The organism is Haloarchaeobius marinus (assembly GCF_051207415.1).
Lineage (GTDB): Archaea > Halobacteriota > Halobacteria > Halobacteriales > Natrialbaceae > Haloarchaeobius.
Map to the genome: position 1 here is coordinate 327,921 of NZ_JBPKGD010000003.1, position 54,660 is coordinate 382,580.

General features: G+C 68.6%; 60 protein-coding genes and 1 pseudogene (2 of these 61 running past the window's edge). 34 read left to right on the forward strand and 27 right to left on the reverse strand.

Annotated elements, in window-relative coordinates:
• The 3 genes from ACSC1W_RS13615 to hemB all read right to left on the reverse strand — a co-directional run.
• On the reverse strand, positions 1–333 hold the 5' portion of the coding sequence (locus ACSC1W_RS13615) for a plastocyanin/azurin family copper-binding protein (protein WP_435348076.1). It extends 318 nt beyond the left edge of the window; the window shows 333 of its 651 coding nt (coding positions 1–333); it begins with the start codon at positions 331–333; its stop codon lies off the left edge, out of view.
• 2 nt (positions 334–335) lie between these two features.
• Positions 336–2,114, reverse strand: coding sequence for a hypothetical protein (locus ACSC1W_RS13620; RefSeq protein ID WP_435348077.1), 1,779 nt, complete (start codon positions 2,112–2,114; stop codon positions 336–338).
• 140 nt (positions 2,115–2,254) lie between these two features.
• Complete coding sequence (hemB, locus tag ACSC1W_RS13625; RefSeq protein ID WP_435348078.1) at positions 2,255–3,235, reverse strand: porphobilinogen synthase; 981 nt, start codon at positions 3,233–3,235, stop codon at positions 2,255–2,257.
• Between the two features lie 107 nt (positions 3,236–3,342).
• On the opposite strand from hemB, the gene ACSC1W_RS13630 reads away from it, so the two are divergent.
• The 4 genes from ACSC1W_RS13630 to ACSC1W_RS13645 all read left to right on the forward strand — a co-directional run bounded on the left by ACSC1W_RS13630 (position 3,343) and on the right by ACSC1W_RS13645 (position 5,643).
• A complete protein-coding gene (locus ACSC1W_RS13630) occupies positions 3,343–4,023 on the forward strand; it encodes a DedA family protein (protein WP_435348079.1) in 681 nt (226 codons plus the stop codon).
• An 89-nt stretch (positions 4,024–4,112) separates the two neighbouring features.
• On the forward strand, positions 4,113–4,688 hold the full coding sequence (locus ACSC1W_RS13635) for a GNAT family N-acetyltransferase (RefSeq protein WP_435348081.1): 576 nt from the start codon (positions 4,113–4,115) through the stop codon (positions 4,686–4,688).
• Positions 4,689–4,749: 61 nt separating this feature from the next.
• Positions 4,750–5,289: a GNAT family N-acetyltransferase gene (locus tag ACSC1W_RS13640; RefSeq protein ID WP_435348082.1), complete on the forward strand. Its 540-nt coding sequence runs from the start codon at positions 4,750–4,752 to the stop codon at positions 5,287–5,289.
• A gap of 66 nt (positions 5,290–5,355) precedes the next feature.
• Positions 5,356–5,643, forward strand: a complete 288-nt coding sequence (locus ACSC1W_RS13645) for a hypothetical protein (RefSeq protein WP_435348083.1) — start codon at positions 5,356–5,358, stop codon at positions 5,641–5,643.
• Between the two features lie 7 nt (positions 5,644–5,650).
• Here ACSC1W_RS13645 and dhaM read toward each other — a convergent pair whose 3' ends face one another.
• From dhaM to ACSC1W_RS13665, 4 genes are all read right to left on the reverse strand, one after another.
• Positions 5,651–6,037: a dihydroxyacetone kinase phosphoryl donor subunit DhaM gene (gene dhaM / locus ACSC1W_RS13650; RefSeq protein ID WP_435348084.1), complete on the reverse strand. Its 387-nt coding sequence runs from the start codon at positions 6,035–6,037 to the stop codon at positions 5,651–5,653.
• A gap of 1 nt (position 6,038) precedes the next feature.
• Positions 6,039–6,743 (reverse strand): dihydroxyacetone kinase subunit DhaL, encoded by a 705-nt coding sequence (gene dhaL / locus ACSC1W_RS13655; protein WP_435348085.1) that lies wholly within the window; start codon positions 6,741–6,743, stop codon positions 6,039–6,041.
• A 127-nt stretch (positions 6,744–6,870) separates the two neighbouring features.
• Positions 6,871–7,872, reverse strand: coding sequence for a dihydroxyacetone kinase subunit DhaK (dhaK, locus tag ACSC1W_RS13660; protein ID WP_435348086.1), 1,002 nt, complete (start codon positions 7,870–7,872; stop codon positions 6,871–6,873).
• A 128-nt stretch (positions 7,873–8,000) separates the two neighbouring features.
• The gene (locus ACSC1W_RS13665; protein ID WP_435348087.1) at positions 8,001–10,151 is read right to left on the reverse strand and encodes a (Fe-S)-binding protein; all 2,151 of its coding nucleotides are present in this window, start codon (positions 10,149–10,151) and stop codon (positions 8,001–8,003) included.
• 246 nt (positions 10,152–10,397) lie between these two features.
• On the opposite strand from ACSC1W_RS13665, the gene ACSC1W_RS13670 reads away from it, so the two are divergent.
• On the forward strand, positions 10,398–10,994 hold the full coding sequence (locus ACSC1W_RS13670) for a conditioned medium-induced protein 4 (protein WP_435348088.1): 597 nt from the start codon (positions 10,398–10,400) through the stop codon (positions 10,992–10,994).
• 25 nt (positions 10,995–11,019) lie between these two features.
• The gene (locus ACSC1W_RS13675; RefSeq protein ID WP_435348089.1) at positions 11,020–11,682 is read left to right on the forward strand and encodes a CRISPR-associated protein Cas4; all 663 of its coding nucleotides are present in this window, start codon (positions 11,020–11,022) and stop codon (positions 11,680–11,682) included.
• 12 nt (positions 11,683–11,694) lie between these two features.
• Here ACSC1W_RS13675 and ACSC1W_RS13680 read toward each other — a convergent pair whose 3' ends face one another.
• The 3 genes from ACSC1W_RS13680 to ACSC1W_RS13690 are packed head-to-tail and all read right to left on the reverse strand — an operon-like array spanning position 11,695 to position 13,114.
• Positions 11,695–12,279 (reverse strand): L-threonylcarbamoyladenylate synthase, encoded by a 585-nt coding sequence (locus ACSC1W_RS13680; RefSeq protein WP_435348090.1) that lies wholly within the window; start codon positions 12,277–12,279, stop codon positions 11,695–11,697.
• A 59-nt stretch (positions 12,280–12,338) separates the two neighbouring features.
• Positions 12,339–12,851: a redoxin domain-containing protein gene (locus ACSC1W_RS13685; protein ID WP_435348351.1), complete on the reverse strand. Its 513-nt coding sequence runs from the start codon at positions 12,849–12,851 to the stop codon at positions 12,339–12,341.
• Entirely contained in the window at positions 12,848–13,114 is a 267-nt protein-coding gene (locus tag ACSC1W_RS13690; RefSeq protein WP_435348091.1) for a glutathione S-transferase N-terminal domain-containing protein, read from the reverse strand. The genes ACSC1W_RS13685 and ACSC1W_RS13690 overlap by 4 nt, the downstream gene beginning before the upstream one ends.
• Positions 13,115–13,241: 127 nt before the next feature.
• Here ACSC1W_RS13690 and ACSC1W_RS13695 point away from each other — a divergent pair, with 127 nt between their 5' ends.
• Positions 13,242–14,648, forward strand: a complete 1,407-nt coding sequence (locus tag ACSC1W_RS13695; RefSeq protein WP_435348092.1) for a hemolysin family protein — start codon at positions 13,242–13,244, stop codon at positions 14,646–14,648.
• A 21-nt stretch (positions 14,649–14,669) separates the two neighbouring features.
• Here the strand turns inward: ACSC1W_RS13695 and ACSC1W_RS13700 are convergent, their stop codons facing one another.
• From ACSC1W_RS13700 to ACSC1W_RS13710, 3 genes and pseudogenes are all read right to left on the reverse strand, one after another.
• Positions 14,670–15,857 (reverse strand): inorganic phosphate transporter, encoded by a 1,188-nt coding sequence (locus ACSC1W_RS13700; RefSeq protein ID WP_435348093.1) that lies wholly within the window; start codon positions 15,855–15,857, stop codon positions 14,670–14,672.
• A 164-nt stretch (positions 15,858–16,021) separates the two neighbouring features.
• Positions 16,022–16,315, reverse strand: a complete 294-nt coding sequence (locus ACSC1W_RS13705) for a DUF424 domain-containing protein (protein ID WP_435348094.1) — start codon at positions 16,313–16,315, stop codon at positions 16,022–16,024.
• A pseudogene (locus ACSC1W_RS13710) lies at positions 16,315–17,040 on the reverse strand (tetratricopeptide repeat protein); the annotation flags it as partial. The gene ACSC1W_RS13705 and the pseudogene ACSC1W_RS13710, both read right to left, overlap by 1 nt.
• Before the next feature lie 130 nt (positions 17,041–17,170).
• Here ACSC1W_RS13710 and thpR point away from each other — a divergent pair.
• Positions 17,171–17,725, forward strand: a complete 555-nt coding sequence (gene thpR / locus ACSC1W_RS13715; protein WP_435348095.1) for an RNA 2',3'-cyclic phosphodiesterase — start codon at positions 17,171–17,173, stop codon at positions 17,723–17,725.
• Here thpR and ACSC1W_RS13720 read toward each other — a convergent pair.
• Positions 17,722–18,333, reverse strand: coding sequence for a hypothetical protein (locus ACSC1W_RS13720; protein ID WP_435348096.1), 612 nt, complete (start codon positions 18,331–18,333; stop codon positions 17,722–17,724). The genes thpR and ACSC1W_RS13720 overlap by 4 nt on opposite strands.
• Before the next feature lie 121 nt (positions 18,334–18,454).
• On the opposite strand from ACSC1W_RS13720, the gene ACSC1W_RS13725 reads away from it, so the two are divergent.
• The 3 genes from ACSC1W_RS13725 to ACSC1W_RS13735 are packed head-to-tail and all read left to right on the forward strand — an operon-like array spanning position 18,455 to position 19,557.
• On the forward strand, positions 18,455–18,607 hold the full coding sequence (locus tag ACSC1W_RS13725; protein WP_261649254.1) for a 50S ribosomal protein L39e: 153 nt from the start codon (positions 18,455–18,457) through the stop codon (positions 18,605–18,607).
• Positions 18,607–18,885: a 50S ribosomal protein L31e gene (locus ACSC1W_RS13730; protein WP_435348097.1), complete on the forward strand. Its 279-nt coding sequence runs from the start codon at positions 18,607–18,609 to the stop codon at positions 18,883–18,885. The genes ACSC1W_RS13725 and ACSC1W_RS13730 overlap by 1 nt, the downstream gene beginning before the upstream one ends.
• A 6-nt stretch (positions 18,886–18,891) precedes the next feature.
• Positions 18,892–19,557: a translation initiation factor IF-6 gene (locus tag ACSC1W_RS13735; RefSeq protein WP_435348098.1), complete on the forward strand. Its 666-nt coding sequence runs from the start codon at positions 18,892–18,894 to the stop codon at positions 19,555–19,557.
• Between the two features lie 64 nt (positions 19,558–19,621).
• Here the strand turns inward: ACSC1W_RS13735 and ACSC1W_RS13740 are convergent, their stop codons facing one another.
• Positions 19,622–20,269, reverse strand: coding sequence for a cupredoxin domain-containing protein (locus ACSC1W_RS13740; protein WP_435348099.1), 648 nt, complete (start codon positions 20,267–20,269; stop codon positions 19,622–19,624).
• Between the two features lie 369 nt (positions 20,270–20,638).
• Here ACSC1W_RS13740 and rpl18a point away from each other — a divergent pair, with 369 nt between their 5' ends.
• From rpl18a to ACSC1W_RS13760, 4 genes are all read left to right on the forward strand, one after another.
• Complete coding sequence (rpl18a, locus tag ACSC1W_RS13745) at positions 20,639–20,815, forward strand: 50S ribosomal protein L18Ae (RefSeq protein ID WP_435348100.1); 177 nt, start codon at positions 20,639–20,641, stop codon at positions 20,813–20,815.
• A complete protein-coding gene (gene pfdA, locus ACSC1W_RS13750) occupies positions 20,815–21,273 on the forward strand; it encodes a prefoldin subunit alpha (protein WP_435348352.1) in 459 nt (152 codons plus the stop codon). The genes rpl18a and pfdA overlap by 1 nt, the downstream gene beginning before the upstream one ends.
• A gap of 4 nt (positions 21,274–21,277) precedes the next feature.
• Positions 21,278–22,447 (forward strand): signal recognition particle-docking protein FtsY, encoded by a 1,170-nt coding sequence (gene ftsY / locus ACSC1W_RS13755; protein WP_435348101.1) that lies wholly within the window; start codon positions 21,278–21,280, stop codon positions 22,445–22,447.
• A 316-nt stretch (positions 22,448–22,763) separates the two neighbouring features.
• Positions 22,764–24,161: a signal recognition particle protein Srp54 gene (locus ACSC1W_RS13760; RefSeq protein ID WP_435348102.1), complete on the forward strand. Its 1,398-nt coding sequence runs from the start codon at positions 22,764–22,766 to the stop codon at positions 24,159–24,161.
• 16 nt (positions 24,162–24,177) lie between these two features.
• Here the strand turns inward: ACSC1W_RS13760 and ACSC1W_RS13765 are convergent, their stop codons facing one another.
• On the reverse strand, positions 24,178–24,519 hold the full coding sequence (locus tag ACSC1W_RS13765) for a hypothetical protein (RefSeq protein ID WP_435348103.1): 342 nt from the start codon (positions 24,517–24,519) through the stop codon (positions 24,178–24,180).
• Positions 24,520–24,876: 357 nt separating this feature from the next.
• Here ACSC1W_RS13765 and ACSC1W_RS13770 point away from each other — a divergent pair, with 357 nt between their 5' ends.
• On the forward strand, positions 24,877–25,596 hold the full coding sequence (locus ACSC1W_RS13770) for a class I SAM-dependent methyltransferase (RefSeq protein ID WP_435348104.1): 720 nt from the start codon (positions 24,877–24,879) through the stop codon (positions 25,594–25,596).
• A 6-nt stretch (positions 25,597–25,602) separates the two neighbouring features.
• Here the strand turns inward: ACSC1W_RS13770 and surE are convergent, their stop codons facing one another.
• Together surE and ACSC1W_RS13780 are read right to left on the reverse strand one after the other, a co-directional pair.
• Positions 25,603–26,457 carry a 5'/3'-nucleotidase SurE gene (gene surE / locus ACSC1W_RS13775; protein ID WP_435348354.1) on the reverse strand — a complete coding sequence of 285 codons (855 nt, stop codon included), beginning with the start codon at positions 26,455–26,457 and terminating at the stop codon, positions 25,603–25,605.
• A 124-nt stretch (positions 26,458–26,581) separates the two neighbouring features.
• Positions 26,582–27,175, reverse strand: coding sequence for an NUDIX domain-containing protein (locus ACSC1W_RS13780; RefSeq protein ID WP_435348105.1), 594 nt, complete (start codon positions 27,173–27,175; stop codon positions 26,582–26,584).
• 98 nt (positions 27,176–27,273) lie between these two features.
• Here ACSC1W_RS13780 and ACSC1W_RS13785 point away from each other — a divergent pair, with 98 nt between their 5' ends.
• The 7 genes from ACSC1W_RS13785 (at position 27,274) to ligA (ending at position 34,490) form a co-directional block, all read left to right on the forward strand.
• On the forward strand, positions 27,274–27,852 hold the full coding sequence (locus ACSC1W_RS13785; protein WP_435348106.1) for a magnesium transporter: 579 nt from the start codon (positions 27,274–27,276) through the stop codon (positions 27,850–27,852).
• The gene (locus ACSC1W_RS13790; protein WP_435348107.1) at positions 27,853–28,410 is read left to right on the forward strand and encodes a magnesium transporter; all 558 of its coding nucleotides are present in this window, start codon (positions 27,853–27,855) and stop codon (positions 28,408–28,410) included. It abuts the gene before it with no gap.
• 39 nt (positions 28,411–28,449) lie between these two features.
• Entirely contained in the window at positions 28,450–29,463 is a 1,014-nt protein-coding gene (locus ACSC1W_RS13795; protein ID WP_435348109.1) for a hypothetical protein, read from the forward strand.
• An 81-nt stretch (positions 29,464–29,544) separates the two neighbouring features.
• A complete protein-coding gene (locus ACSC1W_RS13800; RefSeq protein ID WP_435348110.1) occupies positions 29,545–30,462 on the forward strand; it encodes an extracellular solute-binding protein in 918 nt (305 codons plus the stop codon).
• On the forward strand, positions 30,437–31,246 hold the full coding sequence (locus ACSC1W_RS13805; RefSeq protein WP_435348112.1) for an ABC transporter permease: 810 nt from the start codon (positions 30,437–30,439) through the stop codon (positions 31,244–31,246). The genes ACSC1W_RS13800 and ACSC1W_RS13805 overlap by 26 nt, the downstream gene beginning before the upstream one ends.
• A gap of 2 nt (positions 31,247–31,248) precedes the next feature.
• Positions 31,249–32,298, forward strand: coding sequence for an ABC transporter ATP-binding protein (locus tag ACSC1W_RS13810; RefSeq protein WP_435348113.1), 1,050 nt, complete (start codon positions 31,249–31,251; stop codon positions 32,296–32,298).
• 101 nt (positions 32,299–32,399) lie between these two features.
• A complete protein-coding gene (gene ligA, locus ACSC1W_RS13815) occupies positions 32,400–34,490 on the forward strand; it encodes an NAD-dependent DNA ligase LigA (RefSeq protein ID WP_435348114.1) in 2,091 nt (696 codons plus the stop codon).
• A gap of 15 nt (positions 34,491–34,505) precedes the next feature.
• Here ligA and ACSC1W_RS13820 read toward each other — a convergent pair whose 3' ends face one another.
• The 6 genes from ACSC1W_RS13820 to ACSC1W_RS13845 all read right to left on the reverse strand — a co-directional run bounded on the left by ACSC1W_RS13820 (position 34,506) and on the right by ACSC1W_RS13845 (position 39,587).
• Positions 34,506–35,510, reverse strand: coding sequence for a phosphotransferase family protein (locus tag ACSC1W_RS13820; RefSeq protein WP_435348115.1), 1,005 nt, complete (start codon positions 35,508–35,510; stop codon positions 34,506–34,508).
• Between the two features lie 62 nt (positions 35,511–35,572).
• Positions 35,573–36,418: an ABC transporter permease subunit gene (locus ACSC1W_RS13825; RefSeq protein ID WP_435348116.1), complete on the reverse strand. Its 846-nt coding sequence runs from the start codon at positions 36,416–36,418 to the stop codon at positions 35,573–35,575.
• Positions 36,415–37,359, reverse strand: coding sequence for an ABC transporter ATP-binding protein (locus tag ACSC1W_RS13830; RefSeq protein WP_435348117.1), 945 nt, complete (start codon positions 37,357–37,359; stop codon positions 36,415–36,417). Before ACSC1W_RS13830 ends, ACSC1W_RS13825 begins: the two co-directional genes overlap by 4 nt.
• A gap of 41 nt (positions 37,360–37,400) precedes the next feature.
• Complete coding sequence (locus ACSC1W_RS13835) at positions 37,401–38,243, reverse strand: ABC transporter permease subunit (protein ID WP_435348118.1); 843 nt, start codon at positions 38,241–38,243, stop codon at positions 37,401–37,403.
• Entirely contained in the window at positions 38,240–39,190 is a 951-nt protein-coding gene (locus ACSC1W_RS13840; protein ID WP_435348119.1) for an ABC transporter ATP-binding protein, read from the reverse strand. The genes ACSC1W_RS13835 and ACSC1W_RS13840 overlap by 4 nt, the downstream gene beginning before the upstream one ends.
• A gap of 133 nt (positions 39,191–39,323) precedes the next feature.
• Entirely contained in the window at positions 39,324–39,587 is a 264-nt protein-coding gene (locus ACSC1W_RS13845; protein ID WP_435348120.1) for a DUF7967 family protein, read from the reverse strand.
• Positions 39,588–39,718: 131 nt separating this feature from the next.
• On the opposite strand from ACSC1W_RS13845, the gene ACSC1W_RS13850 reads away from it, so the two are divergent.
• From ACSC1W_RS13850 to ACSC1W_RS13885, 8 genes are all read left to right on the forward strand, one after another.
• Positions 39,719–40,546: a helix-turn-helix transcriptional regulator gene (locus ACSC1W_RS13850; RefSeq protein ID WP_435348121.1), complete on the forward strand. Its 828-nt coding sequence runs from the start codon at positions 39,719–39,721 to the stop codon at positions 40,544–40,546.
• Between the two features lie 303 nt (positions 40,547–40,849).
• Positions 40,850–42,202: an FAD-dependent oxidoreductase gene (locus ACSC1W_RS13855; RefSeq protein WP_435348122.1), complete on the forward strand. Its 1,353-nt coding sequence runs from the start codon at positions 40,850–40,852 to the stop codon at positions 42,200–42,202.
• 316 nt (positions 42,203–42,518) lie between these two features.
• Positions 42,519–43,889, forward strand: coding sequence for a selenium-binding protein SBP56-related protein (locus tag ACSC1W_RS13860; protein WP_435348123.1), 1,371 nt, complete (start codon positions 42,519–42,521; stop codon positions 43,887–43,889).
• Positions 43,876–44,256 (forward strand): 2Fe-2S iron-sulfur cluster-binding protein, encoded by a 381-nt coding sequence (locus ACSC1W_RS13865; protein ID WP_435348124.1) that lies wholly within the window; start codon positions 43,876–43,878, stop codon positions 44,254–44,256. The genes ACSC1W_RS13860 and ACSC1W_RS13865 overlap by 14 nt, the downstream gene beginning before the upstream one ends.
• Positions 44,253–45,065 (forward strand): hypothetical protein, encoded by an 813-nt coding sequence (locus ACSC1W_RS13870; RefSeq protein ID WP_435348125.1) that lies wholly within the window; start codon positions 44,253–44,255, stop codon positions 45,063–45,065. The genes ACSC1W_RS13865 and ACSC1W_RS13870 overlap by 4 nt, the downstream gene beginning before the upstream one ends.
• A gap of 146 nt (positions 45,066–45,211) precedes the next feature.
• Positions 45,212–45,583 carry a phosphoribosyl-AMP cyclohydrolase gene (hisI, locus tag ACSC1W_RS13875; protein WP_435348126.1) on the forward strand — a complete coding sequence of 124 codons (372 nt, stop codon included), beginning with the start codon at positions 45,212–45,214 and terminating at the stop codon, positions 45,581–45,583.
• Complete coding sequence (locus ACSC1W_RS13880) at positions 45,576–46,685, forward strand: DUF7118 family protein (protein ID WP_435348127.1); 1,110 nt, start codon at positions 45,576–45,578, stop codon at positions 46,683–46,685. Before hisI ends, ACSC1W_RS13880 begins: the two co-directional genes overlap by 8 nt.
• Positions 46,686–46,794: 109 nt before the next feature.
• Entirely contained in the window at positions 46,795–47,457 is a 663-nt protein-coding gene (locus ACSC1W_RS13885; protein WP_435348128.1) for a hypothetical protein, read from the forward strand.
• 33 nt (positions 47,458–47,490) lie between these two features.
• On the opposite strand, the gene glmM is transcribed toward ACSC1W_RS13885, so the two are convergent.
• Positions 47,491–48,855, reverse strand: a complete 1,365-nt coding sequence (gene glmM / locus ACSC1W_RS13890; RefSeq protein ID WP_435348129.1) for a phosphoglucosamine mutase — start codon at positions 48,853–48,855, stop codon at positions 47,491–47,493.
• A 94-nt stretch (positions 48,856–48,949) separates the two neighbouring features.
• Here glmM and ACSC1W_RS13895 point away from each other — a divergent pair, with 94 nt between their 5' ends.
• From ACSC1W_RS13895 to ACSC1W_RS13905, 3 genes are all read left to right on the forward strand, one after another.
• Complete coding sequence (locus ACSC1W_RS13895; protein ID WP_435348130.1) at positions 48,950–49,747, forward strand: HVO_0234 family beta-propeller protein; 798 nt, start codon at positions 48,950–48,952, stop codon at positions 49,745–49,747.
• A gap of 134 nt (positions 49,748–49,881) precedes the next feature.
• Positions 49,882–50,736 carry a ribose-phosphate diphosphokinase gene (locus ACSC1W_RS13900; RefSeq protein WP_435348131.1) on the forward strand — a complete coding sequence of 285 codons (855 nt, stop codon included), beginning with the start codon at positions 49,882–49,884 and terminating at the stop codon, positions 50,734–50,736.
• A gap of 69 nt (positions 50,737–50,805) precedes the next feature.
• Positions 50,806–51,342, forward strand: a complete 537-nt coding sequence (locus ACSC1W_RS13905; RefSeq protein WP_435348132.1) for a heme NO-binding domain-containing protein — start codon at positions 50,806–50,808, stop codon at positions 51,340–51,342.
• On the opposite strand, the gene ACSC1W_RS13910 is transcribed toward ACSC1W_RS13905, so the two are convergent.
• On the reverse strand, positions 51,339–53,531 hold the full coding sequence (locus ACSC1W_RS13910) for a CARDB domain-containing protein (RefSeq protein WP_435348133.1): 2,193 nt from the start codon (positions 53,529–53,531) through the stop codon (positions 51,339–51,341). The genes ACSC1W_RS13905 and ACSC1W_RS13910 overlap by 4 nt on opposite strands.
• A gap of 43 nt (positions 53,532–53,574) precedes the next feature.
• Positions 53,575–54,660: the end of an isoleucine--tRNA ligase gene (ileS, locus tag ACSC1W_RS13915; RefSeq protein WP_435348134.1), read on the reverse strand. Its footprint extends 2,103 nt past the window's final position; the window shows 1,086 of its 3,189 coding nt (coding positions 2,104–3,189); its start codon lies off the right edge, out of view; its stop codon occupies positions 53,575–53,577.

Consider the following 54,660-nt stretch of genomic DNA (forward strand, 5'->3'; position numbering starts at 1 on the left):
GCCACTCACCATCTCGAACGACACGGTCTCGCCCGGTTGCACGAGGAGTCCGATGGGGTCGAAGTAGAGTTCGGTGTAGCAGCCGACCGTGTGGTCGGCGGCCTGGTCGGTGTTGCTCGGCGTGCGGTACCCCCCGGTCGTCGTCCCGCCGTCGGCCGTCTCCGTCTCGACTGTCGTCGCCGCAGTCGTGACGTCCGTCTGGGTGCCGCCGGTGTCATCCGGTTCGTCGGGCGCAGTTCCGTCACCGAGACAGCCACCGACCCCGAGGGCGGCGACGGCGCCGGCGAGGCGCGCTAGCGTCGAGCGCCTCGACGGTCGGTCGCTCCCTCCCATCGTCAGTAGTTCTCCGCCCGCATCCGGAAGCGGAACGCGAAGGGGTTGGTCGTCGCGTGCTGGCCCTGCCCGGTGTCACGGGAGGAGAGCGTCCTGACGAGTACCTTCTCCCCGTCGAGGCTGGCGTCGGCCAGGTAGTTCGACGGGTCGAGGTACTCCTGGTGTTCCAGCATCTCGCGTACGACCCCCTGGAGCGTCTGCTCGTACTCCACGAAGTTCGGGTCGTACTGGAGCGCGTACGTCTCCTCGCCCGGGCGCTCGAACACCAGTCGCTCCTGCCCGTCCGCGTTCTCGACACGGAGTCGGGGCGTGGAATCCCTGGTCGTCCGGCCCTCCGTCGCCTGCTGGGACCACGAACTCCCATCGTAGGTGCTCACGGTGGCCGCGTCGAACCCCGGTTCCACGCAGAGGTGGAACGTGTACAGCGGGAACCCGTTCGTCGTCCGGAACCCGGTGGTCGGGTGACGCGAGGTCACCTCGACGACGCCGTCGTCGTGGAAGTTCCAGTCGATGATGTAGCGGTAGGGGCCCCAGTTCTGGCCGAAGCGCCACTCCCAGTGGTCGAGCGACCCGGTGTGGTAACTGCCCCGGATGCGGAAGCCGTCGCGGAGGTCGTGTTGCTCGATGACGCCGGGGCCGGTGAAGCCGAGGGTGTCCCAGAAGTGCCAGTTGGCCCGGCCCTCCGGGACGCCGGGTCCCTGCATCCCGAACGGTTCGTAGTCGCTCAGCATCCAGGGAATCTTCGTCTCGGTGCCGAACACCGGCGTCCCGTTGTACGAGGCCTCGACGCGGTAGGCGTCGTGGAGCGTGTTCGTCCACCGGACCGTCCACCCGTCCCGTTCGATGGTCTGGTCAGGCCGCCTGAGTTCCCAGTTCGTGTCGTCCATCGCACCCGGCACCTCGATGGGTCCCTCGCGGTACTCGCCGACGTCGTTCCCTCGCACCCGTTCGGCCACGTCGGTGAGGGGCGTCGTCGTCTCCCGGGTCGGTTCGAGCACGTCGAGCACCTCGTTCGTCTCGCCGGTCGTGACCGCCGCGGCGACGCCGACCAGGCCGTCGTCGTACTGCTTGTCGTTCCAGTTGAACACCACCGGCGTCACGGTGCCGAGGGGGTACTCCTCCGAGTACGCGGTGATGATGGAGTAGTCCGACGCCGCGATGAACCAGTTCTTGCCGTCGAGGGCCTGCTGGACGCGCTCGTTCGCCATGGCGGCCTCGACGGTGGCCATGTTCATCCCGTCGTAGGACTGGGTGATGGTGTGCGGTTCCCGGACCTCGCGGTGCAACTGGCGCAACTGGTCGGACTCGCGGTCGACGAGCGCCTGCACCTGCTTGACGTCGGTGTACTCGATGGTGTGCTGGCCGCTCTCGACGCTCCCGCTGACGGTCATCCCGTGCGGTGCGAGTATCTCGACGAAGTCCACGCCCTCGAAGATGCGATGGTACGCCGACGACGACACCGCGTTCGTGACCGCGTCGGCCGCCTCGGGAACCGCGAGGACCTGTTCGAGCGCCGCCAGCTTTCGCTCCTCGACGAGTGCGTCGAAGTCGTCTGTGTCGCGGGGCGAGAGGTAGCGCAACTCCCCGACCGGGTCGGTCTCCGTCCCGGTGTCGGTGGTCTCGACCGTCGACGTCGCCGTCTCCGTATCGGCCGCCGTGTCGGTCACCGTCGTCTCCGTCCCCGTTCCGTCCCCGGAGCACCCCGCCAGCGCGACGCTCGCTCCCGTACCGAGTGCGGTGAGGAACGCTCGACGATGTGGTTTGTTACCAAATGACGCCATACGACGTGTTCGTTTCCAGTCAGTATGACTGTACACCCCCACATGCGGGGAGTTTATCAGTTGTGATAATGCACTTCTGACGGACTGCACCCCGTCCTCCAGGCACGTCGGAGAAGCAGGTCGCGGCCGAGCGTCCCTCCCTAGAGCGCCCGCGCGACGTCCTCGGCGAAGTACGTGACGACGACGTCCGCCCCCGCGCGCTTGATGGAGAGCAACGACTCCCGGGCGACCGCGTCGAGGTCCAACCACCCGTTCTCGGCGGCAGCGTGCAGCATCGCGTACTCGCCGGAGACGTTGTAGGCGGCGACCGGGTGGTCGAACCTGCGGCGCACGTCGGACACGACGTCGAGGTACGGGAGCGCCGGTTTGACCATCAGCACGTCGGCCCCCTGCTCGACGTCGAGTGCCACCTCGCGCACGGCCTCGCGCCGGTTCGCCGGGTCCATCTGGTAGTGTCGCCGGTCCCCGAAGGCGGGTGCGCCGTCGGCGGCGTCCCGGAACGGGCCGTAGAACGCCGACTCGTACTTCGCGGCGTAGCTCATGATGGGGACGTTCGCGTGGCCGTCCTCGTCCAGCGCCTCGCGGATGGCCCCGACCATCCCGTCCATCATGCCGGACGGGGCGACCATGTCCGCGCCGGCGCGGGCGTGCGAGACGGCGATGCGTTCGAGCAGGGGCAGGGTCGCGTCGTTGTCGACGGTGAGGTCGGCGTCGGTCTCGGCCCCGTCCTCGACGATTCCGCAGTGGCCGTGTTCGGTGTACTCGCAGAGACAGACGTCGGTGACGACGTAGGCGTCCGTCTCGGCCGTGATTCGACGGGTCGCCTCCTGTACGACGCCGTCGTTCGCCCAGGCGCGCGACCCCTCGGCGTCCTTCCCGGCCGGGATGCCGAAGAGCATGACCGCCTCGACGCCCGTCTCGCGCACCTCCTCGACGCGGGAGACGGCCTCGTCGACCGGAACGCGCTCGTGCCCGGGCATCGACTCGATGGGGACGCGCTCGTCCGTGGTCGCGTCGACGAACACCGGCGCGACGAAGTCGCTCGGTGCGAGGCTTGTCTCGCTGACGAGGTCGCGAACGCCGTCCCGTCGAAGCCGCCGCGGTCGGTCCGTGAGGTCCATGAACGGGACTCGGGACGGCGGGGCTAAAAACTGCACCGTCCGGGGACGAGGCCGAGACCGACGCGACACATAAACGCTTTAACGGCCGACACGCCTATCCGGTACAGATGCCCGACGAGCGTGCCGACGGCGGTCACGAACGCGCGGACGGAACCGCCACGATTCACGGACGCCTGCGCGTCTTCGCCGAGGACTACGGCCTGCTGGTCGTCGCCGGGACGTTCTTCCTCGCCGGCGTCGCCGGCATCCTCCTGTACGTCTTCGGCGACACCCAGCTCGCCCGCGAACTCATCGACCGGTACGGGCTGGCGGCCCTGTTCTGCATCTTCGTCCTCGAGGGGGCGATGTTGCTCTACTTCGCCCCGAGCGAGTTACTCGTCCCTTTCGGCATCGCGGCGCTGGCGCGGACGGAGACGGGGTACGACATGGTGACCGTCGCGACGATACTCGGCATCGCCGTCGTCGGTGCGACCATCGGCCAGACGCTGCTGTTCGCACTGGCCCAGCGAGGCGGCCGGGAGTGGCTCCTCCAGAAACCGTGGTTCCGGGTCGACGAGGGGCAACTCGACCGGTTCGACGGCTGGTTCCACACGTGGGGACGTCCCGCCGTCCCGGTCAGCAACGCCCTCATGTTCACCCGGGGGATGCTGACCGTCCCCGCCGGCGTCGCCGAGATGGACGTCCGCGAGTTCGCCGCACTCTCGGCCGTGGGGACGCTCCTGTTCGAGTCCTGGCTGGCGGCCGCCGCCATCCTCGCCATCGACCTGGACCTGTTCGGGTTCCTGTAGGCCGGGGGGTCGAACGGACGCCGACGGTCCACGTCATCGGTTCACAGACCCCCGGAACGGCTTAGTGACGACCGGGTGACGTGAGCAGTATGCCAGGTCCCACGTTCGCGACCGGCGACCGGATCACCCTTCGGACCGTCGAGGAGGAGGACGCGGAGTTCCTCGCCGCCCACTCGAACGACCCGCGCATCCGCAACCCGATGACGTTCACCGGGCCGCGGAGCGTCGACGAGGTCCGAGAGCACGTCGACGACGACGGCGACGGCGCGCGGTTCCTCGCCTGCGTCGAGGGGGAGGACGCCGGCTACGACGAGCGGTTCGTCACCGGGGACGGGGTCGAACCCGTCGGGTTCGTCATGCTCTTTCACGTCGACCAGCGCGCTGGCAGCGGCGAGGTGGCCTACTGGCTCGCCCCGCCCGCCCACGGCGAGGGCTACAGCACGGAGGCGGTCTCGCTCGCGCTCGACTACGCATTCGGGACGCGCCGCCTCCACCGAATCAAGGCCCGCGCACTGGAGAGCAACGTGGCCTCGCGCGGCCTGCTCGAATCGCTCGGGTTCCGGGAGGAGGGCGTCGAACGCGACGCGAAGTTCGTCCGGGGCGAACACGTCGACGTCCACTGGTACGGCCTGCTCGACGACGAGTGGCGCGAGGGCGACGACTGACCACGAGAGAAACTCACACACCCACGAAACCACTTTACGGCCCTGAGCGAGAGGTGAAGCCATGCCAGGTGCCGCCTTCCTGTCCGGTGACCGCGTCACGCTCCGAACCATCGAAGAGGAGGACCTCGACCTGCTCAACCGGAACATCAACGACCCACGGGTCCGTCGCCCGCTGACCAGTGCGGACCCCGGGAACAGCACACAGACGCGCGAGTTCTTCGAGGAGGTCGTCTCCGACGACGACTCGGTGAACCTGCTCATCTGCGTCGACGGCGAGGACGGCCCGGACCCCGTCGGGGACGTCGCGCTGTTCAAGATTCAGAACCGTACCCGGTGGGGCGAGATCGCCATCACCGTCGCGCCCGAGCACTGGGGCAACGGCTACGCGACCGAAGCGTCCGAGTTGCTCGTCGACTACGCCTTCCGCGAGCGCAACCTCCACCGGGTGCAGGCCCGCGTCATCGAACCGAACGAGGCCTCCGCCCGCATCTGGGAGAAACTCGGCTTCACCCACGAGGGCACGGTCCGGGAGAACCAGTACTACGACGGCGAGTACGTCGGGACCCGATACTACGGCCTGCTCGAAGACGAGTGGGACTGAGGCGGCGAGAACCGGACCAGCAGGCCGCACACAACGGTTATGCCCGTTGTCGGCGTACTGAGTAGTATGGCATTCGAGAAGCTCACGCTGTTCGAGATCAGACTCGACGACGCACACTTCGGCGACTCGAACGAGTACGAGTTCGACGGTGAGGACGGAGCCGAGTCGGCCGAGATGGAGTCGGTCTCCGGTGGCTCCCGGGCCCGTCGCGTCGCGGGTCTGGTGGCCGCCAGCGTCCTGGTCTCCGTCGCTGCTGCACTTGCTGCCAGGCGGCTCCTCGGCGGCGACGAGGACGAGGAGGCCGGCGAGGCCGCAGAGATAGAACTCGAAGAGGACGTCGACACCGTCGCGTAAGTCGACACTACTGTAACTTCCTGTACTCGCGGGCCTCCTCCGCCCGCGCCCGGACCGACTCGAGCGTCGCCTTCGGACTCGACGCTTCGACGGTCGCGTTGAGACAGCCCTCGAGTATCGGGGCGTCGGCGATGACCGCCTCGACCGCCGCCGACTCGATGGCGAGTTCGGCGGCCATCACGGCGCTCCCGAGGTCGACGAGGACGACGACGCCGTCTTCGTCGGCCGCGGCCTCGATGGCCCGTTCGACGTCCGGCGCGGTCGTTCCGAGGCCGCCGTCCGGTCCACCGCCGGCGACCTCGATTCGACTGTCGTCGCTCCCCATCTCCAGGGCGACCTCGCGGATTCCTTCGGCCGCCGTCCGACTGTGCGACACGACGACGAGTCCGACCATCTCACTCACCCTCGTCGTCGTCCGGCGGTGCTGGAGCGGTCGCGTCGGCAGTCGTGTCGCCTCCGGCGTACTCCCGGGCGGTCGCTACCAGTTCCTCGACGATGAACAGCGTACTCGTCGCGCCGGGGTCCTGGTGGCCGACCGACCGCCAGCCGAGGTACGAGGCGCGCCCCTTCTGTGCCCGTATCGGCGTCGTGAACGCGACGCCCCGTTCGGCCGCGTCGAGGGCCTTCGCGAGCGCCTCGACCGGCGGCAGGTCGTCCTGCTCGATGGACTTCTTGAACGTGTGGACGGCGGGCGTCAACGCGTCGACCATGGTCTTCGCGCCGACTGACGCACCACCCCTGTCCGTCACCTTCTCCAGGTACGCCTCGGCGAACGCGACGGCCGATTCCCCGGTCAGACCGTCCGAGAGTTCCTGGCTCGCGTGGACTATCGACCCACCGTACAGGGGCCCCGCCGCGCCACCGACCTCGGAGACGAGCGCCATACCGACCGTCTTCACCACCTCGTCCAGCGGTTCGTCCTCCATCCCGTCTACCTCGTCGAGCACCGTCTGGAACCCGCGGTTCATGTTGGTCCCGTGGTCCGCGTCTCCGATGGCCGAATCCAGTTCCGTCAGGTACTCTCGTTCCGACTCCATCCGCGTCGCGATGTTCTCCAGCGCGTCGAACAGCGCCTGACGAGCCTCAGCACTCTCTACCATGCGAACAGTAACCACACCAACTCGGATAGGCGTTCCGCCGGTTCCCGGCACGGGCACGTGCTCCGACCACGACGACCAGTGCCGTGGTGGCGACGGCACCGCGCTCGACCGGCGTCCGGTTCCCGCCCTAGTCGCGGACCGTCAGCGCCGGCGTGTCGGTGGGCGCGGACAGCAGGTCCTTCAGTTCGTCGTCCACCTGTAGCACCGTTATCGAGGCACCCGCCATGTCGAGCGAGGTCATGTAGTCGCCGACCCAGGCGTCCCAGGTGTCGACGTCCCGTTCGTCGAGGAGCGACTGGAGCCGCCGGTTGACGATGTACAACTCCGAGAGCGGGGTCCCGCCCATGCCGTTGACGATGGTCACGACCTCCGCACCGTCGTCGATATCGAGGTCCTCCAGCACCGCCCCGGCCAGTTCCTCGGTGACCTCGTCGGCGGTCGTGACGTCGGTCCGCTCGACGCCCGGTTCGCCGTGGATGCCGATGCCGAGTTCCATCTCGTCCTCGCCGAGGTCGAACGTCGGTTCGCCCTTCTCCGGCGTGACGCAGGACGTGAGCGCCATGCCCATCGTGCCGACGTTGTCGACGACCTTCTGGGCGACGCGCGCCACCTCGTCGAGGTTGCCACCGGCCGCCGCCCTCGCGCCGGCCACCTTGTGGACGAGGATGGTGCCACAGACGCCCCGCCGCCCGCTCGTGTACAGCGAGTCCTCGACCGCCACGTCGTCGTCGACGACGACCGACGCCACGTCGACGTCCTCCATCTCGACCAGTTCGGCGGCCGTCTCGAAGTTCATCACGTCGCCCTCGTAGTTCTTGACGACGCAGAGGACGCCCTCCCCGGCGTCACAGGCCGTCATCATCTCGCTCAACTGGTCCGCGGTGGGCGACGTGAAGACCTCCCCTGCCGCCGCACCGTCGAGCATGCCGGGACCGAGGTACCCGGCGTGTGTCGGTTCGTGTCCGCTGCCGCCGCCACTGACGACGGCGACCTTCTCCTGGACCGGTGCGTCCGCACGGACGAGTACCTCCTGTCCCTCGAGACGACGGACCCGGTCCGGGTGCGCTGCGACCATCCCGTCGAGCATCTCGTCGACGACCGCCGACGGGTCGTTGATAAGTTTCTTCATGGTATGCGTTCACACATACCGCTTTGTGTCACATTAGTTTGGGTGGCTGACCGGCCTGGTTCGACCGCGAGTCGACCGAAACGACGCCACCCGAAGAACGAACCGCCTGCTGGACAGAACCGCCCGCGTCAGATTCCCGCCGTCTCCTGCTCGCCGATGGCCTCGACCACGAGTTCGGCGACGTCGACGACCTCGATGTCCTCCTCGAAGCCACCGGTCTTGCGGCCGTCCTCGTACATCGTCATGCACATCGGGCAGGCGACGACGAACTTCTCGACCGCCTGGCCGGCGTCGGTATCCTCGAGCGCCTCGCGCAGGCGCTCCTCGCTCGGTTTCTCCTCCTCGTCGAGTTCCATCCAGAGGCCACCGCCGCCGCCGCCACAGCAGAACGAGTCCGCACGGTTGCGGGGCATCTCGTAGAGGTCACAGCCCGTGGCCTTCACGAGTTCGCGCGGGGCCTCGTACTCGTCGTTGTACCGACCGAGGTGGCAGGGGTCGTGGTAGGTGACGGTGTAGTCGAGTTCGGTGCCCGAGAGACCGAGTCGCGGGACGAGTTCCTCGACGACCTGGGTCCAGTGGTACACCTCGACCTCGCCGTCCTCGTTCCAGTTCCCCTCGTAGTCGAACGGCATCACGGGGTCGTCGGCGAACTCGTCGAAGTCGACCTCGGGGTACTCGTTCTTGATGGTGTTGTAGGAGTGCGGGTCCGTACAGACGATCTTCTCGAAGTCGCAGTCCTCGAAGGACTCGACGTGGTGGCCCGCGAGTTCGATGTAGAGGAACTCCTCGCCGACGCGGCGGATGTCGTTCCCGTCGTACTTCTCGTCGTCGAAGAGGATGCCGAAGTCCACGTCGGCGGCCTGCAGGATGGTCGCCAGCGACCGGGCGACCTTCTTGTTGCGGTCGTCGAAGCTCGGGTAGTCTCCGACGTACCAGAGGTACTCGACCTCCTGCTCGCGGGCGTCGGGGACGTCGACGTCCACGTCGTCGGCCCAGTCGCCGCGCTTCCGGTTGGGGTCGCCGAAGGTGTTGCCCTTCTGCATCACGTTCTGGAACACCTCCTGCATGCTCGGCTGAATCTCGCCCGTGTCGGTGAGCTGGCGGTTCATCCGGGTGAACGACTTGAGGTGTTCGATCTCGACCGGACAGGCGTCCATGCAGGCCATGCAGGCCATGCAGGACTCCATCGTCTCGGCCTGGATGACCGAGGACCCGCCGTCGGTCACGATGGCCTGCTCGTCGCCACCGGCCTCGAGGTTCTCGCGGTACTGCTTCAGGTCGAGGATGACGTCGCGGGGGTCGAGCGGGCGACCGGACGCCTTCGCGGGACAGACCGAGGAACAGCGCCCGCACTTGGTACAGGCGTCCTGGTCGAGAATCTCCTTCCAGCTGAAGTGGTCGATGCTCTCGGCCCCCGTCTCGGCGTCGAGGTCCGCCGGCACGGACGGGAGGCGCGCGCCCGCCTTCTCGTCGCGGGTGACGACGTTGGCGAAGCTCGATATCATGTGGAACGGCTTCGCGAAGGGGATGAGCGCGATGAACGCGAGGGCGAGGAGCGCGTGGCTCCACCAGACAAGGGGGTAGACGTCGGCGGCGACCCCCGGCGTGACGCCGACGGTCTCGAACGACCGGGCGACGAACCAGCCGACGAAGCTCACGACCTCCCACTCGGGGAACGACTGACTACCGGCACCCTCGCCGAGGATGCGCAGTCCCTCGACGACGTAGCCGCCGGCCCCGAGCAGGAACAGCGTCCAGACGAACAGGTCGTCCTCCGGACTGGTGTGTTTCCCCCACAGGCGCTCGTTGCGAACCCAGTACCGGCGGTAGATGGCCATGCCGACGCCGACGACGAACAGCAGGCCCATCGCGTCCATCACCAGCGAGTAGGAGAGGTAGAACGGGCCGGAGAGGAACGGACCGTTGCCGAGTGCCTTCTGCCAGATGTCGATGTCGAACCCGATGATGGCGGTGCCGATGAGCAGCGTCAGGAAGCCCCACATGATGAACGTGTGCATCAGGCCGCCGTAGAGGTCCCTGTTGAACTGCTTCTCGTTCGAGGCGACTATCTTCGCCGCCTCGACGACGCGCCGCGGGAGGTCGTCCGTCCGTTCGAACCAGTCGTCGGTGCCGCGCGTGTACCGGGCGAATCGCCGGTAGACGCCCCAGAAGAAGGTGAGGATGGCGAGGGCCGCGAAGAAGTAGAACACCAGCTCCTGTACGTGCCCGATCTGCCAGAACGTCTCACGTCCTTCTGTCTGTAGCAGCGGTACTGTCATACTCTATCACCGGGGCGATTGTGGCTTAAATCTTGTCACAGACTGTGCGGTGCGCCCCTCTCCCGTCTGTCGAGAATCGCGAACGCGTTTCTAATTTATTCGACCGCTGGTACGACGGTCGAACCGGGGGGCTCCGGCCGGGTCGGCTCCCGGACGGTCCGTCGTGTCCCGGTCTCGACGGTCGTGCCCGAGCCCAACCAGTTCGCCGCAGGCTTTTATATCATAAACACGTTATAATCTGCGACCATGGACCGAAAGACAGAGGAGCTACGTGACATCTTCATGGACGTGGCCGACGGCGAGACGGTCACGGAGCACCAGGAAGCGTCACGTGGGTCCCTCGCGGACCGCGGCGACGTCTCGGGTCGGCTAGCAGACGTCGTCGAGCAACTGCGCGAGCGATACTCGTTCCGCACCGACCTCGACGACGAGACGCTGTGTTCGCTGGTCCGTGACTTCTACGCCGGTTCGACGGACGCCGAACTCGCGCGCGAACTCGACGTCACGCGACACACCGTGTACCGCGCACGGATGGACCTCCACCTGCTCCGGGAGAGCGACCTCGACGCCCCGTTCGACCTCTCGACCCTGCGGGACCGTCTCGACGGCGACGAACCGCTCACAGAGGTCGCCGACGACCTCGGCGTGAGCGCCTCGACGGTGCGACGCTACCGCGACGCGCTGGCGGCCCGCGACGAGTCGCGGGCGGCCAACGACCGGTACCGGGACGAGTTCGACGCGATACTGGCCGACGCGGACCTCACCGGCGGCCTCACCGACGACGTGAAGGACGACGGCCTCCGGGACGCGACCGAGGACGCCGAAGTCGACGTCTCATTTTAAGTAGGAAGCCGGGGCCAGACGGGGCGTGTTAAGCTTCAGCGACCTGCGTGCGGCCACCTACTGCCCGCGAAAGCTCTACTACGCCCGGCGAGCGGACGACCGGAGCGTCCCCGACGAGGTGACGGCCGTCAGGGTCGTCGGAGACCGGTACCCGGCCATCCTCGACGGGACGATGCCGGACGACGAACTCGCCGACCTGCCGGTCGAACCGCCGCCCGACGCGTACCGCGCGACGCTCCGGCGGACGAGCGAGACCTGCGACCGGTTCGACGACCTCGCCGCCCCCGCCGACCGGGACGTGCTGGTGACCGGCCGTGACTGTCGTGGCGTCGTCCACAAGGTGCTGACCGACCCGCCGGCACCCTCGCTCGTCTCGGCGGGGAAGCCGCCCGAGAACGGCGTCTGGGAACCGCAGTCGGTGTGGGCCGTCGCGGCCGCGAAGGCGCTGGCCTGGGACCGACAGGAACCCGTCGACCGTGCGTTCGTCGAGTACCCCGCCCACGGCGTCGTCCGGACGGTCGAACTCACGGGGCGACGAACGGCGGCCTACCGACGTGCCATCAGGACGGTCGAGGCCATCGACGGGCCGCCGTCGCGCCTGCGCAACCGGTCGAAGTGTCGCGCCTGCGAGTACGCCGACGCCTGTGGCGTCAGGACGCGAACCCTCCGGTCGCTGCTCGGCGTCTGACGCCTCTGCCGGTCAGTTCGCGTCGAACCAGGCCTCGATACGGTCCGCGAGCGCGCCCCGGCGGTGTATCTCGCCCGTCTCCACGTCCACGACCGTGCTCTCTGTACCCGGCGTCGGGCCGTCGTCGAGGACGTGGTCGACCCGTTCGCGGAACGCCGGGTCGAGGTCCGCTGGGTCGGTGACGCTCGGAGAGCCGCTCCGGTTCGCACTCGTCGCCGTGACGGGCGTCGCGGCGGCCCGGTAGAAGTCGAGGGCGACGGGGTGGTCCGGGACGCGAATCCCGACCTGCGCTCGACCGGCGGTCAACACGTCGGGGACGTGCGGCCGGCGGTCGCACAGCACCGTCACCGGGCCAGGGAGGAACTGCCGCATGAACCGCTCCTCGCGGTCGGTCGCCACCACGTGCTCCAGCGCCGCCTCGACGGTCGGGACGCCGAGGGAGACGGGCTTGTCTCGGCTCCGTCCCTTCGCCTCGAAGACGCGCTCGACGGCCGCCTCGTCCAGCGCGTCGGCGCCCAGTCCGTACACCGTCTCGGTGGGGTAGACGACGAGTCCGCCCTCTCGGACCACCTCGCCGGCGCGCGCTACGTCGGTCATGGTCGGCGGTAGTCGGGCCGGGAGTAAAAGCCTGTCAGAAAGCCGCCCGGACGACCCCGTCAGAGCGACGCCAGTTCGTCCTCGACCGCGTCGTAGTCCGGGAATTCGGGCCACTCCTCGGCGACCCAGGCGTACTCGACGGTCCGGTCCGGGTCGAGGAGGAACATCGCCGGTCGGAACTCGACGACGCCGGCCATCCCGTCGAGGTCGTGCTCGACGCCGTACTCCCGGGCCACGTCGGCACCGGGGTCCGAGAACAGGTCGTAGTCCATCTCGCGCTCGTGGATGAGTCGCTTGTGCGCGTAGGGGTCCGAGATAGAGAGACCGACGACCCGGACGTCGTAGCGCTCGCCCCACGCTCGGTCGCGAATCTCGTTCCAGATGTACGTCGCCGGAAACGCCCCGTCCATGGTGAAACAGACGAGCAGGACCGGACCGTCGTCGGTCAGTTCCGACAGGGAGACGTCCTCCCAGAACTCGTCGGTCACCAGCGGGCGTGTGAAGTCGGGTGCCGTCTCGCCCTCGGCGACGTGGTCCGTCTCGGGCAGGTCGACGACGTCGAAGTCCATCAGGCTACACCCCCGTCGCCGTAGGTGGCGTGAAGGTAGTCGACGATGTTCGCGCTCTCGGACATCGTCACGCCCGTGTTCTCGTCGACGATGGCGGGAACCGTCCGCTTCCCGCTGACTCGCCTGACGACGTTCCGGTCCGAGTGCATCGGTTCGACGAACCGCGACCGGTAGTCGATGTCGTACTCGTCGAGGACCCGGACGACGCGCTCGCAGAACGGACACGCCTGGAGCCTGTATAGTGTGATGTGCGGGGTGGTCGACATGGCCGCCTATAGGGACGAGGCGGCCGAAAGTCCTTCGGACGCGGCAGGGAGTGTTCGTGGAACCCGAACGACCGGTCAACAGACAAGAAAAGAGTTAATCCAAGTGACCCCCAAGGCTCACTGTCGAATGGGTTCATTGCCTAGTCTCGCGTCCGTGGAGGCCGGCGCTCTGTACACCGTCCCGGTTCTCGGTATCGAACTGTCAGAGACAGCCATCGCCATCCTCGGCGTCGCCACGATCGTCGTCCTCATCGGGCTCTCCGCGTTCTTCTCCTCGTCGGAGATAGCCATGTTCTCCCTCGCCAAGCACCGGATCGAGTCGCTTCGCGAGGAGGGTCGCCCCGGTTCGGAGACGGTCGCCGAACTGAAAGACGACCCGCACCGGTTGCTCGTGACCATCCTGGTCGGGAACAACCTCGTCAACATCGCGATGTCGTCCATCGCGACGGGACTGTTCGCCATCTACCTCGACCAGGGGATGGCCGTCGCGGTTGCGACGCTCACCATCACCGCACTCGTCCTCCTGTTCGGTGAGAGCGCGCCCAAGAGCTACGCCGTCGAGAACACCGAGTCGTGGGCGCTCCGCATCGCCAAACCGCTCAAGTGGTCGGAGTACCTGCTCCTGCCGCTCATCCTCGTCTTCGACTACCTCACCCGCGTCGTCAACAAGGTCACCGGCGGGCGCTCGGCCATCGAGACGTCCTACGTGACCCGCGACGAGATTCAGGACATGATAGAGACCGGCGAACGCGAGGGCGTCATCGAGGAGGAGGAGCGCGAGATGCTCCAGCGCATCTTCCGGTTCAACAACACCATCGCCAAGGAGGTGATGACGCCGCGACTGGACATGACCGGCGTCCCGAAGGACGCCCCCATCACCGAGGCCATCGAGACGGCCATCCAGTCGGGGCACGCCCGCATCCCCATCTACGAGGGGAGCCTCGACAACGTCATCGGCGTGGTCCACATCCGCGACCTCGTCCGCGACCTCAACTACGGCGAGACCGCCCCCGACGACATCACGCTGGAGGACCTCATCCAGCCGACGCTGCACGTCCCGGAGTCGAAGAACGTCGACGAACTGATGTCCGAGATGCGCGAGAACCGCATGCACATGGTCATCGTCATCGACGAGTTCGGGACGACCGAGGGGCTGGTGACCATGGAGGACATGATAGAGGAGATCGTCGGCGAGATACTCGAAGGCGAGGAGGAAGAGCCGATAGAGGCGCTCGACGACGACACGTTCATCGTGAAAGGCGAACTCAACATCGAGGACGTCAACGAGGCGATGGGCATCGACCTCCCGGAGGGCGAGGAGTTCGAGACCATCGCCGGGTTCATCTTCAACCGCGCCGGCCGCCTCGTCGAGGAGGGCGAGGAGATCGTCTACGACGGCATCCGAATCACCGTCGAGCAGGTCGAGAACACCCGCATCATGAAGGCGCGGCTGACGCGGGTCGACGGCGACGGGGCGGGCGAGGAACCCGACGCCTCGGGCGCCGAACCCGGAGAGGTCTCCCCCAACGAGTGACGACCGGGGGTTCGGCCGGCGCTACAGGCCCAGCGCCACCGACACGCCGAGGAACGCGACGTAGCCGAGGGTGAACGCGAGGACGAGCGACCCGGCCCACGCCAGCACCGTCTTGACCATCTTCTCGCGACTCACGCCGCCACCGCCGGCGGCGTACCCGCTCCCGATGATGGCACTGACGATTATCTCGTTGAACGAGACCGGGATGCCGAAGAAGATAGCCGTCTGTGCGATGGCGAAACTGGGGATGAGCGCCGCGATGGAGCGCCGTGGGCCCAGCGAGGAGTAGTCCTGCGAGAGCGCCTTTATCATCCGTGGCGCGCCCGTCCACGACCCGGCGAGGAGCCCCAGTCCACCCGCGACGAGCACCGCGGTCAGGGGGACGTCGAACCCCGACAGGAGCGGCGTGAGGGGGCCGACGGCGAGCCCGACCTGACTCCCGCCGGCCGAGAAGGCGACGAGACCGCCGAGGGCGAGCAGGAACCGGCGCTGTGCTGCTGCCTGGTCGCGTGCCACGTCCCAGGCGAGCGCACCGCCGGCGAGCAGTCCGACTGCGAGCGAGACGAGGACGACGCCGACGACGTGTGGCACCGGGAGCACGGGTGCCACGGTCGCGGCCACCGACGCGCTCCCGTCCGGCGGGCCGAGCAGGGCGAACTCGACGTTCGCGAGGATGACGCCCACCACGGCGGCCAGTCCCGGGACCAGCAACCCCTCCTCCAGCGCGTCGCCGCGCAGCGCACGGGCCGTCGCGTACGCGATTCCGCCGCCGACGAACGGGACGGCGACCCACAGCGTCACGATCTCGGCGTACTTCCCGTACTCCGGCGTGCCGCCCATCGCCAGGCCGACGCCGACGACGGCCCCCGTCACGGTGAACGCGGTCGCGATGGGGTAGCCGGCGAAGATGCCGACGGCCACGAGCGCCGCCGCGATGAGCAACCCGACCGTCGCGGCCGCGGCCGACAGCGTCACGCCGCCGATGAGTTCCTGCCCGACCGCCTCCGTGACGCCCTGCCCCTGTAGCACCGCCCCGGAGAAGCCGAGGATGCCGACGAAGAACCCGGCCCGCATCACGGAGATGGCGTTCGCGCCCACCGCGGGTGCGAAGGGCGTCGACCCGGACGACCCGGCGCCGATGGACCACGCCATGAACAGACTCGCCAGTCCGGCGACGACGACGGTCGCGACGGTAGCGACGCCGACCATTTGTCGGACCGTTGTCGGGCGACTATAAGTGGGTGTCGTCTACGGTGTATCGGCGGCCGGCCCAGCGAGCGCGCGAGTAGAAGTGGCAGTGGTCGCCCGGGACCGAGGACGTGTGCCGTACGCTCCCGGACCGGGCGACCGTCCGGTCTTCGAGTACGCTCGGCTTACCCGAGTCGGAGCAGTTGTGCGTGCAGGGTGTCCTCGATGGCCAGCACGCTCTCCTCGTCGATGACGCCCGCGTCGACGGCGACGCGGACGGCGCGTTCGCCGACGATGTTGGCGACGGTGGCGCGCTGGAGGCTGTCGACGACGTCGTCCTCGCCGACCTCGGCCCCGCCGTAGAACTCCTCGGTGACCGTCAACGACAGGTCGCCCTCCTCGAACGTCTCGCCGATGAGTCCGGGGTCGCAGACGGAGACGAGCAGTCCTTCCGGGGTGTCTCGCTCGTTGAGTATCATTCGACCAGCCGTTCTTCGGTTCGCTTTCGAATCTCCTCGGCCTCGGCGGCGACCTCCTCTGCCTCCTCGTCACGGCCGACCGCTTCGAGCGCCCGGGCCTTCTCCTCGAGGACGTCGGCGTTGCGCATGCCGAGCCTGATGGCGTTGTCCAGGCAGTTCAGCGCCTCCTCGGCGAGGCCACGTTCGAGCAGGAAGAAGCCCCGGTTGTACCACGCCTGCGGGAACCTGGAGTCGAGTTCGACCGCACGCTCTGCGTGCTCGAGCGCACGGGAGACGTCGCCGGACTCCCAGAGCGCGTAGGCGAGGTTGGTCTCGGCAGCGGCGGCGTGTTCGGAGTCGTCGTCGATGTGGAGTGCTTCCTGGTAGGCCCCGATGGCGGCGTCCCACTCCTCGAGTTCGGCGTGGGCGACGCCCTTGTTCACCCAGCTCTCCTGTGCGACGCGTTCGTCGTCCGCGAACCGGGCGGCGCGTTCGAACGTGTCGGCGGCCTGTTCGTGCCGGTTGATGCCCATGTAGTTCAGCCCGACGTCGACGAGTTCGTCGGCGTCCACGGCGTCGGCGTCGACGTTCTCACGGTCGAGCAGGTCCGTGAGCACGCGCGAGTCGACGGGGTCCACCTTGCTCGGGTCGACGCCGAGTTCCGGCGGGTCGAGGTCGAACTCGTCGTAGGGGTCGGAGAAGCCCTGCCCCTCCGAGAATTGATGGTCTCGCTTCTCGTCGGTCATATCCCGCGGTTGGCGGCCCGGACGGGTAAGGGTTGCGACGTCTGGACCGGTTCTGGCGGGCGGTATCGCCGCCGCGTCGCGTGGTTGAACGGAAGACAGTTTCAAGTCCTCATCGGGCATCGTCACGGGTATGCGACTGTTCGTCAGTATCGACCTCCCGCCGTCGCTCACCGACGATGTGGCGGCGCTCCAGGGTCGGTTCGACGACGCGACCGGACTGGACCCGACCGACCCGGGGTCCGTCCACGTCACGCTCAAGTTCCTCGGCGAGGTGAGCGAGGCGCGGTTGGCCGCCCTCAGCGAGGCGGTCACCGCCGGCGTCGAACGGGCGGACGTCGGCCCCTTCGACGCGACGTTCGGCGGGTTGGGCGTGTTCCCCTCCCTGGACTACATCAACGTCCTCTGGCTGGGCGTCAGGGACGGCGCCGAGAAGATGACGGCCCTCCACGAGGGCATCGAGGCCGAGACGACGGCCATCGGCTTCTCGCCGGAGGACCACGAGTTCACGCCGCACGTGACCCTCGCCCGGATGCGTCACGCCGGCGGGAAGGAGGCCGTCCAGGAGCGCGTCCAGGAGGAGGACCCGACGGTCGGGTCGATGCGCGTCGACGAGGTCCGACTCACCGAGAGCACGTTGACCGACGACGGGCCGGCGTACGAGACGGTCGAACGCTTCCCACTCTAGTCCGCGTCGTCGCCACTGCGCCACCGGGCGAGTCCGAGCACGCCGGCGAGCGCGGCGACCGCACCGGCCAGGCGGAAGCCCGGTATCGGTCCGGAACCCGGGTCCGCCGGTTGGGCCGTCTCGGCGCCGTACGGGGCGAACTCGTCCGAGATGGCCTCGGCCTCGACGCCGACGTACCCGTCCGAGCAGGGCTCTGCGTTGCTGACGATGAACACGGACCCGGGCGGGAGGCGCTCGTCCCTGGCGTGGGTCAGTATCTGGCGCTCGTACCCCTGGGGGTCCTGCCTGAGACGGTCGACGACGATGCCCTCGTACGTCCGCGTCTCGTCCGGCGAGAACTCCACCACGTTACATCCCTCGACGGCAGACGGGTCTATCTCCCTGTCCGCCTCCCGGACGAGGTCGGCCAGGACGACGTAGTGGCTGTTCGACTCGATCTCGACGCCGGCGACGTCCTCGAAGACCAGCTGCCGCCTGAGCAGGTTCTGGGCGGCAACGGGGGCCGCGGTCGTGGCTCCGGTCACGGCCGTTCCGGCGACGACGGTCCCACCGGCACGCCTGAGGAACTGCCGGCGCGTCCGCGCCGGGCCGTTGCTGGCGTCGTTCATGGCGTCACGGACGTACGGTCTCGAACGGGTAGGCCGTGATGCCAAACCACCTAGTACGGGTCGAGGGCGACGGCTCGAAAAGAACAACACTATAAACGCGGACGGGGTATCTCCGGCCACTATGGGTAAGAAATCGAAGGCGAAGAAAAAGCGCCTCGCAAAGCTCGAGCGCCAGAACAGCCGGGTGCCCGCCTGGGTCATGCTCAAGACCGACATGGAGGTCCAGCGCAACTACAAGCGCCGAAACTGGCGGCGTAACGACACCGACGAATAATGAGCTCCAGCGACTTCGAAGAGCGCGTCATCACCGTGCCGCTCCGCGACGTGAAGGCGGAGGCGAAGCACAAGCGCGCCGACAAGGCGATGTCCCTCATCCGGGGGCACCTCGCACAGCACTTCAGCGTCGACGAGGACGCCGTCCGACTCGACCCCTCGATAAACGAGACGGTCTGGTCGCGTGGCCGCAAGAAGCCGCCGAGCAAGCTCCGCGTCCGTGCCGCCCGCTTCGACGAAGAGGGCGAGGCCGTCGTGGAAGCCGAACACGCGGAGTAAGGTAGCGTGCTTCGGACCGCGTTCACCGGATCGCCGTACGTCGGCGTGTTCGCGCGGGCCACCGACCACTGTCTCCTGTGTCGCCCCGACCTCGACGAGTCGATGCAGGAGCGACTGGGCGAGGAACTCTCGGTTCCGGTCGTCGCCACGAACGTCGCCGGGTCGTCGACCGTCGGTGCGCTGGTCGCCGGGAACTCGAACGGACTCGTCGTCACCAGTCGCATCCGCGACCCGGAGCGCGACCGCATCGAATCGGCCATCGACGGGCCAGTCGGGGAACTCCCCGGCCGACGCAACGCCGCGGGGAACATCATCCTCGCCAACGACACCGGCGCCTACGTCCACCCTGAACTCTCGGACGATGGCGTCGCCGTCGTCGAGGAGACCCTGGACGTGCCCGTCGAACGGGGCGACCTCGCGGGCGTCCGGACCGTCGGGACGGCCGCCGTCGCCAACAACGAGGGCGTCCTGTGTCACCCGAAGTCGACCGACGCCGAACTCGACTTCCTCGAGGACCTGCTCGGCGTGCCGGCCGACGTGGGCACGGTCAACTACGGCGCGCCGCTGGTCGGGTCCGGCCTCGTCGCCAACGACTTCGGCTACGTGGCGGGCGAGGACACGACCGGTCCGGAACTCGGGCGCATCGAGGACGCACTCGGACTCATCGACTGATTCTCGGCCTTCTCCCTGGTCGGACGACGGCAGGGGTCACCGCCGTCGGACCGGCCGTGGTCTCTCAATCGAGTATCTCGATAGTGCCACGCATCGACTCGGGGTGGTACTCGCAGTAGTACTCGGCCATCGACCCGGCGGCGGTGACCGTCGCCTGGACGGTCGCACCCTGCTCCTCGGCGGCGTCGGTCTTCGCGAGGGCCTCGTCGTCCTGGTCGACGAGGACCAGTTCGTGTTCGACGCCGTCGAGGTTCTCCCAGACGAGTTCGTACTCCTCCCCCGCACGGAGTCGGAGCGTCGGGTTCTGGGCGTCGCCGATGGACGACGGTTCCTGGCCGACCCAGGCGTCGGTCTGTGCGCCGAGCTGGATGGGCGACGAGAGGGCGTCACCCGTACCGGTCGTCGTATCGGTCTGGTCGTCCGTACTGGTCGACTCGTCGTCGGTTGCGGTCTGTCCGTCGGTCGTCTCGCCGGTCGTCGTCTCGTCGGTCTCCTCGGTCGTGCCGCCGAGTTCGTCGGTCGTCGACTCGCCCATCGGGTCGGTCGACGTGCCGCCGACCGGGTCGTCGGCCGTACCGTTCGTGCCGGTCTCGCTCGGCCCGGTACAGCCGGCGAGGGCGGCGATGCCGAGTGCACCGGTGGCCAGCAACACGCCTCGTCTCGTTCGGCCGTCGTCGCGGGACGTTTCGTCGGGGACCTGTTTCGAAGTCATCGCACTCCGAGCCAGGGGGCTACGGAGGATAGTTATAGTGCAGTTATGTGGTCTCGAAATGAGCGTATCCGAACCCTTTCGTAGGCATCGGACCGACCCACCCGTAGTTCCACGATACACGTAGATGACACGACCCGCGTTCCCGGGGGGTCGTCGCCGGGAACACTACTGTCGTCGTGTCTCACGGACCGAGGCGACGACGGGCGGTTCGGCCCCGCAGCTAGCCGGGTCCCGCCGGTCCGGGGCACGTTCCGCCCGTACTCCGTCACCGACGGCCCGTCCCGAACCGTCTTCCTCGCGGCCGAGCACCGTCGCCCCGGCCTCGGTAGAAAGGAAGCATTCTTCCATCTCCCTCTCGGAGTACCTGTCATGAGTGAGTTTACTGTCCGCGGATCGTTCAAGTCCCGAGGAGGGCAACAGAGCTTCGAGACGACGATAGAAGCTCCCAACGAGGACGTCGCGCGCGAGCGGACGTTCGCGACCTTCGGTAGCAAGCACAACGTCAAGCGCACCCAGATGGAGGTCACGGAGGTCGAGGCACGATGATGGGTGGTGGCGGCGGTCAGATGCAGCAACTGCAGCAGGAGATGCAGGCCATCCAGGCCGAGATCGAGGAACTCGAGGGCGAGATCGAAGACCTGCGCGACGAGAAGTCAGAGGCCGACGAGGCCATCGAGGCGCTCGAGACGCTCGAGACCGGGTCGACGGTGCAGGTTCCCCTCGGCGGCGACGCGTACGTCCGGGCCACGGTCGAGGACATCGACGAGGTAATCGTCGGACTCGGCGGCGGCTACGCCGCAGAGCAGGACCACGAGAGCGCCATCGGTACCCTGGAGAACAAGAAGGACGCCCTCGACGACCGCATCGGCGAGGTCCAGGACGAGATAGCCGAACTCGAGCGCGAGAACGACCAGCTCGAACAGCAGGCCCAGCAAGCCCAGCAACAGCAGCTCCAGCAGCAGATGCAGCAGATGGAGGCCGAGGAGGAAGACGCGGACGAGTAGACCGATGTTCGACAGCCTGAAGGACAAGTTCGGTAGCTTCCGCGAGGACGTCGAGGAGACGGCCGAAGAGAAGGCCGCAGCCGAGTCGGAAGGTGACGGCGACGTTCCCGAGGGCGAGGTGGCCGAGGAGGCCGAACCCGTCTCGACCGAGGAGACGGCCGCAGAACCGGACGAGGAGGCCGAACCCGTCTCGACCGAGGCCGAAGCAGAGGCAGACCGTGCCGAGACGGGCGAACCGGACGAACCCGAGGCGGCAGCCGACGAGGAGGGCGAACCCGAGACCGGGTTCGGTGCGAAGATGAAGGCGGCCGCGACGGGCAGGTTCGTCATCGAGGAGGGAGACCTCGACGAACCGCTCTGGGAGCTGAAAATAGCGTTGCTGGAGTCCGACGTGGAGATGAGCGTCGCCGAGGAGATTCTCGACCGCGTCGAGGAGAAACTCGTCGGCGAGCGCCGCAAGTTCACGGAGTCGGCCGGGTCCATCGTCGAGGACGCGCTACGCGAGGCGCTGCTCGAAGTCATCTCGGTCGGGCAGTTCGACTTCGACCAGCGCGTCGCCGAGGCCGACAAACCCCTCGTCGTCATCTTCACGGGCGTCAACGGCGTCGGGAAGACGACGACCATCGCGAAGTTCGCCGCGTACCTCGAAGCGCGCGGGTACTCCTCCGTGCTGGCCAACGGTGACACCTACCGCGCCGGCGCGAACGAGCAGATACGCGAGCACGCCGAAGCGCTCGGCAAGAAGCTCATCGCCCACCAGCAGGGCGGCGACCCGGCGGCCGTCATCTACGACGCCGTCGAGTACGCCGAGGCGAACGACGTGGACGTGGTGCTCGGCGACACGGCCGGCAGACTCCACACGGACGAGGGGTTGATGGACCAGCTGGAGAAGATCGGGCGGGTCGTCGGACCGGACATGACGCTGTTCGTCGACGAGGCCGTCGCCGGGCAGGACGCCGTCAAGCGAGCCAAGCAGTTCGACGACGCCGCAGAGATCGACGGCGCCATCCTGACGAAGGCGGACGCCGACTCGAACGGCGGTGCGGCCATCTCGGTCGCGCACGTGACGGGGAAGCCGATCCTCTTCCTCGGCGTCGGACAGGGGTACGACGACCTCGAACGGTTCGACCCCGAGGTGATGGTCGACCGGTTGCTCGGGGCCGACGACGAGTGACAGCGGGGCGATTCGACCCCTTCGTTTCCACTGGAGATTGTATCTCTACTGGAGGGGGATACGTGCCGGGCGAGTCCGGTATCTCGCAGACACGAGGGTGACCGAAAACGGTCGCCAGGGTGTGTCGTCGCCTGTGGCGACGGAAGTGGTTGGATGGGATGACAGACCTGTGGCGACCGACTGCGAACGCAACTTCCACGTCCACCGGTAAAAACGGTCCCAGAAGTCAGTTTCAGTAGTCAAATCGAGACGTTGCTCGCGGTTCCGAGCGTCGCAGAAAAAGGCTTTAACGCCCGAGTCTCGTAGAACCCTGCAAATGGTACTCGACGACTTGGGCAGTTCTCTGCGGGGCACCCTCGACAAACTCCGTGGGAAGTCGCGAATCTCGGAGGAGGACGTCGAGGAGGTCGTCAAGGAGATACAGCGCTCGCTGTTGCAGGCCGACGTGGACGTCTCTCTCGTGATGGAACTGTCGGACAACATCAAACAGCGCGCGCTCGAAGAGGAACCGCCGAAAGGGACGCCAGCGCGTGACTTCGTCCTCCGCATCGTCTACGAGGAACTCGTCGACCTCATCGGGGAGTCGACGGAACTCCCGCTCGAAGAACAGACCATCATGCTCGCCGGGTTGCAGGGGTCGGGTAAGACCACCTCCGCCGCGAAGATGGCGTGGTGGTTCTCGAAGAAGGGACTGCGACCGGCGGTCATCCAGACCGACACCTTCCGGCCGGGCGCGTACGACCAGGCCAAGCAGATGTGCGAACGCGCCGAGGTCGAGTTCTACGGCGACCCGGACAACGACGACCCGGTCGACATCGCCCGGAAGGGCCTCGAAGCGACGAAGGACGCCGACGTCCACATCGTCGACACTGCGGGTCGACACGCACTGGAGGCCGACCTCATCGACGAGATCGAGGACATCGAGAGCGTCGTCCAGCCCGACATCTCGCTGCTGGTGCTCGACGCGGCCATCGGTCAGGGCGCGAAGGAGCAGGCCCAGCAGTTCGACGAGTCCGTCGGCATCGGCGGGGTCGTCATCACCAAACTCGACGGGACGGCGAAGGGTGGCGGCGCGCTGACCGCCGTCAACGAGACGGACTCGTCCATCGCCTTCCTCGGCATCGGCGAGGAGGTCCAGGACATCGAGCGCTTCGAACCGGAGGGGTTCATCTCCCGGTTGCTCGGCATGGGGGACCTCGGGTCGCTCGTCGAACGCGTCGAGCGTGCGATGGAGGAGACCCAGGAGGAGGACGAGGACTGGGACCCCGAGGACATGCTGAAGGGCAACTTCACCCTGAAGGACATGAAGAAGCAGATGGACGCGATGAACCGGATGGGGCCCCTCGACCAGGTGATGGACATGATACCGGGGTTCGGCGGCGGTATCAAGGACCAGTTGCCCGACGACGCGATGGACGTGACCCAGGAGCGCATGCGTAGCTTCGAGGTCATCATGGACTCGATGACCGACGCCGAGATGGAGAACCCGCGGTCGGTCGGCCAGTCACAGGTCGAACGCATCTCCCGCGGGTCGGGGCAACCCGAGGAGAAGGTCCGCGAACTGCTCCAGCAGCACAAGATGATGGAGCAGACCCTGAAGCAGTTCCAGGGTGGCATGGACGGCGACATGCAGCGCATGATGAAGAAGATGCAACAGGGCGGCGGCGGTGGCGGCATGGGCGGCCTCGGTGGCGGCGGCGGTCCGTTCGGGTAGTCGCGGTCGGCCTCTTTCAGTCGTCGTAGTACGTTCCGACGTCGACGCCACCAGGTCTTACGTGGACGTACAGCGTCGGGCCATCGCCGGTCCAGTCGACCGTCCGTCGGGTGTCGTAGACCTCGACCGCGACCTCGGTCCGTTCCTCGTCGGGCAACAGGTCCCGCCACGACACGGACCCGTTCGCCGGGACCGGGAACCGTTCCTCGACCCCGTCCCACGCGACGCGGACGTTCGTGGCGCTGTCGGTTCGATTGGTCGCCTCGAAGTCGTGGTACTCGCCGCCGACCGAACAGCCAGCGAGCGAGGTGACTGTAGCCGTGGTTACCGCGTGGAGGACGCGACGACGACCGGGCACGTCGGGAGACTCTCCGCGGAGCGACAAGTGTCTTCGGTGCCGACGGCTGGCTCTCTGTCGCGAGAACGAGGTGGTGCTTCCGCCGTCTTCAGTCGTCGCCCGGCACGCCGGTGGTCGGGCCACCGGACCGGGTATCCCCGGCAGTCCACGACTGGTGGGCCATCAGCAGCATCGCGACGACGAGGAAGGTCCACACGTACACCGGAGGACCCGTCGCTGTCCGGGCAGGGACAGCCACGCGTCGCCGAAGCACTGACGGCCGGGTCGTCCTCGCCACAGGCGACCGGCCCACGAGATGTGAGATGGTACCACCTTTCATTACACTGTTATTACAATTGCGCCACGTTACCTAGGGGTGTGGTAGCAGACGCACTCGGAACGGCGATGCTCGACTACCAGCGAGACGAACTCGGCGAGTGCCGGTACGTCGACGGCGAGGAGACACAGGACGGCCACATCCACGAGAACTACTTCACCCCGAGAGAGGAGTGGGACCAGGCGTCCATCGACCGGCACAGGTCACTCCCGGACCCGATCCTCGACGTGGGGTGCGGGGCAGGCCAGCACCTCTGCTTCTTCCAGGACCTGGGGAAGGAGGCCGTCGGCATCGACGTCAGCCCCGGCGCGGTGCAGGCTGCCCGCGAACGCGGGGCCGAGGACGTCAGGGTCGGCGACATGTTCGAACTCCGGTCGGACGTCGAGCGCGACGCGTTCCGGACGGTCCTGCTCAACGGCACGCAACTCGGTCTGGCGCACTCGTTCGCCGGCGTGCGGTCGTTGCTCTCGGACCTCGCCCACGTCACGGACGAGGACGGCGTCGCCGCCGTCGACAACTACGACGCGACCGAGGTCGACGAGGAACTGTTCGGCTACCGGCCGGACCCCCGCGACGGCGTCGCCCACCGGACGTTCCACTTCGAGTACGAGCCACGCGACGGCGAGCGAATCCAGGGGCGGGCGCTGCACTTCCTGTTGTTCTCGCCCGACCGGTTGCGCGACGTCTGCGTCGGGACGCCGTGGTCGGTCTCTGCGGTCCACCACCGCGGCGTCTACTACAAGGCGCACCTGGAGAAGTAGGTCAGGTCAGGTCATGTTGCGCTGGTCGACGATGGCGTCGAGTTTCTCGTGGTGGGCCGCCTCCCGGGGTGCCGAGAGCGGGGAGACGCTGACCTCGCCGTCGACGACGGCGCGACGGTCGCTGCCGACGGGGTACCGGTCCCGCACGTCGTCGATGTCGACCATGGGGTTCTCGTAGCCCTCGACGTGGGGCCAGAACTTGTCCCGGAGCGCGATGAGTTCACCGTCGTCCCCGACCGGGACTGGCAGGTCCTCGTCGTCGGGGTCGACCTGGGTGTGTTCGACGCGCACGTCGAAGTCGTCGTGCGGGTGGGTGACCCGGAGTCTCGGGTCGGTGGCGTCGACGGGCGCGTTGACGTTGACGATGTCGACGGAGTCGAACACGTCGGCGTCAAGGCAGTCCTCGGTCAGTTCGCGTGCGATGCGGGCGGGCGCGGAGAAGTCGAACTCCTCGGGCGGCCTGAGGAAGAACTCGACGTTGTGGTAGGCAGAGACGGCGACCGCGGGCGTACCGAGGAAGGCGGCCTCCATGGCCGCGCCGACGGTCCCCGAGCGACCGAGGACGTACGCGCCCATGTTCGGTCCGTGGTTACAACCGGAGACGACGAGGTCGAACTCCCGGTCGAGGCCGCGAAGCCCGTAGGCCACGCAGTCGGCCGGCGTGCCGGCGATGGCGTAGCCCCAGTCGTGGACGGTGCGCGTGTTGTACGTCGTCCGTTTGCGGCCGACGCCGGACTGGTTGTCGGCGGGGGCGACGACGGTGACGTCGCCGAGTTCGGTGAGTTCGCGCCGCAGGGCGGCGAGACCGTCGCCGTCGATGCCGTCGTCGTTCGTCAGGAGGATGTCGAGGTCACGCACGATACCGCCGGCTTCGCCCTCGGGGGAGTAAACCTTCCGGGAAGCGGGCCGACGTGGCCGACGTCGAGAACCGCCGTCGTCCGTCCCCGACCGGCGCACCGTAGCCTGGCCGTTACACGGTGACCCGTCACCCGAGGTGGTCGCGGATGCGCTCCCGGTCGGTCAGGCCATCGGGGAGTTCGTCCGGGGCGAACCAGTCCACGTCGGTTATCTCGGGCTCACCGCTGGGGACGCGATGGGAGGGTGTGGCGCGTCGCCCGCCGACCCGCCGCCCGGTGAAGACCACCAGCGGGACCCGGACGAGTTCGTCGTGGCCGTAGTCGATGGCGAAGTCGCGGTGGTAGAAGACGCCGGTTATCTCGGCCTCGATGTTCGTCTCCTCGTAGGTCTCCCGGACCGCGGTCTCGGCCAGCGTCTCGCCGGGGTCCTGTGCCCCGCCGGGGGTCATCCAGCCGTCCTTGTACCCGATCTCGGTGCAGAGCACCCGGCCGTCGTCGACCACGACCATGCCCGCCGAACCGGCGAGCCTGTCGAGTTGTTCGTCGACCGACCGGGGGAACGCCTGTGGCTGGTAGTGCGCCGGTTCCGTGACGAGTGGGTCCCGTTCCGGCGCCGTCTCGAACCCCTCGCAGGCGTCCCGGCGCATCCCCCGTGCGCGCTCCCGGAGCGTGTCGGCGATCACACGTCTGTCGTCGCGCTCCGGGGGCCCGTCAGCGTCCATGTCCGACGGTTCGCACGCCGCGACAAAAATCCTCGCCCGGGCCGGCGACCGTGGCCGGTGCGCCTGTCTTTTTACGGACGGCCTGCGATTCGACGGACATGAGCGTCCGGGACGTCGCGGTCGAAGCCTACCGGGAGGCCCTGCCCGCGCTGGCAGCCAGCGTCGTGGGCGGACTGTTCGCCGGCGTCGTCCTCGGCGGGATGCGGTCGGAACTCCAGCAGGTGCCGGGGCTGCTCGTCCTCGTGCCCGCGCTGCTGGCGACGCGGGGGAACGTCTACGGGTCCCTCGGCGCGCGACTCGCGACCGGACTCCACCAGGGGTTGCTCGAACCGCGGGTCGACGTGGGGAACGAACGACTCCGGGGTGCGGTCGCGGCCGCCATCGCGAACGGCCTCTTCGTCAGCGTGTTCGCCGCCGTCGCGGTGTACGTCCTGCTCGGCCTGCTGTCGCGCGACCCCGCGAGTCTCGCGACGCTGGTCGCCATCTCCGGGCTGGCCGGCGTGTTCTCCGGCATCGCGCTGTCGGTCGCGGTCGTCTCCGTCGTCTTCGCCGGCTTCCGGCGCGGGCAGAACCCGGACACGCTCGTCGGCCCGGTCGTCACGACCACCGGCGACGTGTTCGGGATGGCGTTCCTCCTGCTCGCGTCGCGAATCGTCCTCGGAATCGGGGGGATGTAGGTGCCCGAACAGTGGACCGTCCGCGACATCTCGCGAGCGATGCTCCCGCTGTTGCTGGCCCTCTCCGTCGTCGAACTCGGCTCGGGGCTGGTGCTGGGGAGCTTCGAGTCGGTGTTGCTGGAACGGCCGTCGCTGCTCGTACTGGTACCGGTGACCATCGGGACGGCCGGCAACCTCGGGTCCATCCTCGCGGCACGGCTCTCGACGGCGGTCCACCTGGGGACGGTCACGTTCTCCCCCGAGGACGACACGCTCGTCGGCAACGCGCTGGCGACGGGCGCGCTCGCCATCTCGGTGTTCCCGCTCGTCGGTGCCGCCGCGTGGGGGCTGACCGAACTGACCGTCGGCGCGTCGCTCGCGCCCGTCGACGTGGTCCTCGTGGCGGCGTACTCCGGCGCCGCCCTCGCCGTTCTGGCCATCGCGGTGACGCTCGCGACGACCTACGCCGCCTACCGCCTCGGCCTGGACCCCGACGACGTGGTCATCCCGGTGGTCACGAACACCTGCGACGTACTCGGCGTGCTGGTGCTGTTCGGCGTCGTCACGGTGCTCCTGTAGGCCAGAAGTGTCAAGTGACGGGGTCGGGTTCACGGACACATGAAGCGACGCGTCTACCTCAGGGCACTCGCCGTCGCGGGCACGACGGCCGTCGCCGGCTGCCAGTCGATGCCGACCGATAGCGGCCCGGGCGACGACGGCCCGGGGACCGGTGGCGACGGCACGAACAGCGCGTCGGACGGTGGACAGACCGACGAGGAAGCGACCGCCGAACACCTGCGGTCCGCCGTCGGGGCGCTCAACCGGGTCGGCTACCGCCTCTCGGAACTCGAAAGTCAGCTAGAGTCCGACCCGACGCAGGTCGACCTCGACACCGAGGAGACGCTGGCGGTGGTCGAGGCCGCCCGGTCGGACCTCGACGCCGCGGCGGAGACGGCGACCGACGACCAGCTGGCGACCATCGAGACGCTCCGGTCGCTGACGACGGTCCTCGCGTCGATGACGCGGTTGGTCGCCCTCCTCTCGACGGTCGACACCGAGGGCCGACTGGAGTCGGTCCAGACCGACGTCGAGAAAGGCGACTACGACGCGGCGCTGTCGGCGATACGCGACGGGAACGAGACCGCCCGGCAGGCCGACGAGTACGTCACGACGGCCACCGAAGCCGCCGACTCGATGGACCCCGACCGACTGGACGCCGTCGACGCCGTCGCCTACGACGAACTCGAACCGGCGCTCACGGCGGCCTCGCGTCTCGTCGACGGACTGCTCGCGGTGACCCGGGGCTACGAGTCGGTCCTGCTCGGACGCGAGGACCTGGCGACCGCCCGGACGGCCATCGAGAACGAGTCGTTCGACGCGGCCGAAACGGCCCTGGCGGACGGGCGAGCGCACTTCGAGGCCGCCGACGAGTCCTTCGCCAGCGTCGGCGACGACGCACCAGAGGTGCTCGCCCAGTACGTGACGCGTGCCGACTGTCAGACCGACCACCTCGTCCTCGCGACCGACCACTTCCAGGCGGCCGTCGAGGACGCGCGACGGGGAGCAGTGTCGGCGGCCCGGACCCACCGCGACGACGCCGAGGCAGAACTCCAGCGCGTCGACGACTGCTGACTCGGGCGACGCCGGAGCGGCGGTACGACTCGAACGGCCATCCGAGGCAGGCTTTTAGTTCGTCTGGTCGTGAGTAGTACCGTGAAGCCATCTGCGTCGTCGGTCGGTCGACGAGCGTTCCTCGCCGGCGCGACGGCCGCGTTCGGAGGGCTCGCCGGCTGCACGGGCGTCCTCTCGTCGGCCGGCGGGGAGGAACGCGTCTCCATCCTCGCGGCCGGCAGCCTGACCCACGCCCTGGAGAACGGACTGCGACCGCTCGTCGAGCGACCGCTGGCTATCGAGGCCCACGGGTCGGCGCAGGTGGCGCGACTCGTCGCCTCGGGACAGAAGGACCCCGACGTCGTCTCGCTGGCCGACGTGGCGCTCTTCGACGACCCCCTCCGGCCGGACTGGTACGCCGAGTTCGCCACGAACTCGGTCGTCGTGGCGTACAACCCCGACACCGGGGGCGGCCAGCGAGTCGCCGACGCAGGGACGGCGGGGTGGTACCGGCCACTGCTGGACGACGACGTCTCCCTGGGTCGGACCGACCCGGACCTCGACCCGCTCGGCTACCGGACGCTGTTCGTCCTCGACCTCGCCACCGGGTACTACGACACCGACGTCGACCTCCGGGCGACGATTCCCAGCCGCGACCAGCTCTACCCGGAGACACAGCTCGTCAGCCAGTTCGAGACGGGGGCCATCGACGCCGCCGTCACGTACCGCAACATGGCGACGGAACGCGACTACGACTTCGTCGAACTCCCGCCCGAGGTCGACCTGAGCGACCCGGCCTTCGCCGACCGATACGCGAGGACGAGCTACGAACTCCCGGGCGGGAAGGTCGTCACCGGCGGGCCCATCAGCTACGGATCGACCGTCCGCAACCGGTCGCCGGCGGTCGTCGACGTGTTCGACGAACACGTCACAGGACAGTACCTCGACGAGTTCGGCTTCGTCGTCCCGGACGAGTACCCACGATACACAGGCGATGTTCCCGAAACGATACCGAACTGAGGCCACCGGCGGCCGGTTCGACTGGCTGTCGGTCGCGTTCCTGCTCGGGGCGGTGCTGCTGTGTTACTACCTCGTGCCGCTGGTGTCGCTCGCCGTCGCCCAGCCGCCGGGGGCCGTCCTCGACCGGATGACCGCGCCGGACGTCGTCTCGGCGGCCTGGACCTCGCTCCTCGCGTCGCTCGCGAGCACGACGGTGGCGACGACGTTCGGCCTCCCGCTGGCGTACTGGCTGGCCCGGACCGACGGTCCGGTGACGACACTTCTCACCGCGCTCGTCGTGCTCCCGCTGGTCCTGCCGCCCATCGTCAGCGGGATGGTGCTGCTCACGGTCGTCGGACCGAACACGTTCGTCGGGGGACTCGCCGCGGCCGGTGGCCTCTCGCTCACGCGCTCGCTCGTCGGCGTCGTCCTCGCCCAGACGTTCGTCGCGTCGCCGTTCGTCGTCGTCACGGCGAAGGCGGCGTTCGAGAGCGTCGACCGGAGCCTCGAGGCCGCGTCGCGCTCGCTCGGCAAGAGTCGGGCCACGACGGTCCGGCGAGTGACCCTCCCGCTGGCGTGGCCGGGGGTCCTCGCGGGCGTCACGCTCGCGTTCGCCCGGGCGATGGGCGAGTTCGGCGCGACCATCATGCTCGCGTACTACCCGCGGACGATGCCGGTCGAGATATGGGTCTCGTTCACCACGCTCGGTCTGGACAGCGCCTTCCCCGTCGCCGTCGTCCTCGTCGGGGTGGCCGTCGCGACGCTCGTCGTCCTGAACGCACTCGGCACGAACCCACTGGAGTAGCCATGCTGGAACTGACACACCTCTCGAAACGGTACGACGGGTTCGACTTCGGTCCGGTAGACCTCTCCGTCGACGACGAGGTGCTGGCCGTCCTCGGCCCGTCGGGGAGCGGGAAGTCCACGCTCCTCTCGCTGGTCGCGGGCCTGGTCGTCCCGGACGACGGGTCGGTCGCACTCGACGGTCGGTCGCTCGTCGGCCGCCCGCCCGAGGCGAGAGGCGTCGGCCTCGTGTTCCAGGACGGCGCGCTGTTCCCGCACATGACCGCCCGCGAGAACGTCGCCTACGCCGCCGACCGGCCCGGTCGCGTCGACGAACTCGCGGCGCGCCTCGAACTCGACGACGTGCTGGACCGTCGCCCGTCCAGCCTCTCGGGCGGGGAGCGCCAGCGCGTCGCCCTCGCCCGGACGCTCGCCGCCGACCCCGACGTCCTGTTGCTGGACGAACCGCTGTCGAGCCTCGACGCCCCCATCCGTCGCCGGTTGCGCGACGAACTGTACGACCTGTTCGACTCGCTCTCGGTCCCCATCGTCTACGTGACCCACGACCAGCGCGCTGCTGCCGCCCTCGGCGACCGCATCGCCGTCCTCCGGGACGGGAGCGTCGAGCAGGTCGACGACCCGACGACCGTGCTCCGACGCCCGGCGACCCGGTTCGTCGCCGAGTTCACCGGGAGCGAGACGGTGTTCGAGGCGACCGTCTCGGAGGACGGTCGGCACGTCGGAACCGGCGACGTGACGCTCCGGACGGACGCCGACCCACCACCCGGGTCGGTCGTGACCTGTTGCGTCCGGCCGTCGCGCGTCGAACTGATGCCGGCGACGGACGGCGGCGTGACGCCGGACGAGGCCGACGGCGCGAACGCGCTCCCCGGCCGGGTCCGGCGCTGGGTCAACGAGAGCGACGCCTACCGCGTCGTCGTCGACGTCGACGGCACGGACGTCGCGCTCACGGCGACCGTCCCGCCGACGACGTTCGAGCGCCTCGGCCTCGACACGGGGTCCCGGGTCCGGGCGGCCATCCCGCCGGCCGCGCTCCACGTCATCCCCGAGTGAGTCGTGGCTGGCGTACCGTATCGCGTCCATCGACCCGGGACGACGACCGTGCGCGACCTGTCGAGCAAGACCTAACCCCCCCGAACCGCAACTGGGGGACGATGAGCGAGGCCGACCTGGCAGGCGACAACCCGTACGTCGAGAACCCGCCGACGGACTTCGAACCGGTCGAGGAACTGAGCGAGGAGCGCGCCCGCGAACAGGCCGCCCGGTTGCGGGAGGCGATCCGGTACCACGACCGGCGCTACTACGTCGAGGCCGACCCGGTCATCCCCGACCGGACGTACGACGCGTTGCTCTCGCGCCTGCAGGACCTCGAAGCCGCGTTCGACATCCAGACGGAGGACTCCCCGACCCGACGCGTCGGCGGCGAACCGGTCGACCACTTCGAGACGGTCGAGCACGTCGCGCCGATGCTCTCCATCGACTCCTCCGGCGACGAGCAGGACGTACGCGAGTTCGACCGCCGGACCCGGCGGGCCGTCGGCGACGTCTCCTACGTCTGCGAACCGAAGTTCGACGGCGTCTCGCTGGAGGTCATCTACGAGGACGGCCACCTCGTCCGCGCCGCGACCCGGGGCGACGGCTACGAGGGCGACGACGTGACCCGGAACGCCCGGACCATCCGGGCACTCCCCCAGCGACTCCGTGGCGACTACCCCGACTACCTCGCGGTCCGGGGCGAGGTGTACATGCCGAAGTCGGCGTTCCAGGCGTACAACAAGGAGCGCGTCGAACGCGGCGACGAACCCTTCGCGAACCCGCGGAACGCGACGGCCGGGACCATCCGGCAGCAGGACCCGACCGTCGTCGCCGAGCGCCCCCTCTCCATCTACGTCTTCGACGTGCTGGAGTCGTCCGACCCCTGGGAGACGCACTCGGCGGCCCTGTCGGCGTTCCCCGGACTCGGCCTGCCGCTGAACGACCGCGTCGAGACCGACTGCGACGTCGACGGCGCCATCGACTACCGCGACCGCCTCATGGACGAACGGGACGACCTCGACTACGAGATAGACGGCGTGGTCGTCAAGGTCGACGACGTGGCCGCGCAGGCGGACCTGGGCGCGACGGCCCGTGCCTACCGGTGGGCCTACGCGTACAAGTTCCCGGCCCGGACCGAGGTGACGACGGTGGCCGACATCGCGGTGCAGGTCGGGCGGACGGGTCGGCTGACCCCCGTCGCGCTGCTCGAACCCGTCGACGTCGGCGGCGTGACGGTGTCCCGGGCCAGCCTCCACAACCCCGGCGAGATAGAGGAGATGCAGTTGAACGTCGGCGACGAGGTCCGCCTCGAACGCGCCGGCGACGTCATCCCGTACGTCGACGAGGTCGTCGAGAAGCACAGCGAGGGCCACTTCGAACTCCCGGAAACCTGCCCCGTCTGCGACAGCGCGATAGAGCGCGACGGCCCGATGGCCTTCTGCACCGGCGGCCTCGGGTGTCCGGCACAGTTGAAGCGGTCCGTCGAGCACTACGCCAGCGACACCGGACTCGACGTAGAGGGGGTCGGCGCCGAGACGGTCGAGACGTTCGTCGCCGCGGGACTCGTCACCGACAGCATCGCCGACCTCTACGACATCGAGCGCGAGGACCTCCTCGAACTGGAGGGCTGGGGCGAGACGAGCGCCGACAACCTGCTCTCGGAACTGGAAGACTCGAAGTCGCCATCCCTCCCGGACTTCCTCTCCGCGCTGGGCATCCAGAAGGTCGGCCCGGAGACCGCCCGGGCGCTGGCAGAGGAGTTCGGGTCGCTGGAGGCGCTGCGCGAGACGGCCGAGGCTGGCGACGAAGAGCGCCTGCGCTCGGTGCCGGACGTGGGACCGATCGTCGCCGGGACCATCGTCGACTTCTTCCAGAGCGAGGTGAACGAGCGCGTCCTCGACCGACTCGCCGACGCGGGCGTCGAGCCACGGCCCTACGAGGTCGAGGCGGCGGACGAACTCGACGGCCTGACGTTCGTCTTCACCGGGACGCTCTCGGCGCCCAGGAGCGAGTTCCAGGACCTCGTCGAGCGCCACGGCGGCAGCGCGACGTCGTCGGTGTCGGGCAACACGGACTACCTCGTCGTCGGCGAGAACGCTGGCCAGAGCAAGCGCGACGACGCCGACGCGAACGACGTGCCGACGATAGACGAGGAGGCGTTCCGCGAGGTGCTGGAGTCGAACGGCGTCGACGAGTGGCCGGGCGAGTAGGCCCGACGACCCGACTCACTCGATGCCGAACGTCCCGCGCAGGAAGGCGCGGTGTCTCGCCTCCGCGGCGGCCCGTTCCTCGGACTCGAACCAGTACGGGACGCCCTCCATCCCGGCGAAGCGCGTGACGAGTCGGTAGGCACGGTAGCGGGCCCGGAACGCGTCGTCGCGGACGAGGCCCGTCTCGGCGGCGTACCCCTCGAAGAGCGCCTCCCTGAGCGTCGCGGCGCGGTCCGGGGGGACGTCGTACCACCCGAAGAGGAAGTCCTCGGTGCTGGCGAGGTCGAACTCGCCGTGGGCCGTGTACGTGTTGCCCCAGTCGACGACCGCCCTCGTGACCGGGTCGGCCGGACCGGCCCCGGGGTCGACGAGCAGGTTCCCGAGGCGGTAGTCGGTGTGGGCCGGTGCCGGCCGGACGTCGCGGGGCACGTCCTGGAGGCGGGCGTCGAGTTCGCGCCGACACGCCGGCAGGAGGTCGTCGAAGGGCCCGTCGGCCATGCGGTCGAGTCGGCCACGCCCGAGTTCGGCGACCCACTCGCGCCAGTCGTCGGTCGGGTCGTCGACGACGAGGTCGCCGTCGGCGACGCCAACCCGGCCGAACCCGGAGAACGCGTCGATGGCGTGGACCTGGCCGAGGTTGTACCCGGCCTCGCGAACGAGTCGTTCGTGCTGGTCCGGCGGGAACTCGGTCGCACGGTTCTCCCAGTTCTCACCCTCGACGTAGGCCATGACGAACCACGGGCCGTCGATGGGGCCGTCCTCGCCGACGTGGTGGACCGTCGGGACCGGGACGTCCGTCTCGCGGTCGACCAGCGCTGCGAGTCTGGGTTCGGGCCGGAACCGCTCCGGGTCGACGAGGTCGGGCGCTTTCAGAACCACGGTTCGGCCGTCGTCAAGCGCGACGACGGCGACGCGGTCGCTCCCCTCCTCGACGTGGGTGAACCCGCTGACGGTGGCGTCGCAGGCGACGGCCGCCGCGCCCCGGACCGCCTCGTCGGTGAACGGTTCTGGGTCGAACACGGACGAACGGTGGGGGCGGGTGCGAAAAAGGGTTCAGGTGGTCCGTGACTCGGTCACAGGGTCTAGAGGTCGGCCTCGCGGAAGCGCAGGTAGCCGAGTCCGAGGGGGACGACCAGCCACGCGAGCAACACGACCGCGCCGAATGCGGGTTCGTGGTAGAATACGACGCGGGACGGCTGGGGGTACGGGCCGCCGAACAGGGAGAACCCCTGGCCGAGTTCGTTGTACGACCCGGCGAAGAGGTTCCGGGCCGCGTTGAACGGTTCGGCGTTCTCCAGTGCGAACGCCCAGTCCGGGTAGGTGGCCGCCTGTTCGAACCCGTTGACGACGTAGACGAGTCGGCTCACGATAAAGTTCCACAGCGGCATGACGAACAGCAGGAACAGGCCGACCGTGAGTCCCGACGCGCTGGTCGGCGAGCGCACCGTCGCGGAGATGGCCGTCCCGATGCCGACGAACACGACGCCGAACACCAGGAGGAGGACGAACGCGACCATCGAGAGCTCGAGGTCGACGGGCGCGAACGTGACGACGGCGACGAGGTGGGAGACGACGAACAGCGTCGCGACCACCACGGCGACGACGGCGACCCGGCCGAGGAACGTCCCGAGGACGATGGACTCGCGGGAGATCGGAAGCCCGAGCAACACCTTCAACTCGCCGTCCCGGCGCTTGCCGACGATGTCGTTCTGGGAGAGCAACAGCGCGACGATGGGCACCAGGAACAGGCCGGTGAGAACCAGGAGGGTGACGAGTTGGGCCGGATCCGCGCCGGCCGCGGTCGGCCGGTCGCTGTAGGCGTAGCCGATACCCAGACCGAACAGCGCGAACACCCCGGCTGTGACGTGCAGCGCCCGGTCGCGGACCGCGTCCTCGAAGTCCTTCCGGGCGACGAGTGCGAGTTTCACGGCTCCACCTCCGCCACCGCTTCGCGGTCCTGGTCGGCGTCGTCGCCCGTGTAGGTGACGAACAGGTCCTCCAGCGACGCCTCGCTGGTCTCGACGTTCTCGACGGTCGCCCCGGCCCGGAAGCAGGCCTGTATCGTGTGGGCTTTCGTGGCGTTCTCACAGCCGACGACGAGGGCGTCGCCACGGACCGTGACGGTCGAGACGCCGTCTATCTCCCGGATGGTCCCGGGGAGTTCCGTCGGCATCGAATCGAGCGTGAGCGTCACCTGTCCGGTCGTCCCGGCGGCGTCGCGCAACCCGTCGATGGTGTCGATGGCGACGAGTTCGCCGTCGTCGAGGATGCCGACGCGGTCACAGACCGCCTCGACCTGCTCGAGGATGTGCGACGAGAAGAACACCGTCGCGCCCCGGTCTGCCTCCTGCAGGACGATCTCTCGCATCTCTCTCGCCCCGGCCGGGTCGAGTCCGGTCGAGGGTTCGTCGAGGATGAGGAGGTCCGGTTCGCCCGCGAGCGCCATCGCGAGCATGAGTCGCTGTTGCATCCCCTTCGAGTACCCCTGTGCGTTGCGGTCGGCGGCCCCGGCGATGCCGACGCGGTCCAGCAACGCGTCGACCTCGTCGTGGCCTCCCTTGGCCTCGACGGCGAACGCGACGTGTTCGCGGCCGGTCATCGCCCCGAGCGTGCCGAACCCGTCGGGGAGGACGCCGGTCCGTTCGCGCACGGCGACGGTGTCGTCCGCCGCGTCCATCCCGAGGACCGAGACGTCGCCGGTGCTCGGGTAGACGTAGTTGAGCAGGATGTCGATGGTCGTCGACTTCCCGGCCCCGTTGGGGCCGAGGAAGCCGAACACCTCACCTTCTTCGACGGTGAGGTCGAGGTCGCGGAGGGCCGTCACCGAACCGAATCGCTTGGTGACGCCCGAACAGTCGATAGCGGGCATTGCCGATACGTGTCAGCCGCGGGGTAAATGTCTTCCCCCGGTCAGAGGTCGGCCGCCTCGAACCGCCAGTATCCGACGAGCAGCGGGACCGCCAGCCACAGCGCCAACCAGACGAAGCCGAACCACGGTTCGAGGTAGACCGCCTCGACGCCCGCGAGGCCACCGGTGGTGTTCGCACCGTCGAGGACGGTCGCGAGTGCCGACTGGTAGGCCGCGCTGGGTGAGAGGCTCACGATGCCGAAGTACCAGGTCGGGTAATCGGCGAGGGCCGTCGGCAGCGCGAAGCCGTTGGCGACGTACACCGCGGCGGTGGCGACCGCGCCCCAGAGCAGTTCGACGACGACGAACGTCCCGAAGGCGAGCGCCGATGCCTTGCTGCTGGTCGAGACGCTCGCGGAGATACCGACCATGATGCCGACGTAGACCAGGGCGAACAGCAGTGTCACCCCGACGAACAGGGCGTAGTCGACCAGCGAGTACGAGTCGTACAGGGCCACGACGACGCCGAGTGCGACGGCGAACCCGAGGACGATCGAGACCGAGAGCGTCGCGGTCCGACCGACGACCTTTCCGACCACGACGTCGAGTCGCGAGTGGGGCAGGCCCAGCAGTAGCTTCGCGCTGCCGGAGTCGCGTTCACCTGCGATAGACTTGTACGCCAGCACCAGCGCGGTGATGGAGACGAACAGGGTGGCCGAAGACGCGAGGAAGTCGTACAGCCCGAGCGCTGTCAGCTCCGGGTCCCCGTTGCCGAGGGTCTGGAACTCGGTGTAGACCCACGCCATCCCGGCGGCGAACAGGACGAACAGCGCCGACAGGAGCCAGAGCGACCGCGAGAGCCGGGCGTCCTGGAAATCCTTCCGGGCGACAGCAGTCCAGGTCATCGTCCCACCTCCGCGGCCGCGTCGGCGGCCGGCGCGTCGGCGTCGGACGTGTACTGCACGAACAGGTCCTCGAGCGAGGTCTGCTCGGTCGCGAAGTCCGAGACGACGAGCCCCGAGGACTCGACGGCGTCGAGCACCGCGGTCTTGGCGGACGTGTCGCAGTGGACGGTCAGACCCGTCCCGGCCGCGGTGACCGAGGTGACGCCCCGGACTGCCTCGACGGCGTCGAGCGTCGCCTCGGTCGGCACGGCGTCGACGGTGACCGTGAGGGTCGCACCCTCGCCCATGCTGGCGCGCAGGTTGTCGATGGTGTCGACGGCGACGAGTTCGCCGTCGTCGAGGATACCGACGCGGTCACAGACCGCCTCCACCTGCTCGAGGATGTGCGACGAGAAGAACACCGTCGCGCCGCGTGCGGCTTCGGCTCTGATTATCTCGCGCATCTCGCGGGCCCCGTTCGGGTCCAGTCCGGTCGTCGGCTCGTCGAGGACGAGCAGGTCCGGGTCGCCGACGAGTGCCATCGCGAGGACGAGTCGCTGGGTCATCCCCTTGGAGTAGCCGCCAGCCTTGCGGTCGGCGCTGTCGGCGATGCCGACGCGCTCCAGGAGGGCTATCGCGTCGTCGTCCGTGCCCTTTGAGTCGATGGCGAACTGGACGTGCTGGCGGCCGGTGAGTCGGTCGTAGACGTGGTAGCTGTCCGGGAGGACGCCGACTCGCTGGCGGACCACCACGCTGTCCTCCTGTGGGTCCATCCCCAGGACGCGAATCTCGCCCGCCGACGGTCGGACGAAGTCCAGCAGCATGTCGATGGTAGTCGACTTCCCGGCCCCGTTGGGGCCGAGGAAGCCGAACACCTCGCCCTCCTCCACGGTGAGGTCGACATCGTGCAGTGCTGTGACGTCGCCGAATCGCTTCGTCACGCCGGTGAGTCGAATCGCGGAAGTCATACGTAGAGGTACGCTTCCCGAGAACTTATATTAGCATTGACTGGTAGTATCACGCCCGCAAACGCGTTAAAGCGTTCAAAAAACACCAGTACCAGGACAGAGTGTATGGAAAATTAGGATAACGTCACGCCGGTCATATCTCCTCGTCCGCGTCGTACTGCTCGGCGGTCCGGGTCGCCTCCGTCGCGTACCGTTCTCGCGTCTCCTCGTCCGGCGTCTCCTCGAGGTCGTCGACCGGAATCTCGCGCCCGGCCAGCACCGGCGAGCGCGCGAGCGAGTTCGCGGACCGTTCCTGCTGTCGGTACCGACGCCCGTCTTCGGTCGCGTAGACGACCGTGACGAGGTTCCTGTCGTCGAAGGTGCGCTCGACCAGCCAGCACTGGACGGTGTCGGTCATCGGACGCTGATTTCGCGGCGAACGGTTTGTCGGTGTCGGTCGCCGGTCGTCGAGACCGTCCCGTCGAACGGTGAGTCCGTCGTGAGTTCGCTGCTGGGCCATCCGAAAGGCTAAATCGGAACACTCTAAACATGGTAACATACGACATGTCGTCCTTCGACGCCCCTGGGACCCCACTGGAGGAGATAGAGTTCCTCTCGCGGTCGCCGAACAGGGTTCGGGTTCTCGACGCGCTCTCCGGGGAGCCGAGAGGACGATACGAACTCGAGGATTCGACGGGCGTGACCCGAGCCACCCTCGGGCGTATCCTCGACGATTTCGTGGAACGTGGCTGGGTCAGGGAAGACGACCGACGGTACCAGACGACGCAACTCGGCGCGTACGTCTCGCGGGAGATAAACCACGTCCTCGAACGGTTCGAGCCGGTACCCGCACTCAACGAGGTCGCCGAGTGGTTCCCCGAGGAGGGGTTCGGCTTCGACCTGGGCAACCTCGCCGGATCGACGGTCGTCCGGTCGACCAGGAGTAACGCCCTCGCTCCGACGGCCCACATCTCGAAACGGGTCCGGACGGCCGACCAGGTCCGACTCATCACGTACTCCGTGCTGCCAGGCGTCATGGGCGAGTGCTGGCGTGGCATCGTCGATGGCCGCCTCGAACTCGAGAGCGTCCTCAACGGGGGCGCGGTCGAAAGCTTCGGAGCCGACCCGCAGTTGATCGAACAGGCACGAGAGATGGCCGAGACCGAACAGTCCGAGGTGTACCTGTACAACGGTGACATCCCGTCCACCGTGTTCGTCGTCGACGACGTGGTACTCCTGTGTCTGTCGGGTGGCGAGGGGGCACCACGTGCCGTGATCGAGACCGACGACGAGGTGGTTCGTTCGTGGGCCGAGACGAGGATCGACGAACTCCGCAGCGAGGGGAAGCGACTCGACCCGTCCCTGTTCACGGCGTGAGTGCCGCCCACGGCCCGGGAGGTTCCCAGCGCGAGTCTATACTGCGTCTGGGCGGGTTCATCGAACCGAGAGACCCATGCGACACCGAATCGCGGCCCGAGTGACGAAGCGGCCACGGCACTCGTCGAGCGGTGAGGCAACGAACGCCGGAACCACGGACGGAGTCCGCTCCCAACTGCTGCGGATGACCGACTCCGCGGGGCGGGACGATAGCTCGGCGACGGTCGGCCCCGAGGCGACCCCGAACGAGTACCACACCTGGGAGACTGTCGACCCGTGCATCGGTCGGAGGTCGCACCTGGGATGACGTTGGCGACCGTTCCGCGGTATGCTGGCGGCCGAGACACCGAGATAGGTGACCACGCAGTCGTGGTCGGTGGAAGCATGGCCGGCCTGTTCGCGGCCCGCGTGCTGAGTGACCGATTCGGGACGGTCACGGTCATCGACCGAGACGCGCTTCCCGACGAGGTAGAGCCACGCGACGGGGTACCGCAGGACTGCCAGCCGCACGTGTTGCTGGAGGCGGGACGGGCGACGATAGAAGATCTGTTCCCCGGATTCGGGGAGGACCTGCTATCTGCCGGTGGGCTACTCGTGGACGGGGCGAGCGATTTCAGATACTTCGACGAGGGAGATTTCGTCGCCGACGGTCCGACGCAGCAACTCATGTACTTCGCCAGTCGGCCGCTGCTCGAGTCGGTCGTACGGCGGCGCGTCGCCGCCCTCGACGGCGTGCGACTGCGCTCGTGCTGTCAGTTCGTCGACTATCTGGTCGACGACGCAGCGACGACCGTGGAGGGCGTGGTAGTCCGTCGTACCGACTCCGGTACGGAAGAGGTCCGTGCTGACCTGGTCGTCGACGCCACCGGTCGGACCAGTCGGACCCCGAACTGGCTGGCGGACCACGGCTACACGCCTCCCTACCTCGACGAGGTACACATCGACCTGGCCTACAGCAGCACCGTCGTCGAGCGACCGCCCGCCGACCGTCGGGTACTGTACGTGCCGGTCTCGCCGCCCCGCACCCGGGGTGGCGCTGCGTTCCCCATCGAGGGCGACCGCTGGCTGGTGAACGTCCACGGGATGCACGGCGACCACCCTCCGACGGACCCCGATGGCTTCGCGGAGTTCGCGGCGAGCCTTCCGACCCCCGAGTTGCGGGACCTGCTCGATGCCGGTTCGCTGGGGACTGCGGACGTCGAGTACTATCCGATTCCGTCCAACCGCCGGTACCGGTACGAGGACCTCGAGAGATTCCCCGCCGGCCTGCTCGTCGTCGGCGATGCCATCGCGAGCTTCAACCCGATATACGCCCAGGGGATGTCCGTCGCCGCTCTCGAGGCGCTCGTGCTTCACCACACGCTCGGTTCGGCCGACCAAGAGGAGCTTGCACCCCGCTTCTTCGAACGCGCCGGGGAGGTGGTCGACGTCGCGTGGACGATGGCGGTCGGTGCCGACTTCGGGTTCTCCGAAACCACGGGTTCCAGACCTCGCGGTGCCGGTCTCTTCAGACGGTATCTGTCCCGGGTGACCCGCAAGGCACACACCGACGGCGAGTTACGGCACGCGCTCTATCAGACCATCGTGATGGAGCGTCCCCCGACCGCACTGCTGCGGCCCCGTGTCGTGTGGCGTGCGTTCAGACCGATTGGCTGAGCTGTTCGCGCGTCGTCGTGAAGCCGGTCGTACGGCCGTCTCCGTACGCCGGTCGGTGTCGACCCGTCGGTTGCTCCCGCGTTCCACGCTACGAGGTTCGTATTCCAGTGCTACTACGAGCGATGGGGAACGTCGGTCGTACCCGGGAGGGCAGTCCTCGCCGTCACGTCGAGGACGGAACCGACGGGTTCGTTCGTCGACCGAGCGACTCTCGGTTCGGCGCTCACCCTCTGAGCGACTCCCACACCGTGCGAGACTCCCGCCGCGAGTGTATATCGGGTTCTCGGCGAGACTGGTACGTGCAGGAGAGATACACATGGCAACAGACCACGAAGGACACGAGCACGGAATCGACGGCCCCGGCTATGCGACGCCCCAGGCCGCCATCGAAGAATCGACCCCGGAAGACGTCGCCTACGTCGTCGGACTGTACACCGGTAGCGACGTCGACGCACCGGACTTCGTCGGCGTCGTGGACCTCGACCCGGATTCGTCGACGTACGCCGAGGTCATCGAGCGCGTCGAGATGCCGAACAGGGGCGACGAACTCCACCACTTCGGCTGGAACGCCTGCTCGTCGTCGTGTCACGTCGACGGGCTGGAGCGACGCCACCTGGTCGTCCCGGGGAACCGGTCCGGACAGATTCACGTCGTGGACACGCAGAACAGGCGACGGCCGGAGCTCACGACGGTCGTCGAACCGGAGGCGGTCCGCGAGTACGACCTCTCGGGGCCGCACACCGTCCACTGTGTCCCCGACGGCAAGATAGTCATCAGCATGACCGGCAACGCGGACGGCGACCTCCCCGGCGGGTTCCTCCAGTTGAACCACGATTTCGAGGTCGAGGGGCGCTGGGACCCGCCGGGCGAGATAAAGCTCAACTACGACTTCTGGTACCAGCCTCGCCAGGACGTGATGGTCTCCTCGGAGTGGGCGGCGCCGTCGACCTACCAGCCCGGCTTCTTCATGGAGGACGTCGAGGCCGGGAAGTACGGCCACCGGCTCCACTTCTGGAACTGGACCGATGGCACCGTCGAGCAGACGATCGACCTCGGGGAGGAGGGTATGGTCCCGCTCGAGACGCGGTTCCTCCACAGTCCGGAGTCCACCCACGGCTACGTCAACGCGGCCCTCTCCTCGAACATCTTCCACTTCTTCGAGGACGACGGCGAGTACCGCGCCCGGAAGGTCATCGACTTCGAGGCGCGCGAACACGACGACTGGGACGTGCCCGTTCCGGCGTTGCCCACCGACATCCTGGTCTCGATGGACGACCGGTACCTGTTCGGGACCAACTGGCTCCACGGGGACGTCTGGATGTACGACATCAGCGACCCCGCCGCCCCCAGGGAGGTCGACACCATCTCCGTCGGCGGCTACTACGGCGACGTCCGGGAGGTGCAGGGCCGCGAACTCGTCGCCGGACCGCAGATGCTCCAGCTCTCGCTCGACGGCGAGCGTCTCTACTGGACCTCGTCTCTGTACTCGACCTGGGACGACGGGTTCTTCCCCGACGAGAAGGAGCGCGGGTCCGTGATGCTCAAGGCGGACGTGAACCCGCGAACGGGGACCATGACGCTCGACGAGGACTTCCTCGTGGACTTCGGAGGCCTCCCCGACGGGCCGGCGCGTGCCCACGAGATACGGTGGCCTGACGGCGACTGTACCAGCGATGTCTGGCAGTGACCCGAGGGACACCAGCGAGGAGGGAGGCCACGCGTCGTCCGACCGCTCGCCCTCTTACACGCTCTCGCTAGAACGACGGGACGGGCGTCGCGAGTCGGTCCATGCGAGCGAGGACGAGACGGTCCTCGACGCGGCCGAGACGGCGGCGGTGGCTCTGCCCGTCGGCTGTCTCGTCGGCGCGTGTACGACCTGCACCGGCCGGGTTCGCGAGGGAATCGTCGAGCACGTCCGGCCACCGAGCGGACTGCGACCGCACCACCTCGACTGCGGCTACGCACTGCTCTGCATAGCAGAACCCCGGACGGACTGTCGAATCGAGGTCGGCCCCGACGTCCAGTCCGACCTCGTGTCGAACCCGTGGAGATGACGGACGAGACGCCGCGTGAGAGCAGAGTTCGGGACGACCGGGAAGCAGGTCGGCCGGCCGGACACACGCTGCTCCTCGCTCTCGGCGTCGGCATCCCGGGACTGGTCGCCTCGTCGTCGACGGTGCGGGCTCACGAGGCCGGACACACCGTCCTCGTTCCCGGCGGCGCCACCGCTTCGTTCCTCGCTGTGCTCGGACTGCCCGTTCTGACCGGACTCCTGGGGGGTATCGTGGCGCTTCGACACCACGGCCGAGAGACGCCGAAGCCGCCGTATCGACCGTCGAGCATCGCCGTCGGACTCCTGATAGCGGGCCTCGGGGTAGCGAGTCTGCTGTCATCGGTAGCTGCGAACCTCTGGGTCGCGGCCGTCGGGGTGGCCGTCGGGGCGACGGGTGCCCTGTGGTTCGAAGTCGGCGAGACGGCTTCGGGACCCGGGTGTGGAACCCACGCAGAACTCACGTTCGGGGCCGTCTCCACCCACCGGCTACTCGAGGGTCTCGTCCTGGGGACGGTGTACGCTGCGGGGGCGGCGGTCGGAAGCCTCGCCTCGATAGCGCTCGCCAGCCACGCTGCGCTCGAGACGGCCGCAGTCGTCGGCCTCTACGCCACCGCCCGACGCCGTCGCCGGGTCGTGGGCGCCATCGTTCTCGTGCAGGTCGGCTACGTCGTCGGGGTGGTCGTCGGTCTCGGTCTCGCAGGCGAAGTGCCCGGTACGGCCAGGACGTTCGTGCTCGCCGTCGTCGGTGGCCTCCTCCTCGTCGTCGGCACGAGCGAGACCGGACGGACCGTGCGGCGGAGCACTCCGTAGTACACGAGCGGGGGGTCCGCCACGCCCGGCTTGCCGGATAGCGGGCGCACGTCTCGCAGTGTGATGGGTTCGACGGAACTGCACCGGGAGTGACAATCGGGCCTCGCAGGAAAAGACCCATATCCGGACCGGCCGACCCTCCAGCCATGAGCGACGACGCCGTGGAACTCGATTTCGGTGACGACGGCCTGGTGCCGGTCGTGGCACAGGACGTCGAGACGGAGGAGGTGTTGATGCTCGCGTACGCCACCGAGGCGGCAATCGAGCGCACCCTGTCGACGGGTCGGGCGCACTACTACTCCCGGTCCCGGGACGAACTCTGGGAGAAGGGCGCGACCAGCGGCCACACGCAGGCCGTCGACTCGGTCCGGGTCGACTGCGACGGCGACGCCGTACTGTACCGGGTCGAACAGTCCGGCGGCGCGTGCCACACCGGCTACCGGTCGTGTTTCTACCGGACCATCGACGGCGAGACGGTCGGCGAACGGGTGTTCGACCCCGACGAGGTCTATGAGTGACGTCGCCGACCGACTCCGGGAGGCGATAGCCGCCGTCGAGGAGGCCGAGGCGGCGGTCGAGAGTCACGGCGCGGACGCCCTCGACGACGTCGAGTCGGCCTACGACGAGGCGACGGCGCTGCTCGACCGGTACGAGGAACCGGCGTCGGGGACCGGCGACTTCCAGGCCTACGTGCAGTTCCAGGAGCAGTTCGACGCGCTGGTCGAGGGACTCGACGACGACCTGCCGCGCCGGGCGGCCTTCGAGGCGGCCCTCGAGACCGTCGACCAGCGACGCCTCTCCGGGTCGGACTTCGCGGCGGCCCGGGAGGACCTCGCTCCCGCCGAGGAACTCGTCGCGGTCCGACGCCGGGAGCGCGAGGCGCGTTCGGAGCTCGCGGACGCAGAGCGCGCGGCGAAGCGCCGACTGGCCGAACTGGACGACGAGATAGCGGCCCACGAGCGACTGCTCGAACTCGGCGAGGCCGACATCGACGCGCCGGTCGAGGAGTTGCGCGACCCCATCGCCGCCTACGACGACGCCGTCGTGCGTGCGTTCGAGTCGTACCGGACCGATGCGAGCGCCCGCGAGTTGCTGGAGTTCGCGGCCAGTGCGGCGCACTACCCGCTGGTCGACGTGACGGAACCGCCGGCCGACCTCGTCGAGTACGTCGAATCCCACCCGGCGGGCGAGGAGACGGTGCCGCGCCTGCTCGAACTCGCGGACTACTCGCCGTCGAAGCTCGACCACTACGTCGACGACGCACCGGCGCTCAAGCGGGCCGTCGCGACCCGCCAGACCTACCTCGACCGACTCGACGGGTCGGCGCTCCAGTTGGGGTGGCCGCCCGGGCCGGCCGCCGAACTCCGGCGGCGCTGTGAGGAGCGCATGACGCTCGTCTCGCGCATCGCTGGCGAGGTCCTGGTCGCGACCCTGCGTGCGGTGCGGGAGTTGACGTGGCGCGACGACTACGAGCGTCTGCAGAACGCGGCCGTCGCCCTGTCGGAACTGGACGACGACCAGCGCTCCCGACTGGCGTCCGGTGCGGTCGCCGAGGAACTGACAGAACGCAGAGCAGAACGGGCCGACGTCGAGAGCGTCCTCGACGACGTCGCGAGCTAGTCACTCTCAGTCTATCGGTTTTACCCCCATCCGACCGTCCTCGAAACAGTACACACGTGGGCAACGACTGGTAATAATGGCTTCATATCGGCTGAGCGTACCTCTAGATATGCTTCGCAGAACAGCACTCAAGTTGGCCGGAGCGGTCGGAGCACTCGGACTCGGAACAGGTACCATCGCTGCCGACGGTGGGCGAGCGATAGACACGCCGGAACGACGACTCGTCATCGAGAACCGGACCGACAAGGTCTGTCGGACCGAGGTCTGGGTCGACGGCGACGTGTCGCTCGACGACGGGCGACACTACGCCGGCCGCGACTCGGCCGTCGACGGGAAGATAGTCAGCGTGACGGACCCCCACGGGAGCGACAAGTTCCGCATCGACGGACCCATCACCCGGATACGCTGGGACTGCGACAGACCGCCCCGGATCACCCTCGACGGGCGGGAGATCGACCCCAGGGACTACGCCGACAACGGCGACGACGGCGACGACCACGACGGCGACCGCGCCGGCCCGAGCAGACTCCTGTTGACCTCGAACGACGACAACGCCCGGTTCCGCGTCCGGTTCACCGGCCGGTCCATCGGGCGGCGTGGCACCAGGGTCGAGCGATACCCGCCGAACCGGGTCGTCGAGACGCGGGTCCTCGGACGGACCGAGTTCCGCTACGAGGGACGGCTCTCGGACCTCGAACTCCAGGGTACCGTCGACGTGGACGTGACTCAGCAGGACGCCGACGCCGACGACTGGTGGGACGACTGGTGGTAGACCGGTCGTCGGTCCGGTGATATTTTCGGGTGCTCAGACCGACTCCCTCGCCTCGACGAGCGCGTCGTACATCTCGTCGGCGAGGTCGTTCGCCCGCGCTGCCTCCCGGGCCTCGGCGTAGACGCGCACGAGCGGTTCCGTCCCCGACGGGCGCGCGAGCACCCACGCGTCGCCGTAGTCGAGACGGAAGCCGTCCTTCGTGTCGAGTGCTGCGTCGGAGACCTCGGCACGTTCCCTCGCGGCGTCGAGCATCGCCGAGCGCTCGGCCTCGGCGTCGTACCCGACGTTCCGTCGGACGTTCGTGTAGCCGCCGTACGGTTCGACGACCTCGCTCGCGGGCGCGTCGGCGAGCAGTTCGAGGAAGCGTGCGCCGACGTACGCGCCGTCGCGGGCGAGTCGGTAGTCGGGGAAGAACACCCCGCCGTTGCCCTCGCCGGCGATGGGGACGTGCTTGCCCTCGTCGACGAGTTCCCGGACCCGGGTGATGATGTTCGTCGACCCGATGGGCGTGAGTTCGAGCGTCGCACCGGCCGCGTCGGCCACGTCGACGAGGCGCTGGGAGACGTTGACCGCGGAGACGGTCGTGTCGCCCGCTTCGAGTTCGGCCTCGGCGAGTGCGGCCAGCGTGGCGTCGCCCTCGACGTACTCGCCGGTCTCGTCGTAGAAGATGGCGCGGTCGGCGTCGCCGTCGTGGGCGATGCCCACGTCGGCGTCCGTCGCGCGGACGAGGTCGCCGAGGTCGTCGAGGTTCTCCGGGACCGGTTCGGGGTCGCGGCCGGGGAAGTGGCCGTCGGGTTGTGCGTTGACGGTGACGACGCGACAGCCCAGTCGGCGGAAGAACTCGGGGGAGGTGAGCGAACCCGCGCCGTGGCCGGGGTCGAGCGCGACCGTCAGGTCGGCGTCGGCGATGCGCTCCCTGTCGACGGCGTCGAGCAACTGCTCGACGTAGGCGCCCGGGGCGTCCTCGACGCGCGTCGACGTCCCGACCGCGTTCCACTCGACCGGTTCGAACGTCTCGGCGAGGAAGATGTCCTCGACGCGTTCGAGGTCCGAGACGGCGAGTTCGACGCCGTCGGAGCCGACGAGTTTCACGCCGTTGTACTCCGGCGGGTTGTGGCTCGCGGTGATGACGACGGCCGGGACGCCCTCCGACTCTGCGTACACCTGCACCCCCGGCGTCGGGACGACCCCCAGTCGGTCGACGTCCACGCCCACACTCGCGAGGCCGGCGGCCGCAGCGTCCGCCAGCATCTCCCCAGTCGCCCGCGTGTCCCTGGCGATGGCGACGCGGTCGACCCCCCACGCGGTGCCGGCCGCCTTCGCGACGCGCAGGACGAACGTCGGCGTCAGCGCCTCGTTGGCGACGCCACGCGTCCCGCTGGAGCCGAATACTTTCATTCGGGTGAGTCTGGGTGTGGCGGCATCAAAGGGGTTCCGAACTGGCCACGAGCGGACCACATGGTTTTCCACCCCTGACGACCCATCGTCCAGCATGAGCGCCGAGAAGGACATCAGTCTCGACGAGAAGCGCGTCTACGAGGGCGACCAGCGCGAGACGACGGTGTACGTCGCCTCGGGCGTCGGCGTCGTCGCCGTGAACGTGGTCGACGAGCGCGTCGGCGGCTTCGAACTCGTCGCACGCTGTACGGCCCGCGACGTGGCGGCCGACGAGGGGGCGGTCGCCGTCGCGACGGACGAGGACGTGCTCGTCGGACCGGAGTCGTTCGATGGGACGGGCTTCGGGTCGGCGGTCGCGGTCGACCTCTCGGCGGACGGCCTCCTCGCGGCCGACGATGACGGTCGCGTCGCCCGATACGAGGACGGCGAGTGGCGAGCGCTGGGAACCTGTGCGGGCGCGGTTCGCGCCATCGACGGCGACCTGGTCGCCGCGGACGACGGCGTCTACCGGGCCACCGACGACGGCCTCACCCACGCCGGCCTCGACGACGTGCGGGACGTGGCGACCGCCGGCATCCCGCGGGCCGCGACCGCCGCCGGCCTCTACCACCTCGGCAACGGCTGGATGGACGACGCCGACGGGGACTTCACGCTCGTCGCCAGCGACGGCGACCGGGGGCACGCCGTCGGCGACGGCGACCTCTACCGACTGACCGACGACGGCTGGGAGGTCCACCCGAACCAGCCCGACGCCACGTTCGTCGGCGTGACCTACGGCGACACGACCTACGCGGTCGGTTCGGACGGCCGGTTCTTCGCCGAGGCGCCGGACGGCTGGCGTCACCAGTTGCTCGGGATGCCCGACGTGGTCGCGGTCGCGGGGCCGCGGTAACGATCGACCGTCCGGAACGGCCACGTTCGGTACTGGTCGAGTACGACTGCCGTGACACCGAGACCCGCCCACGGCCTGCCCCACCGACGCGACGTAACGAAACTGGAATAACCCCGGCGAGTGACCCAACGCACATGATACTCCCAGGCTCGGCCTCCCAGTCGCTGGCGGCCGAACTCGCGGCCGAACTCGGCGAGGACCTCGCGCCGGTCGAGTTCGAGCGCTTCCCCGACGGCGAGGTGATGGCCCGCATCGGGGACGTCTCGCCCGGGCGGGCCGTCGTCGTCGCGTCGACGACGACCAGCGACGCCCACCTCGAACTGCTCCAGTTGCAGGACGCCGCCCGCGAGGCCGGCGCACGCGAGGTCGTCACCGTCCTGCCGTACATGGGCTACGCCCGGCAGGACAGGGTGTTCACCCCCGGCGAACCCGTCTCCTCGCGGGCCGTCGCCCGCGCCATCTCGGCGAACGCCGACCGCGTCGTCACGGTCAACCCGCACGAGGCCGCAGTCTGCGAGTTCTTCGACCCGACCGCCACCGCCCTCGACGCCGCCGGGCGACTCGCAGAACCCCTCCCGGCGGACCTGACGGACCCGCTCTTTCTCGCCCCCGACGAGGGCGCCTGTGACCTCGCCGACACCGTCCGGGACGCCTACGGGGTCGGCGAGACGGACTACTTCGAGAAGACGCGCCACTCCGGCACCGAGGTCGAGATATCCCCGAGCGACGCGAGCGTCGGCGGCCGTGACGTCGTCGTCGTCGACGACATCGTCGCCACCGGGTCGACCATGAGCGAGGCCATCGCCGTCCTCAACGACCGCGACGCCTCGCGGGTCTTCGTCGCGACGGTGCATCCGTTGCTGGCACGCAACGCCAGGACGAAACTCGCCCGGGCGGGCGTCGAAGCGGTCTTCGGGACCGACACGCTCGAACGACCGGTCAGTTCCGTCTCCGTCGCCCCGGTCGTCGCCGCAGAGCTGTCGGAATAGGAACATGGTTTCTTTATACCTCGACTCGGTGTTGGTACGTGACCGCACACGCGGACGTGGGGACAGGCAATGCACGGGCTACTGCACAAATCACTCAAACAGTACGTAGGGGAACGGGTCGAACGAACGACGTGGGACGACGTCCTGGCGGGGGCTGGCATCGAGCCGAAGCTCTACCTGCCGGTGACGCGATATCCGGACGAGGAGTACACCGGGGTCGTGACAGTGCTGGCCGAGGAGACGGGCCGGACCGAGGCCGCCGTCGAACGGGACGTTGGCGGGCACCTCGCGCCCGACCTACTCGACACGTTCAAGGCCCACGTCAAGTCCGGGTGGGGTGCCCGTGAGGTGGTGTCCAACCTCCACGCCATCTACTCGCAGATAGAGGCCGAGAGCGACGACCCGTCGTACCCGACCATCTCGGCCGAACGCGTCGACGACGACGAGTGCGTCCTCGAGTACCAGTCCGACCTGGGGCTCTGTGACCTCCTGGAAGGGGTCGTCGAGGGCGTCGCCACCGAGTTCGAGACGGAGGCCCGGGTCACGGAACGGGCCTGTACGCACGACGGTGCCGACCACTGCGAGTTGACCGTCGAGTTCGTCTAGCGACGCACGAGTACGCCGCCGCCGAGGACCCCGAGTGCGAGTGCGAGCGCGAGTAGTGCCGTCGCTGCGCCGAACCCGGGGACCGGCACCGGCCCCGAACCTCCGGTTCGACCGGTGCCGTCGCTGCGGTCGACCTGCTGTTCCGACCCGGCGTCGGGGTCGACGGCTTCGACGGTCACGCTCCGGTTCCCGACCTGGATGGTGTGGACGCCGGGTTCCGCGACCGTCACGCGCCCGGTGTAGGTCAGTCTGCTCCGGGGTGGGAGACGGACGTTCTCGGTCAGCATGGTCTCGCCGTCGAGCGACATGACGACCTCGCCCGCCGCCGGCCACGCCGCCTCGTTGTCGACCGCCGTCTCGACGGTGAACGGTTCTCCGACCGCCACCTCGGCCGGCGCGTCGAGTCCGGTCACCCGTGGGTCGGCCGGTTCCTGCACCTGGACCGCCAGTTCCCGGTCGCCGACGGTCACCGTGTAGTTCCCGGGGTCGTCGAACCGGTGGGCGAACGAGAGCGTCGTCCGCTCGCTGGGGGTGAGGGTGCCCGAGGTCCAGTTCTCGACGGTCCCGTCGACCTTGAACGACGCGTCGTACTCGCCGTCGGTTCCGCCGATGTTCTCGACGGCGACGGTCACCTCCAGGCGTTCACCGACGGCGAGCTGTATCGGCCCGTCGTCGCTGCTGGCTTGCCACCGACCGATGCTCCCGTTCCGGTACTCGCCGGTGACGCCGACGCCGTCCGCGGGTATCTCGTAGTCGAACGCCGCCGGTATCGGCCCGAACAGGTCCGTGTGCGTCGAGCGCGACCACGTCGACGGGACGGACGAACTCGTGGTGTACTGCTCGGCGTAGGCGCTCGCGTTCGTCGAGGCGACCGACTCGACGGCCGAGAGGACGTCGGCGTTGTCGATGGTGGTCCCGTCGTCGTTGAACCGTCTGATGACCGTCTGGAGCGACGCCCCGCCGTCGGTGTCCGCACGGACCTCCCTGTCGATGGCACCGGCGACGAGCGCCCCCTTCAGGTAGTTCGCCTGGTTGCTCCAGGTCGTCGGGTCGGACATGACTGCCGTCGCCTGCGGGTCCGACAGTCCTCGGCCGAGTTTCTCCTGGAACGCCTCGAACCCGATGCGGCCCTGCTGGTAAGTGAACAGGGCGGCGTAGTAGTCCGCCGACCCCTCGACGAGCCAGCGACTCGAACTGTTCGCCGTGAACTCCTGGCGGGTGTGGACGTACTCGTGGACCCAGACGTTGTTCGCCGTGTCGAGTCGCGCGTTCGCGACGACCCAGGCGTCCGTGTCGCCGTACTGGAGACCGGCGGACGACCAGTCGAGGGTCGTCGGGGCCGCGACGAGCATGACTCGCTCGTCGCGCTCGCCGAGTCGCAGTTGCTCGCTCGCGTTCCCGACGGAGTCGAGTATCGCCGCCGGCGACTCGCGCAGGGTCGCAGCCTCCGGGACGACGAGTCGGATCTCCTGGTTCCTGACGGTCCGCGTGTACGTTTCCATCGGCCCGAGGTAGGCCATGTACCCGCCAGTCGTCCCCTCGCCCTCGACCTCGACGCGTTCGTCGAGGACGACGTCGCCGGTGCCGACCCACCGCCACGAGGTGCCGAGACGGGCGACCCGGGCGAGCGCCCAGTCGCCGGTGTCGACGAACGAGTAGGGTTCGACCGCGTCCGCCTGGGCGGCCGTCCCGGCCCGGCGACCGGTGTCTCGCGTCTCGTTCACCGCGTAGGTGAACGTCACCGACGCGGTGTCGCCGGTGCCGTTCCACTCGTACTGTTGCTCGCCCGTCCGCTCGAAGTTCGTCGTGTCGGTCACGTCGGCGTTCGACTGGATGGTGAGCGTGACGTCGGTCACCTCGTCCGGGACGTCGAACCTGACCTCGGCCTCGAGTTCCCCGGGCGTACCGGGCGTCAGGCGTAGCGAGAGCGTCCGCGTCAGCTCGGACGCCTCCGCGCCCTCCGCCCCGTCGGCCGGGAGCGACGCGACCGGGGACGGGTCGTCGGGTGCGGAATCACTGGCGGCCTGACCCGTGGCGACGTCGGCCGCCAGCGGCTCCGAGGCGGACTGTACGTGCGGGGCGTCGGACGCGACCGGGGACGCTCCCGCGTCCGCGACGGCCGGAGTCGCTGCCGGCCCGGCGACGAGCGACAGGAGGAGGAGCGTGACGAGTGCGAACCGTCGGTGCATCGACCCTATAGACGGTCGGCTACGAAATGTGCCTTGTGCTGGCTCAGTCGTCGGCGGTCGCCTCGGCGACCGGTTCGACGCCGATGGTCATCGTGACGCCCTCGACGTCCCACTCCTTGCGGAGTCCGTCCTCGACGGTCGCGAACTCGGTGGCACGGACCTCCTCGGCGATGAGGTCCTCGTGCCGGCGCACGAGGTCGGCGACCCGGTCGTCGGCGACGGTCAGGTCGAGGCGAATCTCGGCCTCGATGTCGAGGTCGAGGTCCTTGCGCATCTCCTGGACGCGACGGATGACCTCGCGGGCGTAGCCCTCGCTCTCGATGTCCTCGGTGAGCGTGGCGTCGACGTAGACGACGCCCCGTTCGTCGCCCGAGACGCTGAAGTGACTGCCGGTGACGCCCTCCGGCGTCTCGGTGACGAACTCGACCATCGCCTCGGTCAGGTCGGGTTCGCCGACGGCCTCGCGCAGGGCGTCGAGGTCCGGTTCGTCGAGGCGGGCCTCGTTGAGCGCGTTCATGACCTCGGGCGCCCGGTCACCGAAGGCGGGACCGAGTTCGCCCATGTCGGCGCGGGCGGCGTAGGCGAGTTCGCCCCAGCTCTCCTCCGGCGCGACGAGTTCGACCTCGCGGGCGTTCAGTCGGTCGGCGAGCAGGTCGCGGTGGCGTTCGACCGCCTCGTAGTCGCGCTCGTCCGTCGGCGCGACGACGATGCGCTGGACGGGCCAGCGGAGCTTCCGGTCGGCCTGCTGGCGGGCGTTCGACCCCGCCTCCTCGGCCGCCCGGAGCAGTTCGACGTCGCGTTCGAGTTCCTCGTCGACCCAGAACTCGTCGACCTCGGGCCAGTCGCGCATGTGCACCGTGTCGAAGCCGTCGTCCCCGGTCAGCGTGTTGTATATCTCGTCGCTGACGAACGGCGCGTAGGGGGCGAGCAGGGCGACGACGTCGGTCAGCACTGCGTAGAAGGTGGCGTAGGCCGCCTCCTTCGACGGGCTATCTTCCTCTTCCCACATGCGTTCGCGGACGACCTGGATGTAGAACCGGGAGACGTCCTCGACGACGAACGAGAGGAGGGCGTCGAGCGCCCGGTCCGGGCGCCGGTGTTCGAGCCACTGCTCGGTCATCTCGGCCGT

Coding starts and splice junctions, on each gene's coding strand:
- ACSC1W_RS13810 (WP_435348113.1), top strand. CDS start 31,249: ATGCTGGAACTGACACACCTCTCGAAACGGTACGACGGGTTCGACTTC.
- ACSC1W_RS13730 (WP_435348097.1), top strand. CDS start 18,607: ATGAGCTCCAGCGACTTCGAAGAGCGCGTCATCACCGTGCCGCTCCGC.
- ACSC1W_RS13855 (WP_435348122.1), top strand. CDS start 40,850: ATGACGTTGGCGACCGTTCCGCGGTATGCTGGCGGCCGAGACACCGAG.
- ACSC1W_RS13640 (WP_435348082.1), top strand. CDS start 4,750: ATGCCAGGTGCCGCCTTCCTGTCCGGTGACCGCGTCACGCTCCGAACC.
- dhaK (WP_435348086.1), bottom strand. CDS start 7,872: ATGAAGAAACTTATCAACGACCCGTCGGCGGTCGTCGACGAGATGCTC.
- ACSC1W_RS13845 (WP_435348120.1), bottom strand. CDS start 39,587: ATGACCGACACCGTCCAGTGCTGGCTGGTCGAGCGCACCTTCGACGAC.
- ACSC1W_RS13780 (WP_435348105.1), bottom strand. CDS start 27,175: ATGGACGCTGACGGGCCCCCGGAGCGCGACGACAGACGTGTGATCGCC.
- ACSC1W_RS13700 (WP_435348093.1), bottom strand. CDS start 15,857: ATGGTCGGCGTCGCTACCGTCGCGACCGTCGTCGTCGCCGGACTGGCG.
- ACSC1W_RS13665 (WP_435348087.1), bottom strand. CDS start 10,151: ATGACAGTACCGCTGCTACAGACAGAAGGACGTGAGACGTTCTGGCAG.
- hemB (WP_435348078.1), bottom strand. CDS start 3,235: ATGGACCTCACGGACCGACCGCGGCGGCTTCGACGGGACGGCGTTCGC.
- ACSC1W_RS13885 (WP_435348128.1), top strand. CDS start 46,795: ATGCTTCGCAGAACAGCACTCAAGTTGGCCGGAGCGGTCGGAGCACTC.
- hisI (WP_435348126.1), top strand. CDS start 45,212: ATGAGCGACGACGCCGTGGAACTCGATTTCGGTGACGACGGCCTGGTG.
- ACSC1W_RS13795 (WP_435348109.1), top strand. CDS start 28,450: ATGAAGCGACGCGTCTACCTCAGGGCACTCGCCGTCGCGGGCACGACG.
- ACSC1W_RS13680 (WP_435348090.1), bottom strand. CDS start 12,279: ATGACCGACGTAGCGCGCGCCGGCGAGGTGGTCCGAGAGGGCGGACTC.
- ACSC1W_RS13690 (WP_435348091.1), bottom strand. CDS start 13,114: ATGTCGACCACCCCGCACATCACACTATACAGGCTCCAGGCGTGTCCG.
- ACSC1W_RS13850 (WP_435348121.1), top strand. CDS start 39,719: ATGGTAACATACGACATGTCGTCCTTCGACGCCCCTGGGACCCCACTG.
- ACSC1W_RS13865 (WP_435348124.1), top strand. CDS start 43,876: ATGTCTGGCAGTGACCCGAGGGACACCAGCGAGGAGGGAGGCCACGCG.
- dhaL (WP_435348085.1), bottom strand. CDS start 6,743: ATGGTAGAGAGTGCTGAGGCTCGTCAGGCGCTGTTCGACGCGCTGGAG.
- ACSC1W_RS13870 (WP_435348125.1), top strand. CDS start 44,253: ATGACGGACGAGACGCCGCGTGAGAGCAGAGTTCGGGACGACCGGGAA.
- thpR (WP_435348095.1), top strand. CDS start 17,171: ATGCGACTGTTCGTCAGTATCGACCTCCCGCCGTCGCTCACCGACGAT.
- ACSC1W_RS13880 (WP_435348127.1), top strand. CDS start 45,576: ATGAGTGACGTCGCCGACCGACTCCGGGAGGCGATAGCCGCCGTCGAG.
- ACSC1W_RS13840 (WP_435348119.1), bottom strand. CDS start 39,190: ATGACTTCCGCGATTCGACTCACCGGCGTGACGAAGCGATTCGGCGAC.
- ACSC1W_RS13805 (WP_435348112.1), top strand. CDS start 30,437: ATGTTCCCGAAACGATACCGAACTGAGGCCACCGGCGGCCGGTTCGAC.
- ACSC1W_RS13760 (WP_435348102.1), top strand. CDS start 22,764: ATGGTACTCGACGACTTGGGCAGTTCTCTGCGGGGCACCCTCGACAAA.
- ACSC1W_RS13630 (WP_435348079.1), top strand. CDS start 3,343: ATGCCCGACGAGCGTGCCGACGGCGGTCACGAACGCGCGGACGGAACC.
- ACSC1W_RS13895 (WP_435348130.1), top strand. CDS start 48,950: ATGAGCGCCGAGAAGGACATCAGTCTCGACGAGAAGCGCGTCTACGAG.
- ACSC1W_RS13830 (WP_435348117.1), bottom strand. CDS start 37,359: ATGCCCGCTATCGACTGTTCGGGCGTCACCAAGCGATTCGGTTCGGTG.
- ACSC1W_RS13635 (WP_435348081.1), top strand. CDS start 4,113: ATGCCAGGTCCCACGTTCGCGACCGGCGACCGGATCACCCTTCGGACC.
- ftsY (WP_435348101.1), top strand. CDS start 21,278: ATGTTCGACAGCCTGAAGGACAAGTTCGGTAGCTTCCGCGAGGACGTC.
- ACSC1W_RS13725 (WP_261649254.1), top strand. CDS start 18,455: ATGGGTAAGAAATCGAAGGCGAAGAAAAAGCGCCTCGCAAAGCTCGAG.
- dhaM (WP_435348084.1), bottom strand. CDS start 6,037: ATGGTCGGACTCGTCGTCGTGTCGCACAGTCGGACGGCGGCCGAAGGA.
- ACSC1W_RS13905 (WP_435348132.1), top strand. CDS start 50,806: ATGCACGGGCTACTGCACAAATCACTCAAACAGTACGTAGGGGAACGG.
- ACSC1W_RS13670 (WP_435348088.1), top strand. CDS start 10,398: ATGGACCGAAAGACAGAGGAGCTACGTGACATCTTCATGGACGTGGCC.
- ACSC1W_RS13720 (WP_435348096.1), bottom strand. CDS start 18,333: ATGAACGACGCCAGCAACGGCCCGGCGCGGACGCGCCGGCAGTTCCTC.
- ACSC1W_RS13910 (WP_435348133.1), bottom strand. CDS start 53,531: ATGCACCGACGGTTCGCACTCGTCACGCTCCTCCTCCTGTCGCTCGTC.
- ACSC1W_RS13645 (WP_435348083.1), top strand. CDS start 5,356: ATGGCATTCGAGAAGCTCACGCTGTTCGAGATCAGACTCGACGACGCA.
- ACSC1W_RS13900 (WP_435348131.1), top strand. CDS start 49,882: ATGATACTCCCAGGCTCGGCCTCCCAGTCGCTGGCGGCCGAACTCGCG.
- ACSC1W_RS13620 (WP_435348077.1), bottom strand. CDS start 2,114: ATGGCGTCATTTGGTAACAAACCACATCGTCGAGCGTTCCTCACCGCA.
- pfdA (WP_435348352.1), top strand. CDS start 20,815: ATGGGTGGTGGCGGCGGTCAGATGCAGCAACTGCAGCAGGAGATGCAG.
- glmM (WP_435348129.1), bottom strand. CDS start 48,855: ATGAAAGTATTCGGCTCCAGCGGGACGCGTGGCGTCGCCAACGAGGCG.
- ACSC1W_RS13785 (WP_435348106.1), top strand. CDS start 27,274: ATGAGCGTCCGGGACGTCGCGGTCGAAGCCTACCGGGAGGCCCTGCCC.
- ACSC1W_RS13740 (WP_435348099.1), bottom strand. CDS start 20,269: ATGACTTCGAAACAGGTCCCCGACGAAACGTCCCGCGACGACGGCCGA.
- ligA (WP_435348114.1), top strand. CDS start 32,400: ATGAGCGAGGCCGACCTGGCAGGCGACAACCCGTACGTCGAGAACCCG.
- rpl18a (WP_435348100.1), top strand. CDS start 20,639: ATGAGTGAGTTTACTGTCCGCGGATCGTTCAAGTCCCGAGGAGGGCAA.
- ACSC1W_RS13695 (WP_435348092.1), top strand. CDS start 13,242: ATGGGTTCATTGCCTAGTCTCGCGTCCGTGGAGGCCGGCGCTCTGTAC.
- ACSC1W_RS13835 (WP_435348118.1), bottom strand. CDS start 38,243: ATGACCTGGACTGCTGTCGCCCGGAAGGATTTCCAGGACGCCCGGCTC.
- ACSC1W_RS13860 (WP_435348123.1), top strand. CDS start 42,519: ATGGCAACAGACCACGAAGGACACGAGCACGGAATCGACGGCCCCGGC.
- ACSC1W_RS13705 (WP_435348094.1), bottom strand. CDS start 16,315: ATGATACTCAACGAGCGAGACACCCCGGAAGGACTGCTCGTCTCCGTC.